The organism is Isoptericola variabilis (genome assembly GCF_050311655.1).
In the GTDB taxonomy this organism is placed as follows: Bacteria; Actinomycetota; Actinomycetes; order Actinomycetales; family Cellulomonadaceae; genus Isoptericola; species Isoptericola variabilis.
In genome coordinates, this window is the sequence record NZ_JBNOZM010000010.1 from 113469 (window position 1) to 168932 (window position 55464).

The 55464-nt window shown below is 74.2% G+C and carries 52 protein-coding genes (2 of these 52 running past the window's edge); 20 read left to right on the forward strand and 32 right to left on the reverse strand.

Annotation, left to right across the window (positions count from 1 at the left end):
* Positions 1–244: the 5' portion of a helix-turn-helix domain-containing protein gene (locus ACQP60_RS19550; RefSeq protein WP_429736039.1), read on the reverse strand. The gene continues 1232 nt to the left of window position 1, outside the view; 244 of the gene's 1476 nt are visible here — the first part of the coding sequence; the start codon lies at positions 242–244; its stop codon lies beyond the left edge, outside the window.
* A 129-nt stretch (positions 245–373) separates the two neighbouring features.
* Here ACQP60_RS19550 and ACQP60_RS19555 point away from each other — a divergent pair, with 129 nt between their 5' ends.
* Positions 374–2323, forward strand: a complete 1950-nt coding sequence (locus tag ACQP60_RS19555) for a phosphoenolpyruvate carboxykinase (GTP) (RefSeq protein WP_429736041.1) — start codon at positions 374–376, stop codon at positions 2321–2323.
* A gap of 133 nt (positions 2324–2456) precedes the next feature.
* Here ACQP60_RS19555 and trpS read toward each other — a convergent pair whose 3' ends face one another.
* Positions 2457–3563: a tryptophan--tRNA ligase gene (gene trpS, locus ACQP60_RS19560; RefSeq protein WP_429736043.1), complete on the reverse strand. Its 1107-nt coding sequence runs from the start codon at positions 3561–3563 to the stop codon at positions 2457–2459.
* Positions 3564–3780: 217 nt separating this feature from the next.
* On the opposite strand from trpS, the gene ACQP60_RS19565 reads away from it, so the two are divergent.
* The gene (locus tag ACQP60_RS19565; RefSeq protein ID WP_429736045.1) at positions 3781–4980 is read left to right on the forward strand and encodes a hypothetical protein; all 1200 of its coding nucleotides are present in this window, start codon (positions 3781–3783) and stop codon (positions 4978–4980) included.
* 5 nt (positions 4981–4985) lie between these two features.
* On the opposite strand, the gene ACQP60_RS19570 is transcribed toward ACQP60_RS19565, so the two are convergent.
* The gene (locus tag ACQP60_RS19570; RefSeq protein WP_429736195.1) at positions 4986–5336 is read right to left on the reverse strand and encodes a proline racemase family protein; all 351 of its coding nucleotides are present in this window, start codon (positions 5334–5336) and stop codon (positions 4986–4988) included.
* Positions 5337–5487: 151 nt separating this feature from the next.
* Between ACQP60_RS19570 and ACQP60_RS19575 the strand changes: the two genes are divergently transcribed.
* On the forward strand, positions 5488–5940 hold the full coding sequence (locus tag ACQP60_RS19575) for a tRNA (cytidine(34)-2'-O)-methyltransferase (protein WP_429736197.1): 453 nt from the start codon (positions 5488–5490) through the stop codon (positions 5938–5940).
* Between the two features lie 74 nt (positions 5941–6014).
* Positions 6015–6686, forward strand: a complete 672-nt coding sequence (locus tag ACQP60_RS19580) for an AIM24 family protein (RefSeq protein ID WP_429736047.1) — start codon at positions 6015–6017, stop codon at positions 6684–6686.
* 9 nt (positions 6687–6695) lie between these two features.
* Here the strand turns inward: ACQP60_RS19580 and ACQP60_RS19585 are convergent, their stop codons facing one another.
* From ACQP60_RS19585 to pdhA, 13 genes are all read right to left on the reverse strand, one after another.
* A complete protein-coding gene (locus tag ACQP60_RS19585; RefSeq protein WP_429736049.1) occupies positions 6696–6893 on the reverse strand; it encodes a hypothetical protein in 198 nt (65 codons plus the stop codon).
* 3 nt (positions 6894–6896) lie between these two features.
* On the reverse strand, positions 6897–7598 hold the full coding sequence (locus tag ACQP60_RS19590; protein ID WP_429736051.1) for a ThuA domain-containing protein: 702 nt from the start codon (positions 7596–7598) through the stop codon (positions 6897–6899).
* A gap of 99 nt (positions 7599–7697) precedes the next feature.
* Positions 7698–8873, reverse strand: a complete 1176-nt coding sequence (locus ACQP60_RS19595) for an acetyl-CoA C-acyltransferase (protein WP_429736053.1) — start codon at positions 8871–8873, stop codon at positions 7698–7700.
* A complete protein-coding gene (locus tag ACQP60_RS19600; protein WP_429736055.1) occupies positions 8870–9598 on the reverse strand; it encodes a CoA transferase subunit B in 729 nt (242 codons plus the stop codon). The genes ACQP60_RS19595 and ACQP60_RS19600 overlap by 4 nt, the downstream gene beginning before the upstream one ends.
* Positions 9595–10374: a CoA transferase subunit A gene (locus ACQP60_RS19605; RefSeq protein ID WP_429736057.1), complete on the reverse strand. Its 780-nt coding sequence runs from the start codon at positions 10372–10374 to the stop codon at positions 9595–9597. The genes ACQP60_RS19600 and ACQP60_RS19605 overlap by 4 nt, the downstream gene beginning before the upstream one ends.
* The gene (locus tag ACQP60_RS19610; protein ID WP_429736059.1) at positions 10371–11342 is read right to left on the reverse strand and encodes an HpcH/HpaI aldolase/citrate lyase family protein; all 972 of its coding nucleotides are present in this window, start codon (positions 11340–11342) and stop codon (positions 10371–10373) included. Before ACQP60_RS19610 ends, ACQP60_RS19605 begins: the two co-directional genes overlap by 4 nt.
* Positions 11339–11857: a MaoC family dehydratase gene (locus tag ACQP60_RS19615; RefSeq protein WP_429736061.1), complete on the reverse strand. Its 519-nt coding sequence runs from the start codon at positions 11855–11857 to the stop codon at positions 11339–11341. The genes ACQP60_RS19610 and ACQP60_RS19615 overlap by 4 nt, the downstream gene beginning before the upstream one ends.
* A 21-nt stretch (positions 11858–11878) precedes the next feature.
* Complete coding sequence (locus ACQP60_RS19620) at positions 11879–13066, reverse strand: acyl-CoA dehydrogenase family protein (protein WP_429736063.1); 1188 nt, start codon at positions 13064–13066, stop codon at positions 11879–11881.
* Entirely contained in the window at positions 13063–15288 is a 2226-nt protein-coding gene (locus ACQP60_RS19625) for an acetyl/propionyl/methylcrotonyl-CoA carboxylase subunit alpha (protein WP_429736065.1), read from the reverse strand. Before ACQP60_RS19625 ends, ACQP60_RS19620 begins: the two co-directional genes overlap by 4 nt.
* Positions 15289–15293: 5 nt before the next feature.
* Positions 15294–16940, reverse strand: a complete 1647-nt coding sequence (locus ACQP60_RS19630) for a carboxyl transferase domain-containing protein (RefSeq protein ID WP_429736067.1) — start codon at positions 16938–16940, stop codon at positions 15294–15296.
* Complete coding sequence (locus ACQP60_RS19635; protein ID WP_429736199.1) at positions 16937–18340, reverse strand: dihydrolipoamide acetyltransferase family protein; 1404 nt, start codon at positions 18338–18340, stop codon at positions 16937–16939. The genes ACQP60_RS19630 and ACQP60_RS19635 overlap by 4 nt, the downstream gene beginning before the upstream one ends.
* Positions 18340–19374, reverse strand: a complete 1035-nt coding sequence (locus ACQP60_RS19640) for an alpha-ketoacid dehydrogenase subunit beta (protein WP_429736069.1) — start codon at positions 19372–19374, stop codon at positions 18340–18342. The genes ACQP60_RS19635 and ACQP60_RS19640 overlap by 1 nt, the downstream gene beginning before the upstream one ends.
* Positions 19371–20657: a pyruvate dehydrogenase (acetyl-transferring) E1 component subunit alpha gene (gene pdhA / locus ACQP60_RS19645; RefSeq protein WP_429736071.1), complete on the reverse strand. Its 1287-nt coding sequence runs from the start codon at positions 20655–20657 to the stop codon at positions 19371–19373. The genes ACQP60_RS19640 and pdhA overlap by 4 nt, the downstream gene beginning before the upstream one ends.
* Before the next feature lie 140 nt (positions 20658–20797).
* Between pdhA and ACQP60_RS19650 the strand changes: the two genes are divergently transcribed.
* Complete coding sequence (locus tag ACQP60_RS19650; RefSeq protein WP_429736073.1) at positions 20798–21271, forward strand: Lrp/AsnC family transcriptional regulator; 474 nt, start codon at positions 20798–20800, stop codon at positions 21269–21271.
* A gap of 88 nt (positions 21272–21359) precedes the next feature.
* Here the strand turns inward: ACQP60_RS19650 and ACQP60_RS19655 are convergent, their stop codons facing one another.
* From ACQP60_RS19655 to ACQP60_RS19670, 4 genes are all read right to left on the reverse strand, one after another.
* Complete coding sequence (locus ACQP60_RS19655; RefSeq protein ID WP_429736075.1) at positions 21360–21986, reverse strand: nucleoside/nucleotide kinase family protein; 627 nt, start codon at positions 21984–21986, stop codon at positions 21360–21362.
* Between the two features lie 64 nt (positions 21987–22050).
* A complete protein-coding gene (locus ACQP60_RS19660; RefSeq protein ID WP_429736077.1) occupies positions 22051–23022 on the reverse strand; it encodes a PfkB family carbohydrate kinase in 972 nt (323 codons plus the stop codon).
* 42 nt (positions 23023–23064) lie between these two features.
* Complete coding sequence (gene mgrA, locus ACQP60_RS19665) at positions 23065–24126, reverse strand: L-glyceraldehyde 3-phosphate reductase (protein ID WP_429736079.1); 1062 nt, start codon at positions 24124–24126, stop codon at positions 23065–23067.
* A gap of 42 nt (positions 24127–24168) precedes the next feature.
* Positions 24169–26445 carry an LLM class flavin-dependent oxidoreductase gene (locus ACQP60_RS19670; RefSeq protein ID WP_429736081.1) on the reverse strand — a complete coding sequence of 759 codons (2277 nt, stop codon included), beginning with the start codon at positions 26443–26445 and terminating at the stop codon, positions 24169–24171.
* Positions 26446–26557: 112 nt separating this feature from the next.
* On the opposite strand from ACQP60_RS19670, the gene ACQP60_RS19675 reads away from it, so the two are divergent.
* Positions 26558–27076: a MarR family winged helix-turn-helix transcriptional regulator gene (locus tag ACQP60_RS19675; protein ID WP_429736083.1), complete on the forward strand. Its 519-nt coding sequence runs from the start codon at positions 26558–26560 to the stop codon at positions 27074–27076.
* 100 nt (positions 27077–27176) lie between these two features.
* Here the strand turns inward: ACQP60_RS19675 and ACQP60_RS19680 are convergent, their stop codons facing one another.
* From ACQP60_RS19680 to ACQP60_RS19690, 3 genes are read right to left on the reverse strand one after another with little or no spacing between them, the layout of a single operon-like run.
* A complete protein-coding gene (locus ACQP60_RS19680) occupies positions 27177–28499 on the reverse strand; it encodes an ABC transporter substrate-binding protein (protein ID WP_429736085.1) in 1323 nt (440 codons plus the stop codon).
* Positions 28500–28525: 26 nt separating this feature from the next.
* Positions 28526–29473: a carbohydrate ABC transporter permease gene (locus ACQP60_RS19685; RefSeq protein WP_429736087.1), complete on the reverse strand. Its 948-nt coding sequence runs from the start codon at positions 29471–29473 to the stop codon at positions 28526–28528.
* A complete protein-coding gene (locus ACQP60_RS19690) occupies positions 29466–30389 on the reverse strand; it encodes a carbohydrate ABC transporter permease (protein WP_429736089.1) in 924 nt (307 codons plus the stop codon). Before ACQP60_RS19690 ends, ACQP60_RS19685 begins: the two co-directional genes overlap by 8 nt.
* Positions 30390–30602: 213 nt before the next feature.
* On the opposite strand from ACQP60_RS19690, the gene ACQP60_RS19695 reads away from it, so the two are divergent.
* From ACQP60_RS19695 to ACQP60_RS19705, 3 genes are all read left to right on the forward strand, one after another.
* A complete protein-coding gene (locus ACQP60_RS19695) occupies positions 30603–32576 on the forward strand; it encodes a DUF6807 family protein (RefSeq protein ID WP_429736091.1) in 1974 nt (657 codons plus the stop codon).
* A 53-nt stretch (positions 32577–32629) separates the two neighbouring features.
* Positions 32630–33799, forward strand: coding sequence for a Gfo/Idh/MocA family protein (locus ACQP60_RS19700; protein ID WP_429736093.1), 1170 nt, complete (start codon positions 32630–32632; stop codon positions 33797–33799).
* Positions 33800–33862: 63 nt separating this feature from the next.
* A complete protein-coding gene (locus ACQP60_RS19705; protein WP_429736095.1) occupies positions 33863–35329 on the forward strand; it encodes a pectate lyase family protein in 1467 nt (488 codons plus the stop codon).
* A gap of 85 nt (positions 35330–35414) precedes the next feature.
* On the opposite strand, the gene ACQP60_RS19710 is transcribed toward ACQP60_RS19705, so the two are convergent.
* The 6 genes from ACQP60_RS19710 to ACQP60_RS19735 form a co-directional block, all read right to left on the reverse strand.
* Entirely contained in the window at positions 35415–36803 is a 1389-nt protein-coding gene (locus ACQP60_RS19710) for a Gfo/Idh/MocA family oxidoreductase (protein ID WP_429736097.1), read from the reverse strand.
* A 96-nt stretch (positions 36804–36899) separates the two neighbouring features.
* Positions 36900–37946, reverse strand: coding sequence for a beta-ketoacyl-ACP synthase III (locus ACQP60_RS19715; protein ID WP_429736099.1), 1047 nt, complete (start codon positions 37944–37946; stop codon positions 36900–36902).
* Between the two features lie 59 nt (positions 37947–38005).
* The gene (locus tag ACQP60_RS19720; RefSeq protein ID WP_429736101.1) at positions 38006–40030 is read right to left on the reverse strand and encodes a rhamnogalacturonan lyase; all 2025 of its coding nucleotides are present in this window, start codon (positions 40028–40030) and stop codon (positions 38006–38008) included.
* Positions 40027–42201, reverse strand: coding sequence for a GDSL-type esterase/lipase family protein (locus ACQP60_RS19725; RefSeq protein ID WP_429736103.1), 2175 nt, complete (start codon positions 42199–42201; stop codon positions 40027–40029). Before ACQP60_RS19725 ends, ACQP60_RS19720 begins: the two co-directional genes overlap by 4 nt.
* Before the next feature lie 446 nt (positions 42202–42647).
* Positions 42648–43322, reverse strand: a complete 675-nt coding sequence (locus tag ACQP60_RS19730; RefSeq protein WP_429736105.1) for a SprT-like domain-containing protein — start codon at positions 43320–43322, stop codon at positions 42648–42650.
* A gap of 170 nt (positions 43323–43492) precedes the next feature.
* Positions 43493–44194, reverse strand: a complete 702-nt coding sequence (locus ACQP60_RS19735) for a FadR/GntR family transcriptional regulator (protein ID WP_429736107.1) — start codon at positions 44192–44194, stop codon at positions 43493–43495.
* Between the two features lie 197 nt (positions 44195–44391).
* Between ACQP60_RS19735 and ACQP60_RS19740 the strand changes: the two genes are divergently transcribed.
* Genes ACQP60_RS19740 through ACQP60_RS19750 form a run of 3 tightly spaced genes read left to right on the forward strand, consistent with a single transcriptional unit; the run spans position 44392 to position 47506 of the window.
* Positions 44392–45213, forward strand: coding sequence for a (Fe-S)-binding protein (locus tag ACQP60_RS19740; protein WP_429736109.1), 822 nt, complete (start codon positions 44392–44394; stop codon positions 45211–45213).
* A complete protein-coding gene (locus ACQP60_RS19745) occupies positions 45210–46763 on the forward strand; it encodes a LutB/LldF family L-lactate oxidation iron-sulfur protein (RefSeq protein WP_429736111.1) in 1554 nt (517 codons plus the stop codon). Before ACQP60_RS19740 ends, ACQP60_RS19745 begins: the two co-directional genes overlap by 4 nt.
* Positions 46760–47506, forward strand: a complete 747-nt coding sequence (locus tag ACQP60_RS19750) for a LutC/YkgG family protein (protein ID WP_429736113.1) — start codon at positions 46760–46762, stop codon at positions 47504–47506. Before ACQP60_RS19745 ends, ACQP60_RS19750 begins: the two co-directional genes overlap by 4 nt.
* A gap of 75 nt (positions 47507–47581) precedes the next feature.
* Here the strand turns inward: ACQP60_RS19750 and ACQP60_RS19755 are convergent, their stop codons facing one another.
* Positions 47582–48433: a LysR family transcriptional regulator gene (locus ACQP60_RS19755; RefSeq protein ID WP_429736115.1), complete on the reverse strand. Its 852-nt coding sequence runs from the start codon at positions 48431–48433 to the stop codon at positions 47582–47584.
* A gap of 68 nt (positions 48434–48501) precedes the next feature.
* On the opposite strand from ACQP60_RS19755, the gene ACQP60_RS19760 reads away from it, so the two are divergent.
* Both ACQP60_RS19760 and ACQP60_RS19765 read left to right on the forward strand, forming a co-directional pair.
* Positions 48502–48819, forward strand: coding sequence for a hypothetical protein (locus ACQP60_RS19760; RefSeq protein ID WP_429736117.1), 318 nt, complete (start codon positions 48502–48504; stop codon positions 48817–48819).
* Positions 48816–49085, forward strand: coding sequence for a putative antibiotic biosynthesis monooxygenase (locus tag ACQP60_RS19765; protein WP_429736119.1), 270 nt, complete (start codon positions 48816–48818; stop codon positions 49083–49085). Before ACQP60_RS19760 ends, ACQP60_RS19765 begins: the two co-directional genes overlap by 4 nt.
* A gap of 80 nt (positions 49086–49165) precedes the next feature.
* On the opposite strand, the gene ACQP60_RS19770 is transcribed toward ACQP60_RS19765, so the two are convergent.
* On the reverse strand, positions 49166–50323 hold the full coding sequence (locus ACQP60_RS19770) for an endo-1,4-beta-xylanase (RefSeq protein WP_429736121.1): 1158 nt from the start codon (positions 50321–50323) through the stop codon (positions 49166–49168).
* 169 nt (positions 50324–50492) lie between these two features.
* On the opposite strand from ACQP60_RS19770, the gene ACQP60_RS19775 reads away from it, so the two are divergent.
* The 5 genes from ACQP60_RS19775 to ACQP60_RS19795 all read left to right on the forward strand — a co-directional run bounded on the left by ACQP60_RS19775 (position 50493) and on the right by ACQP60_RS19795 (position 53753).
* Entirely contained in the window at positions 50493–51158 is a 666-nt protein-coding gene (locus ACQP60_RS19775; RefSeq protein ID WP_429736123.1) for a uridine kinase family protein, read from the forward strand.
* A 41-nt stretch (positions 51159–51199) separates the two neighbouring features.
* Positions 51200–51574, forward strand: coding sequence for a VOC family protein (locus ACQP60_RS19780; protein ID WP_429736125.1), 375 nt, complete (start codon positions 51200–51202; stop codon positions 51572–51574).
* A gap of 151 nt (positions 51575–51725) precedes the next feature.
* Positions 51726–52154 (forward strand): Hsp20/alpha crystallin family protein, encoded by a 429-nt coding sequence (locus ACQP60_RS19785; protein ID WP_429736127.1) that lies wholly within the window; start codon positions 51726–51728, stop codon positions 52152–52154.
* A gap of 93 nt (positions 52155–52247) precedes the next feature.
* Positions 52248–52403 (forward strand): hypothetical protein, encoded by a 156-nt coding sequence (locus ACQP60_RS19790; protein ID WP_429736129.1) that lies wholly within the window; start codon positions 52248–52250, stop codon positions 52401–52403.
* A 129-nt stretch (positions 52404–52532) separates the two neighbouring features.
* Positions 52533–53753, forward strand: coding sequence for a glycosyltransferase (locus ACQP60_RS19795; RefSeq protein WP_429736131.1), 1221 nt, complete (start codon positions 52533–52535; stop codon positions 53751–53753).
* Between the two features lie 30 nt (positions 53754–53783).
* Here the strand turns inward: ACQP60_RS19795 and ACQP60_RS19800 are convergent, their stop codons facing one another.
* Positions 53784–54797, reverse strand: a complete 1014-nt coding sequence (locus ACQP60_RS19800) for a LacI family DNA-binding transcriptional regulator (RefSeq protein WP_429736133.1) — start codon at positions 54795–54797, stop codon at positions 53784–53786.
* A gap of 246 nt (positions 54798–55043) precedes the next feature.
* Here ACQP60_RS19800 and ACQP60_RS19805 point away from each other — a divergent pair, with 246 nt between their 5' ends.
* On the forward strand, positions 55044–55464 hold the 5' portion of the coding sequence (locus ACQP60_RS19805; protein ID WP_429736201.1) for a Gfo/Idh/MocA family protein. Its footprint extends 716 nt past the window's final position; only the first 421 of its 1137 coding nucleotides appear in the window; its start codon is at positions 55044–55046; its stop codon lies off the right edge, out of view.

Genomic DNA, 55464 nt, shown 5'->3' on the forward strand with positions numbered 1-55464 from the left:
ACGGCGGCTCGTCGGCGAGCAGGTCCGGCACGGCCACGCCCACGGCGTCGGCGATCGCGCGCAGCAGCGACAGCCGTGGCTCGCGCCGTCCGTTCTCGACGAGGGACAGCAGGCTCGGCGCGGAGCCCACCTGCTCCCCCAGCGCCTCGAGCGTGAGCCCGCGCGACGTGCGCGCGTGCCGGATGCGCCGACCGAGGGTGATGAGGTCCGGGGAATCCGCCCCGGCGACGTCCTTGGCAGCCATGGTTTGACGGTACGTGAAGATCGACGAATCTTCACAGCCGAACCGGTGGAAAGTCCATTCTGCCGGGCGGGAGGCTGGAGGCAGCCCACCCGGCAGCGCACGCCGGGGCCTCGACGGACGGAGCACCCGATGACCTTCACCGCGAACCCGCGCCGCACGCGACTCGCGATCGCCGAGCTCGCGCCGGACACCCTGGCCCCCAGCACGACGGCGCCGCGCGACCAGGCGGGCGCCGCGCCGTCGCGCACCGCCGCGTCGTCCGGGACCACGCCCCGGGACGCCCGCGCATGGGTGCGCCAGGTCGCCGAGCTCACGCAGCCCGACGAGATCGTGTGGTGCGACGGGTCGGCCGCGGAGAAGCAGCGCCTGCTCGACCAGATGGTCGACGCCGGCACGCTGATCAAGCTGGACGAGACGAAGCGGCCGAACTCCTACCTCGCCCGGTCGAACCCGTCCGACGTCGCCCGCGTCGAGTCGCGCACCTTCATCTGCTCCCAGCGCGAGGAGGACGCCGGCCCGACGAACAACTGGCGCGCGCCCGCCGAGATGCGCCAGGTGCTGGCGGGGCCGGACGGCGTCTTCGCCGGCTCGATGCGCGGCCGGACCATGTACGTGGTGCCGTTCTCCATGGGCCCCGTCGGCGGCCCGATCTCGCAGGTGGGCATCGAGATCACCGACTCGCCGTACGTCGTCGTGTCCATGCACGTCATGACGCGGGTCTCGCCGCGCGTCATGGAGCTCATCGACGGCGGTCAGCAGTGGGTGCCGGCCGTGCACTCCGTCGGCGCCCCGCTGGCCGACGGCGAGCAGGACGTGCCGTGGCCGTGCAACGACACGAAGTACATCGTCCACTACCCGGAGACGCGCGAGATCTGGTCATACGGCTCCGGCTACGGCGGCAACGCGCTGCTCGGCAAGAAGTGCTTCGCGCTGCGGATCGCGTCGGCGATGGCGCGCGACGAGGGCTGGCTGGCCGAGCACATGCTCCTCATCCGCGTGACGTCCCCGGAGGGGCGTCGGTACCACCTGGCCGCCGCGTTCCCCAGCGCCTGCGGCAAGACGAACCTCGCCATGCTGCGCCCGACCATCCCGGGCTGGACGGTCGAGACGCTCGGCGACGACATCGTGTGGATGCGCCCCGGCCCGGACGGCCGCCTGCGCGCCATCAACCCGGAGGCGGGCTTCTTCGGCGTCGCTCCGGGCACCGGCGTCGAGACCAACCCCACCGCCGTCGAGACGTTCACGCACGACGCGATCTTCACGAACGTGGCGCTGACCGACGACGGCGACGTGTGGTGGGAGGGCCTCACGCCCGAGCCGCCCGCGCACCTGATCGACTGGCGGGGCGACGACTGGACGCCCGAGTCGGACACCCCGGCCGCGCACCCGAACTCCCGGTTCACGGTGTCGGCGGCGCAGTGCCCGTCCATCGCGGACACCTGGGAGGACCCGGCCGGCGTGCCCGTCGACGCGATCGTCTTCGGCGGCCGCCGCGCCACCAACGTGCCCCTCGTGACCCAGGCCACGAGCTGGGACCACGGCGTCTTCATGGGCGCCACGATCAGCTCCGAGCGCACGGCCGCGGCCGAGGGCACGGTGGGCGAGCTGCGTCGTGACCCGTTCGCGATGATGCCGTTCTGCGGCTACAACATGGCCGACCACTGGGCGCACTGGCTCACGGTGGGCAAGGGCCTCGACGCCGACAAGCGGCCCAAGGTGTTCCAGGTGAACTGGTTCCGCAAGGGCGAGGACGGCGGCTTCCTGTGGCCCGGGTTCGGCGAGAACTCGCGCGTCGTCGAGTGGATCGTCACGCAGCTCGACCGGTCGCGCGGCCTGCGCACCGACGCCGGCGCCGTGCACTCCCCCGTCGGCCTGCTGCCCGCCCAGGGCGCGTTGCGCACGGACGGCCTCGACCTGTCCGACGACGACGTCGCCGCCCTCTTCGACGTCCCCGCGGAGGCGTGGCTCGCCGAGACCGCGCTGACCGGCGAGTTCTTCGAGACGTTCGGCGACCGTGTGCCCGAGCAGCTCTGGGCGCAGCTCTCCCTGCTGCGCGAGCGGCTCGGCGCGACCGCCTGACCCACAGACCCGGGCCCGCCGGAGAGGCACCGGCGGGCCCGAACCCCTTCGCTCGGCGCGGCAGTCTCGGTCCGGGTCGGCAGTTCGAACTGCCGATACGAGCCCCGAGTGCCGCGCCGAGCCCCGTCCGCCGTCAGGCGTAGACCGTGCCCATGAGGTCGCGGACGTCGGCGAGCGTGCGGTCGGCCACCTCGTTCGCCCGGGCGTTGCCCCGGGCGAGGACGTCGCGCACGACGGCGGCGCCGTCGGCCGCCAGCGCGGCCCGGCGCTCGCGCAGCGGCCGCAGTCCCTCGACGACGGCCTCCGTCACGACCGCCTTGAGCCGCCCCGCCCCGGCGTCTCCGACCGACGCGGCCAGCTCGTGCGGCGTCGTGCCCGCGAAGTGCGCGCCGATGCGCAGCAGGTTCGCGACCTCCGGCCGGGCGTCCGGGTCGTAGGCGATGCGCCGCTCGGAGTCGGTCCGGGCGCGGCGGAAGAACCGCGCCGTCTCGTCCTCGGTGGCCCGCAGCTCCAGCGCGTTGCCGCGCGACTTGCTCATCTTGGCGCCGTCGTTCCCGAGCACCGTGAGCGACGGCGTGAGCAGCGCCTCCGGCTCCGGGAAGTAGGGGTTCGCGGCCGCGTACCGCTGGTTGAAGCGGCGCGCCACCGTCCGCGTCGTCTCCAGGTGCGGCAGCTGGTCCAGCCCCACGGGCACGAGGTTGCCGTGGCAGAACAGGATGTCCGCCGCCTGGTGCACCGGGTAGGTGAAGAGCAGCCCGGACATGCCCCGCCCCTGCCGCTTCTCGGCGTCCGCGGCCTCCGCCTTGACCGTGGGGTTGCGCTCCAGCTCGGCCACGCTCACCAGCGACAGGAACGGCAGCAGCAGCTGGTTCAGCGCCGGCACGGCCGAGTGCGTGAACACCGTGGACCGCGCCGGGTCGATGCCCGCGGCGAGGTAGTCGAGCACCACCTCCCGCACGACGGCGGGCAGGTCGCCCGCGTCGTCCCGGTCGGTGATGACCTGGTAGTCGGCGACCACGAGCACGACCTCGACGCCCGCGTCCTGCAGGCGCACCCGGCTGTCGAGCGTGGCGAGCAGGTGACCCAGGTGCAGGGCGCCCGTCGGCCGGTCGCCGGTGAGGACGCGGAAGCGGCCCGGGTCGCGCTCCAGCTCGGCCTCGATCTCGGCGGAGCGGGCCTGCGCGACGGCGGCGCTCGTCGTCGCGGGGGTGGGGGTCGTCAGGACGGTCGGTGCGGTCATCGGGTCGGCTCCTCAGGGGGATCGCCGCCCGCCGGACCGGTCCGGACACGGAGGCGTCCCGGCTGCGACGGGCAGCTCGGGACGGGGACGTGGGCGCGTCGGGTCAGGGCTGCGGAGGCAGCCACCACCAGAAGGCGCGTGTCGTCATGCCGCCCATCGTAGGCCCGGCGGGAGGCCGGGTGCGTCGGTGCCCGGGGCGACACGGCAGAATACGGTCGTGATCCGCTGCCTGTTCGCCCTGTCCCTCGGTGTGCTCGCGGCGTCGGTCCTCGGCGACGCGCTCACCGGCGACCCCCTCTACGGCACGCTGCTCGTCGTCGCGATCGTCGTGGCCAGCATCGGGCTGCCGCTGACGATCATCGGCAGCGTCGTGGGCGGCATGGGCCTGGCCGACCCGAAGAAGGTCGCGGCCGCGAGGGCGGCGGGCCGCACCACGCTCGCCCGGGTGACGGACATCAGGGCCACCGGGTCGGCCGTCAACGACCAGCCGGTGTGCGAGATCGAGCTGTTGGTCGTCCCGCGCCAGGGGCACGGGCCGTACCGCACCACGATCCGGCAGGTCGTCAACCTGGCCCGGCTGGCATCGATGCAGCCGGGGGCGGTGGTCGTCGTGACGCAGCTCGACCCCGAGCGCCCCGAGGTCGTGCTCGACGACGCTCCTGACGCCGACTGGGCGCGGCGTGCCGAGACCGACCAGCGGGTCCGCGACCTGCCCACCGCGGACGTCTGGACCGCACCACGTCGGGGCCGTCCCACGGGCGGCCTCCGCCGCATCCCGTTCGTCGTCTTCCCGGTGCTCGCGGTGCTCGGCTTCGCGGGCGCGCTCTACCCCGCGTGGGACGAGGTGGGCCGCCTGGCGGAGACCCGCTCGATCGACACCGTCCGCGCCGAGCACGACGCCGCGGCGGCCGCGGAGACGTCGATGTTCACGCCGGGGAACCTGCGACCCGCGATCGACGCCGTCCTGGCGCTGTCGGGCGACGAGGTCACGGAGGTCTACGTCTTCGACCAGTGGGTGCAGGTCACGGCCCCCACCTCGCCCGGCGCGACCACGACCGACGAGTGGCAGTACCGCGACGGCGAGGCGACCCACGAGGGTGCGTCGCTCATCCAGCCGGAGCCCGAGGACGTCCCCCGGCAGCTGTTCGACGCCTCGGAGATCCGCTGGGAGGACCTGCCGCCGCTGTTCGACGAGACGGAGCGCCTCACCGGCATCGACGACGCCGACGACCCGATGCTGTGGGTGTCCCGCAAGGTCTGGGCCGACGAGAAGCCCAGCGACCCGCAGGTCCACGTCTCCGTCTCGGACGACTACTACGACGGCTCGGTGGACTTCGCCGTCGACGGCACCGTGGTCGGCACGTACGGCGGCGCGCCCGGCTCCGAGGTGGCCGCGGCGGCCGAGGACGGCGCCTGACCCGCTCACGCGGGCGGCGTGAGCAGGGGCTCCAGGTCGGAGGCGTCCACCAGCGGGTCGTCGAGGTCGACCGTGAGCTGCGACCGCGCCATCACGCGCGCCGCCCCCGTGATCGCGGAGCGCAGCGCCGGGTAGTCGCCCACGCGGGTGCGCTCCAGCACGGTGCCGACGAACCGGCTGCCGCGCGGCGAGACCGTCTCCAGCGACTCGCCCTCGCGGATCTCCCCGCACTGCGCCATGAGGGCGAGCCGTGCCGACGTACCGGTGCCCGTGGGGCTGCGGCACAGCACCGAGGACGTGCCCACGCCCGCGCCCGCGGCGGGCGAGGTGCTGATCGACGTCCACGCCTGCGGCATGAACAACACGGACGTGTGGGTGCGCGGCGTGAGGCCCGCGGCGTCATCGGGACGGCGGCGCGTCGCCCGGCCCCCGGGCGACGGTGGGAGAATCGGGCTCGTGCCCGACCAGCTCCCCACCGCCTCGCCGTCGTCCCCGTTCGCCCACGTCGTGTACTACGAGCCGCGCATCCCGGGGAACACGGGCTCCGCGATCCGCCTCGCCGCCGTCACCGGGGCGCGCCTGCACCTCGTGGAACCGCTGGGGTTCGACCTGTCCGAGGCGAAGCTCAAGCGGGCCGGGCTGGACTACCACGACCTCGCCGTCGTGGACGTGCACCCCACGTACGACGCCGCGCTCGGCGCCCTGCCCGACGCGCGCGTCTTCGCCTTCACCGCGCACGCCGACACCACCTACACCGACGTCGCGTACCGCCCCGGCGACGTCCTGCTCTTCGGCCCCGAGCCGACCGGCCTGCCCGAGGAGGCGATGGACCACCCGCGCGTCACCGACCGCGTGAAGATCCCCATGCTGCCCGGCCGCCGCTCGCTCAACCTCACCAACGCCGCCTCGGTCGTCGTCTACGAGGCGTGGCGGCAGGCGGGCTTCCCCGGCGCCTCCTGAACGATCCTCCCGGCCGACCGCCGTCATCCTCCTGGCGGATGTGCGCGCCCCCGTGCGACGACAGGATGGCGTCCATGCGCAGCAGCCTCTTCCACCACACCGAGCCGCAGGGCGAGCCCGGCAGCTTCCAGCTCGTCAACCCGCGGATGCTCAAGGTCGACCTGGCCGGCTCCGGCGGGTTCTTCTACGCCAAGCAGGGGTCCATGGTCGCGTACCAGGGCGACGTCGACTTCGCGTACGAGGGCGCAGGCGGCATGACCAAGCTCTTCAAGAAGGCGTTCACCGGCGAGGGCATGTCGCTGATGAAGGTCTCCGGGAGCGGCGACGTCTTCCTCGCCCAGGACGCGGACGAGGTGTTCGTGCTGTACCTGGAGAACGAGAGCGTGACCGTCTCCGGCAGCAACATCCTCGCGTTCGAGAGCACGCTGACCTGGGACATCAACCGCGTGCAGGGCGCGTCGGTGCTCAGTGGCGGGCTCTTCAACACCACGTTCACGGGTACCGGCGCGCTCGCCGTCACCGCGTACGGCACGCCCGTCGTGCTCGAGGTCGACGAGCCCACCTACGTCGACATGCAGAGCGTGGTGCTCTGGTCCACGACCCTCACCAGCACCGTGCGCAAGACGGCCAAGCTCGGCGCCGCCATCGGCCGCGGCTCGGGCGAGGCGTACCAGCTCGGCCTCACCGGCCAGGGGATCGTCGTCGTGCAGGCCTCCGAGGGGCACCCGCTGCCGAACCAGGGCTGACGCCGGGCCTCAGGCCTGCGGGTCGTGCGCCCGCTCCAGCCGACGGCGCACCGCCGCCGCGCGGACGCACCACCCTCCCCCGACGTAGACCGGAACCATGACGGCGCATCGGGCGGGCAGAGAGATGCCGGGAGCGAACGTCTCGACCGCGTACGTCGCCGCGACGACGACCACCACGAACAGCGCGCCGACCGCGAGCACCCGCACCGGTCAGCCCGCCAGCAGCCAGGTGGCCGCACGGCGCAGCAGCTCGGCGTGCGACGGGGAGTCGTAGGCGCGGATGTCGTGCCCCAGCCCGCTGTACACGGTGCGGCCGCCGTGCGCGTCCGCGACCCAGACGGCGGGCTGCCGCTCGCCGTCGTCGTCGGTCACCCAGCCCAGCACCTGGGACGACGGCGCCACGCGCAGCCGGCAGTAGCGCTCGTCGTCGACCTCGACGGCGCCGAGCCCCTCGGTGATCGGGTGCGTCCCGGCCGCGAGCGCCACCGTCGCGGGGCCGAAGGGCGGGTGGTACGACTCCCCCGGAACCCAGCGCCCGCCCAGCACCTCCTCCCACTCCGCGTGGTCGCCGAACGCGTTGGCTGCCTGGTGCACGGCGAGGATCCGCCCGCCCGCGCGCGCCCAGGCGTCGAGGCGGGCGTGGAACGGCGCCCAGGCCGCGTCGTCGGGGCCGATGCCCGCCTCCCGCAGGCCCGGCCACGGGGTGCCCGCGTTGACGACGAGCAGGTCGACGTCGTCCAGGTCGTCGAGGCTGTCCGGAAAGGTCGAGCGCACGACGACGTCGGGGGCGCCCGTCGCCAGGTCCAGGCCCGAGAGCACCAGCGCCAGCGCGTGGGAGGTGGCCGCGTGGTCGTGCCAGGGGTCCTCGTGGCGGCCGCGGCCGGCGAGGATCAGGATGCGCGTCGTCGTCACGCGCACCATCCTGCCCGCCGCCAGCGTGAGGTCGGTCAACCGTCTCGAGATCGGTCCACATCCGGACCGATCTCGAGACAACCGACCGACCTCACGGCGTCACGCCTCCAGCAGCACCGCCGACCCCTGGCCGCCTCCCCCGCACAGCGCGGCGACCCCCAGCGACCCGGGCCCGAGCAGCTCCAGCCGCCGGGCGAGGTGCCCCACGACCCGCGCGCCGGACGCCCCGATCGGGTGGCCCAGCGCGATGGCGCCGCCGTGCGCGTTCACCAGCTCCGGGTCCAGCCCCAGCATGTCCACCGACGCGAGCACGACGGCGGCGAACGCCTCGTTGATCTCGACGGCGCCGAGGTCGCGCGGCGCGACGCCGGCACGCTCGCAGGCGGCCGCGATCGCGTTGGCGGGCTGGGCGTGCAGCCCGACGTCCGGCCCGGCGACGAGCGCGTGGGAGCGCACGCGGACACCGGACAACCCGCGCGCCGCCGCGACGTCGTCCGCCACGAGCACCAGGGCCGCCGCGCCGTCGGAGATCTGCGACGCGTTGCCGGCCGTGATCGTGCCGTCCTCGCGGAACGCCGGCCGCAGGCGGGCCAGCCCGTCGAGCGTGGAGTCCGGGCGCACGCCGTCGTCGCCCTCCACGCGCACCGTGCCACGGCGGCCCGGGACGTCGTAGGGCGCGATCTCCTCGGCGAGCAGGTCCGCCGCCTTGGCCGCCCGCGTGTGCGACGCGACGGCCAGGGCATCCTGCGCCTCGCGCGTGTTCCAGGCCGCGGCGGCCATCGCCTCGCCGTGCCGCTCGGTGCTCAGCCCCATCGAGTCGTGCTCGAACGCGTCGGTCAGCCCGTCGTGCGCCATCGTGTCGATCAGCTCGACCGGGCCGAACTTCTGACCCGCCCGCGACCCCACCCAGGCGTGCGGGGCCAGGGTCATCGACTCCATCCCGACCACCGCGACGATCCTCGCCTCCCCGCCCGAGATCAGCCGGTGCGCCTGCACCACCGCCTCGGCCCCGGACAGGCAGACGGCGTTGAGCGTCACGGCCGGCACCGTCATCGGCACCCCCGCGCCGACGCCGGCCTGCCGGGCCGGGTTCTGCCCCGCGCCGCCCTGCAGCACCTGACCGCCGACGACGACCTCCACCTCCCCCGGCTCCACGCCCGACGCCTCGAGCGCGGCCGCCAGGGCATGCGCGCCGAGCGTCGTCGCCGGCACGGACGCGAACGCCCCGTTCGAACGCACGAACGGCGTCCGCCGGTACCCCACGATCACCGTCATCGTCGTCCCTCCTCCGCCACGGCCGGGGAGCCGTCGCCCCTCCCGGCGTCGTCCTCCGCCTGGTCCACCGGCGCGGACTCGAGGTCCACGACCAGGTCCGCCTCCGTCGCCTCGCGCACCTCGTCGACCGTGACGCCCGGCGCGAGCCGGCGCAGCACGAACGCGGCCTCCAGGCCGTGGTCGGTGACGTCCAGCACCGCACGGTCGGTGACGATGCGGTCGACGACGCCCTCCCCCGTGAGCGGCAGGGTGCAGCGCCGGCGCAGCTTGGGCGACCCGTCGCGGGCCACGTGGTCCATGAGCGCGACGATGCGCCGTGCCCCGACCACGAGGTCCATCGCGCCGCCCATGCCCTTGACGAGCTTGCCGGGCACGGTCCAGCTCGCCAGGTCGCCGGTGGCGGACACCTGCAGCGCGCCCAGGATCGCGATGTCGATGTGCCCGCCGCGGATCATCGCGAACGAGTCGGCGGCGTCGAAGAAGCTCGCGCCCGGCACCGCGGTGACGGTCTGCTTGCCCGCGTTGATGAGGTCGGCGTCCTCCGTGCCCTCGACGGGGAACGGACCGATGCCGAGCAGCCCGTTCTCGCTCTGCAGCGTGATGCCGACGCCCGGCGGCAGGTGGTTCGCCACCAGCGTCGGGATGCCGATGCCGAGGTTGACGTAGTCGCCGTCGCGCAGCTCCGCCGCAGCGACCGCGGCCATCTCGTCGCGAGTCCAGGTCATGCCGCACCTCCCTGCTCGATCGGCCCAGCCGTCGTGTCCGTCACGCTCGCCGTGCCGTGATCGACGGCAGGGCGCACCGTGCGCTGCTCGATGTCCTTGACCCGCTCGCGCGCCAGCACGAGGCGGTGCGTGTAGATGCCCGGCGTCACGACGACGTCCGGGTCGATCGGCTCGTCGGTGATCTCCTCCGCCTCGACGACCGTCACGCGCCCGGCCGTCGCGATCACCGGGTTGAAGTTGCGCGCGGTGTACCGGTAGACGAGGTTGCCGAACCGGTCCGCGCGGTGCGCGTGCACCAGGGACAGGTCCGCCACGATGGCGCGCTCCAGCACGTACCGCCGGCCGTCGATCTCGTCGACGGGCTTGCCCTCCGCCACCGGCGTGCCCACGCCGGTGGGCGTGTAGAAGGCGGGGATGCCCGCGCCGCCCGCGCGCAGCCGCTCGGCGAGCGTGCCCTGCGGCACGAACTCGACCTCGAGCGCGCCGTCCAGGTACTGCTGCGCGAACAGCTTGTTCTCCCCCACGTACGACGACAGCACGCGCCGCACCTGGCCGTTCTCCAGCAGGATGCCGAGCCCCTTGCCGTCCACGCCCATGTTGTTGGACACGACCGTCAGGTCCTTCACCCCGGAGTCGCGCACGGCCTCGATGAGGTCGTTCGGGTTGCCGCTCAGGCCGAACCCCCCGACGGCGATCGTCATGCCGTCGTGCAGCAGGCCCTCCAGGGCGGCCACGGCGCTGGGCTGCAGCCGGTCCACCGTCCTCGACACCGTCATCGTCGTCCCCCGTTCTCCTCGACCGTACGTCCGACGGCGGCACCTTCGGCAGGCTCGTCGTCATCCTGTTGCGCCCGGCGCAGCACCGCCTCGGCGTGCCGCAGCAGCGGCGCGTCGACCATCTGGCCACCCACGGTGAGCACGCCGGAGTCGACGGCCGCGCCCCGTCCGTGCTCACCGACATGCTCACCGGCGCGCCCGCTCGCGAGGTCCGCGAGCGCCTCCGCCCGGCCGGACGCCGCGGCGAGCACCTCGCGCGCCCGCTCCACCTCGGCCTCGGACGGCGCGAACGCGGCGCGCACGACGGCGACGTGGCTGGGGTGCACGCACATCGTCGCGGCGAACCCGCTGGCCGCGGCATCCTGCGCCTCGGCCCGCAGCCCGGCCAGGTCGTCGAGCTCGAGGTGGACGGCGTCGATCGCGGCCTTGCCCGCCGCGCCGGCCGCGAGCAGCACCGCGGACCGGGCGTGCCGCGCGACGTCGCGGTAGCCGCCGTCGGCGAACCGGCTGGACGTGCCGTGCAAGGAGGCCACCAGGTCCTCGGCGCCCCACGCGAGCGCGACGACGTCGGGCCGCGCGGCCAGCGCCGGCGCGGCGAGCACGCCCGCGGCCGTCTCGCACAGCGCGACGACGGCGTAGGGGCCGCCGTCCGGCGCGAGCAACGGGCCGACGAACCGGCCGTCCGCCTTCGGCAGCATCACCGTGCGGTACGGCGTGCGGGCCAGCGCGGCGAGGTCGGCGTCGTGCTCGGGAGTGCCGACTGCGTTGACGCGCACGATCACCCGTTCCGGGTCCAGCACCGTGTCCACCAGCGCCGCGCGGGCCGCGGCCTTGCGCCCCGGCGCGACGGCGTCCTCCAGGTCGAGGATCGCCGCGTCCGCGCGGTCCAGCGCCTTGGCGAACCGGTCGGGCCGGTCGGCGGGGCAGAACAGCAGCGCCGGGCCGAGGGTGAACGGGGCGGGGTTCACAGCACGCCCCCGCCGTGCTCGCTGGCGTTCCTGTGCTCGTGCTCCTCGTGGCCCTCGCGCGTCCACATGAGCATGGTTCGCCCGGCCTTCGCCACGACCTCGCCGTCCTGGTTGCGGCCCACGTGCTCCACCGTCACGATGCCCGTGCCGGGGCGCGAGCGGGACAGCCGCCGGTCGACGACCGTCGTCTCCCCGTACAGGGTGTCGCCGTGGAACATCGGGTGCGGGAACGCCACCTCCGTGAAGCCGAGGTTCGCCACGAGCGTGCCGCGCGTCAGGTGCGCCACCGACAGTCCCACCAGCGTGGCCAGCGTGAGCATCGAGTTCACCAGGGGGCGGCCGAAGGGCTGCGTCGCCGCCCACGCCGCGTCCAGGTGCAGGCCCTGTGGGTTCATCGTGACGGACGTGAACAGCACGTCGTCCGCCTCCGTCATCGTGCGACCCGGCCGGTGCACGTACCGCACGTCGGTCTCCAGCTCGTCGTAGTACAGCCCGCGCTGCACCTCGTCACGCATGACGCCCTCCCTCGCTCGTGCTCACGACGCCAGCCCCAGGTCGCGGGCGATGATCATGAGCTGCACCTCGGTGGTGCCCTCGCCCACCTCCAGCACCTTCGAGTCGCGGTAGTGCCGGGCCACCGGGTTCTCGTTGAGGAAGCCGTAGCCGCCGAAGATCTGCGCGGCGTCGCGGGCGTTCGCCATCGCGGCCTCGCCGCCCACGAGCTTCGCCACCGACGCCTCCGCCTTGAACGGCTTGCCGTGCACCTGCTTGAGCGCGGCGTCCAGCCAGCACAGCCGCGCCGAGTGCACGCGTGCCTGCATCCGCGCCAGCGTGAACGCGATGTGCTGGTTGCCGCCGATCGCGTGCCCGAACACCTCCCGCTCCTTCGCGTACCGCAGCGCCTCCTCGAGGCAGCCCTGGGCGGCGCCCGTCGCGAGGGCGGCGAAGGCGATGCGGCCCTCGTCGAGCGCGCGCAGGAAGTTCGCGTACCCGCGGCCCTGCTCGCCGAGCAGGTTCCCGGCCGGGACGCGGACGCCGTCGAGGGTGAGCGGGTGCGTGTCCGACGTGTGCCAGCCGACCTTGTCGTAGCTCGGCCCCACCGTGAGGCCCGCGGTGCCCGCGGGCACGAGGAACGACGACAGCTCGGGATGCGTCGCGCCGTCGGCGGCGGTGCGCGTCCCCGTGACGGCGGTGACCGTGATGACGCTGGTGATCGGCGTGCCGGAGTTGGTGATGAACTGCTTGGAGCCGTCGATCACCCACTCGCCGGTGCTCTCGTCCCGGCGCGCGGTCGTGCGCGTGGCGCCGGCATCCGACCCGGCCCCCGCCTCCGTGAGGCCGAAGGCCGCGAGCGCGCGACCGTTCACCAGGTCGGGCAGCCAGCGCTGCTTCTGCTCGTCCGTGCCGTGCCGGAAGATCGGCATGATGCCCAGCCCGACGCCCGCCTCGAGCGTCACCGCGATCGACTGGTCCACCCGCGCGAGCGCCTCGACGGCGAGGCACAGCGACACGTAGTCCTTGCCCTGCCCGCCGACGTCCACCGGGAACGGCAGGCCGAACAACCCCAGCTCGCCCATCTGCCGGATGATCTCGACCGGCAGACGCCGCTCGGTGTCGTACCGGTAGGCAGCCGGCGCCACCACCTGGTCCGCGAACTCGCGCACCACCTGGCTGAGCTTCCGCTGCTCGTCGGTGAGCACGGTGGACTGGGTCTCGCTGATCATGACGCTCCTCGGGTGTGGGAGTGGGCTGCCGCGACGGCGGGGTCTGCCGGCGCGGGAGCGGGGTCATCGGGGGTGTCGGCGGGTGGGTCGACAGGCTGGTCGGCGGTCGGGTCGACGACGGCGACCACCTGGTCGAGGCGCACCTGGTCGCCGGGCCGCACGTCGAGGCGCACGACGCCGCCGACGGGCGCGAGCAGCGGGTGCTCCATCTTCATCGCCTCGACGACGACGACGGGCTGGCCGGCGGCGACGACGTCACCGTCCGCGACGGGGACGGCGGACACCGTGCCGGGCATGGCGACGCGCACCGGTGCGCGGGTCGCGCCGCCCGCCGCGCCGTCGTCCCCGAGCGCGCGCTCGGCCCGGCGCCGTGCGGCCAGCGCGGCGCGGTCGAGCACCGTGAACGACGCCGTCCGCCCGTCCACGTGCACCCACACCGCCCGGGGGCCCGTTGTGAGCGCGATTTCGGGGACTATTCGGTTGCGCATAGTCCCCGAAATCGCGCTCACAACGATCCGGGTGGTGCCGTCGACGGTCAGCAGGTGGCGTTCGCGGGCCGGGTCGTCCAGGGGGCGCAGGGAGGCGCGGAAGGGCTCGCCGTCGTCGACGTCGACGGCGACGACGGCGCCGTCCGCCGTCCCCGTGACGGTGACGGCGTGCTCCGCCCCCGCCGCGTCGACGAGCACCGCGCGGCGCGGCGCGGGCGCGGCGTTGAGCCGCCAGCCGTCCGCGGCCCACGGACCCGCGGGCGCGGCGTCGTCGGTGGCGAGCGCGAGCAGCGCCGCCGCCACCGGCCCCGCCGAGCTGTCAGAGCCACATGGCGGTACCCCGCCCGGCTCTGCCAGCCGCGCGACGAAGCGGTCGATGAGCCCCGTGTCGAGGCGGCCTGCCCGCACGTCGTCGTCGGCGAGCAGGTCGCGCAGGAAGGCGGCGTTGGTCTCGACGCCCAGCACGACGACGTCGGCCAGCAGGCCGTCGAGCCGCGCGATCGCCTCGGGCCGGGTGGGGGCCCAGGCGACGGCCTTGGCGAGCATCGGGTCGTAGTCGCCGGTCACCTCGGCGCCGGGCAGCAGACCGCTGTCCAGCCGCAGGGGCGTGGCGCCCGGACCGCCAGGGACGCCGGCGTCGTCGTACACGAGCACCCGACCCGCCGCGGGCAGGAACCCGCGCGCGGGCTGCTCCGCGTACAGGCGGGCCTCGACGGCGTGGCCGTCCAGGCGGACGTCGTCCTGCCGGAGGCCGAGGGGCTCCCCGGCGGCGACGCGCAGCTGTTGCTCCACGAGGTCGAGCCCGGTGACCAGCTCGGTCACGGGGTGCTCCACCTGAAGCCGGGTGTTCATCTCGATGAACCAGAAGGCGCCGGGGTCGTCACCCGGCACGAGGAACTCGACGGTCCCCGCACCGACGTACCCGACCGACCGCGCGACCGCGCGGGCGGCCTCGCCCAGCCGGGCCCGGGTCGCGGCGTCGACGGCGGCCGACGGCGCCTCCTCCACCACCTTCTGGTGGCGGCGCTGGAGCGTGCACTCGCGCTCGCCCAGGTGCACGACGGCGCCGTGCGTGTCGGCCAGCACCTGCACCTCGATGTGCCGCGGCCGCTCGACGAGCCGCTCGAGCAGCAGCCCGTCGTCGCCGAACGACGCCGCGGCCACGCGCCGGGCCGAGGCCAGCGCGCCGGGCAGGTCGTCCGCCGAGCGCACCACCTCCATGCCCTTGCCGCCGCCGCCCGCGACGGGCTTGACCAGCAGCGGGAAGCCGACGTCCTCCGACGCCGCGAGCAGGGCCGCGTCGCCGAGCCCGTCCTCGAGCGTGCCGGGCAGCACGGGCACGTCGTGGGAGGCGACGAGGCGCTTGGCCGCGGCCTTGTCCGCCATGGTCTCCAGCGCCTCGACCGACGGCCCGACGAAGACGATGCCGGCCCGCTCGCAGGCCCGGGCGAGCGCCGGGTTCTCGGACAGGAAGCCGTAGCCGGGATGGATGGCGTCGGCGCCTGTCGCGACGGCCGCCGCCACGACCGCCTCGACGTCGAGGTAGCTCTCCGCGGCCGGCGCGGGGCCGAGGCGGACCGCGACGTCGGCCTCTCGCACGTGCCGGGCGTCCGCGTCGGCGTCGGAGTACACGGCCACGGAGCGGATCCCCAGGCGGCGCAGCGTGCCGATCACGCGGCACGCGATCTCGCCGCGGTTGGCGACGAGGACGGTCGACAGCTCTCGGGTACCCATCGCCCTCACATCCGGAAGAGCCCGAAGCGGGGCTCGTCGTCGGGGGTCGGGGAACCGCCGGGCAGCGGCGTGCGGGCGCAGACGCCCAGCGCCAGGCCGAGCACGCGGCGGGTGTCGGGCGGGTCGACGATGCCGTCGTCCCACAGGCGCGACGTCGCGTGGTACGGGTCTCCGGCGGTCTCGTAGCCGTCGCGGATCTCCGCGCGGAAGGACTCCTCCTCGGCCGCGTCCCACTCCTCGCCCCGGCGCGCGAGCTGGTCGCGCTTCACGGTCGCGAGCACCGACGACGCCTGCGCCCCGCCCATCACCGAGATCCTGGACCCGGGCCACGACCACAGGAAGCGCGGCGAGTACGCCCGCCCGCACATGGCGTAGTTCCCCGCGCCGAACGAGCCGCCCACGATGACGGTCAGCTTGGGCACGCGGGTCGTCGCGACGGCGGTGACCATCTTGGCGCCGTCCTTGGCGATGCCGCCCGCCTCAGCGTCGCGGCCCACCATGAAGCCGGAGATGTTCTGCAGGAACAGCAGCGGGATGCCGCGCTGGTCGCACAGCTCCACGAAGTGCGCGCCCTTGAGCGCCGACTCGCGGAACAGCACGCCCGCGTTGGCCAGCACCCCGACCGGGTGCCCGTGGATGCGCGCGAACCCCGTGACGAGCGTGGTGCCGTACTCCGGCTTGAACTCGTGCAGCTCGCTGCCGTCGACGATCCGGGCGATGACCTCGCGCGGGTCGTACGGTTGCTGCACGTCGACCGGTACAGCGGCGTACAACCCGTCCGGGTCGACGACGGGGTCGCGCGACGGCAGGACGTCCCACGCCGGCTCCGGGTCCGGCGGCAGGGTGCTCACGATGTCGCGGACGATGTCGAGCGCGTGCTCGTCGTCCTCGGCGAGGTGGTCGACGACGCCGGACCGCCGGGCGTGCAGCTCGCCGCCCCCCAGCTCCTCCGCCGTGACGTCCTCGCCGATCGCGGCCTTCACCAGCGGCGGGCCGCCGAGGAAGATCGTGCCCTGCTCCCGCACGATGACGGTCTCGTCGCTCATGGCGGGCACGTACGCACCGCCGGCCGTGCACGAGCCGAGGACCGCCGAGATCTGCGGGATCCGCGCCGCCGACAGCCTCGCCTGGTGGTAGAAGATCCGCCCGAAATGGTCGCGGTCGGGGAACACCTCGTCCTGCCGCGGCAGGAACGCGCCGCCCGAGTCCACCAGGTAGACGCACGGCAGCCGGTTCTCCAGCGCGATCTCCTGCGCCCGCAGGTGCTTCTTCACGGTGAGCGGGTGGTAGGTGCCGCCCTTGACGGTCGCGTCGTTGCAGACCACCATCACCTGACGCCCGCTCACCAGCCCGATGCCGGCCACCACGCCCGCGCCGGGCCACTCGCCCGGCTCGCCGGGTGCCGCGTCCACGCCGAAGGCCGCGAGCGGCGCCACCTCGAGGAACGGGCTGCCCTCGTCGAGCAGCCGCGCCACGCGGTCGCGCGGCAGCAGCTTGCCGCGCGCGACGTGCTGGTCCCGTGCGCGCTGCGTGCCGCCCAGGGCGGCCGCCGCGGTGCGCTCACGCAGCCGGACCGCGAGCGCCCGCTGGGCCTCGTCGTTGGCGCGGGTGGCGTCGACGCGGGGGTCGACGGCGGAGGCGAGGACGGTCACGGGGTCTCGCTCTCGTCGGTGGTCGCGGTTCCGGCGTCGCCCCCGAGCAGGAGGGCGAGCCCGGGGTCGGCGAGCACCGCGCCGAGCTCGGCGAGGAACCGCGCACCCTGCTCGCCGTCGACCACGCGATGGTCGAACGTGAGGCTGAGCGTCGTCACCTGCCGCAGGGCCACGCCGCCGTCGTGTTCCCAGGGGCGCCGGACCACCTGGCCGAGGCCGAGGATGGCGGGCTCGCCCGGGTTGAGGATCGGGGTGCCGGCGTCGACGCCGAAAACGCCGACGTTGGTGATCGTCAGCGTGCCGTTCACGAGCCGCTCCGGCGTGGTGCGGCCCGCCCGCGCTGTCGTCGTGAGGTCGGTGAGCGCGGCCGCCAGCCCGGTGAGGGACAGCGTGTCCGCGGCGGGGACGTGCGGCACGACCAGGCCGCGGTCGGTCGCGACGGCGATGCCGAGGTTCACGTGCGCGGGCCGCACGATCTCCGCCTCGCCGTCCGGCAGGTCCACCCAGCGGCTCGTCAGCGACGGGTGCTGCGGCAGCAGCGCGAGGACGGCGCGCGCCACCAGCGCGAGCACCGTGATGCGCTGCCCGCCCGCCATCGGGTGGGTCTTGAGCCTGGCGAGCAGGTCCATGCTCGCCGTGACGTCCACGGTGAGGAACACCGACGCCTGCGGCGCCGCCGCGCTGGCCACCATCGCCGCCGCCGTGCGCTTGCGGACCCCGCGCACCGGGGTGCGCGTCTCGCCGTCCGCCGCCGTGCCCGCCGCCGTGGCGGGCGCCGTCGTGACCGACGACGCCGCCTCGACGTCGTCCCGCGTGATGCGCCCGTGCGGACCGGTCCCCGTGATCGTGGCGAGGTCCAGGCCGCGCTGCCGCGCCAGCGCCCGCACGACCGGCGTCGAGCGCGGCCGCTCCCCCCGCCCGTCCGACGACGGGGAGGACGCGACGCCGTTCGCGGAGACGGCCGGGGCCGACGTCGCCGCGGCGGGTGCCGCGACCGGGACGTCCCGGCGCCGCCGTCGTGCCGGGCGACCCGTGCGCGCAGGCCGCGCGCCGTACCCGACGAGGTTCGGCTCCGGGCTGTCCTCCCCCGCCGAGCCCGCAGAGCTGTCAGAGCCAGGACGCGCCATGCCCCGCTGTGGCTCTGACAACTCGCCGCCGGTCGACAGGTCGAAGGTGACCAGCGGCTCGCCGACCTCGACGGTCTGGCCCTCCTCGGCGTGCAGCACGCGCACGACGCCGGCGACCGGCGACGGCAGCTCGACCAGCGCCTTGGCGGTCTCCACCTCCGCGATCACCTGGTTGAGCTCGACGGCGTCGCCGACGGCCACCCGCCACTCGACGACCTCGGACTCCGTCAGACCCTCGCCCAGGTCGGGCAGCTTGAACTCGCGCGTCGCCATCACGCTCCCACCTCCAGGCCCGACACGACGCCCGACCCGACGTCCGCACGTCCCAGCACGCGGTCGATGCCGACGAGCACGCGGTCGAGGTCCGGCACCTGGTTGCCCTCGAGCTTCGCGGGCGGGTACGGGATGTCGTACCCGGTGACGCGCACGGGCGGGGCCTCGAGGAAGTCGAAGCACCGCTCGGTGACCGACGTCGCGATCTCGGCGCCGACTCCGGCCTGCCGCGGCCCCTCGTGCAGCACGACCAGACGGCCGGTGCGGCGCACGGACGCGGCGATCGTGTCGTGGTCGATCGGCGACAGCGAGCGCAGGTCGACCACCTCGACCGAGACGCCCTCGTCGGACGCCGCGGTGGCGGCGTCGAGCGCCGTCGCGACGTGCGAGCCGAACGTCACGAGCGTGACGTCGTCGCCGGGCCGGACCACCCGCGCGGCCGCCATCGGCGGCGCGTCGGCGAGCGGCAGGTCCGCGTCCACCTCGCCCTTGACGTGGTACAGCCGTTTCGGCTCGAAGAAGACGACCGGGTCGTCGCACGCGATGGCCTGGCGCAGCACGGTCGAGGCGTCCTGGGGGTTCGACACCGACACCACGCGCAGCCCCGCCGTGTGCACGAAGTACGCCTCCGGCGACTCGGAGTGGTGCTCGGCCGCGCCGATGCCGCCGGCCACGGGGATGCGGATCGTCACCGGGAGCTTCACCGCCCCGTGGGTGCGGGCGTGCATCTTGGCGAGCTGGCTGACGATCTGGTCGAACGCCACGTACACGAAGCCGTCGAACTGGATCTCCACGACGGGCCGGTACCCGCGGTACGCGAGGCCGACGGCGGTGCCGAGGATGCCGGACTCCGCCAGCGGCGTGTCCACCACGCGGCGCGGGCCGAACTCCGCCTGCAGGCCGTCGGTCACGCGGTACACGCCGCCGAGGCGGCCGATGTCCTCGCCGAGCGCCATGACGGTCGGGTCGTCGGTCATCGCGCGGCGCAGCCCGGCGCCGAGCGACTTGGCGAGGGTGAGAGTCTGGGTGGTCATCGATCGTTCCCCTCGTCGAAGCCCGCCAGGTACGCGGCGTGCTCGGCCCGCTCGGCGTCCACGGTCGGGTGTGGCTCGGCGTACACGTGGTCGAAGACGCTGAGCGGCGGCGGGTCCTCGAGGGCGACGACGCCGGCCCGCAGCTCGGCGGCGACGGCGTCGGCCGCAGCGCGCACCCGCGCCTCGTCGTCATCCGTGAGCAGGCCCCCTGCCCGCAGGTACGCCGCGAGCCGCGCGATCGGGTCGCGCTCGGCCCAGGCGTCCAGCTCGGACGCGTCGCGGTACCGGGTGGGGTCGTCGGCGGTGGTGTGCGGGCCCATGCGGTAGGTCACGGCCTCGACGAAGGTGGGGCCGCCGCCCGTGCGGGCGCGGTGCAGCGCCTCGCGCGTCACGGCGAGCACGGCGAGCACGTCGTTGCCGTCCACGCGCACGCCCGGCACCCCGAAGCCGTCGGCCCGGCGGACCAGCGGCACGCCGGACTGCAACGTGACCGGCTCGGAGATCGCCCACTGGTTGTTCTGGCAGAACAGCACCAGCGGCACCTGCCACGTCGCCGCGAAGACGAACGCCTCGTTGACGTCGCCCTGGCTCATCGCGCCGTCGCCGACATACGCGACGACGGCGGCCGTGCCGTCGTCACCCGGCTCCACGACGCCGCGCTCGACGTCGGCCTGGATCCCCAGCGCGTAGCCCACGCCGTGCAGGGCCTGCGCGCCGATGATGACCTGCGGCGTCGCCATGTTCACCGCGTACGGGTCCCACCCCGACGCGGTGATGCCGCGCCACACGCGCAGCAGGTCCACGGGGGCGACGCCCCTCTTGCGGGCGACGGCGTGCTCCCGATAGCTGGAGAAGACGAAGTCGTCGGAGCGCAGGGCGGTGGCCGAGCCGACCTGGGCGGCCTCCTGACCCTGCAGCGGGGGCCACAGCGCGAGCTCGCCCTGCCGCTGCAGCGCCGTCGCCTCGGCGTCGATGCGCCGCGCCACGACCATGTCCTCGTACAGCGCCAGCAGCGCCGCCCGGGCCTCGTCCGTGCCCGCGTCGACGTCCGTCAACCAGCGGTCGTGCGCCGGGTCGGGGTGCCGCACGCCCTTCTCGTCGAGCAGCCGGAGCGGGACGTCGCCCGGCCGAGCCGCGCTCGCCGTGCCGGCCGTCGTCGTGCCCGTGCTGCCGTTCGTGCTGTCTGTCGTCGTGCCGTCCGTCGTACCGGACGCCGTCTCCGCCCGCGCTGCACCCGCTCGTGACAGGTCGTCGCGGGACGTCGAACCCATGGTGCTGGGCATCGTCGCCTCACCTCGCGTGTCGCCGGATGCTCGTCGTCGAGCGCCGGATACCGCGAACGTAACCCCGCTCACAGAGTGCGACCAGCACCCCGCGACACCTTGAGCAGAGTGCTCAGCGCACCCCCGTTAGGCTGGGCGATGTGCGCAGCTACGACGCCGTGGACCTGAGCCTGCTGACGGCGCTCGCCGACGACCCGCGGGCCACGATCGCCGCCCTCGCGGAGCGGCTGCGCCTGTCCCGGAACACCGTGCACGCCCGGCTGACCCGGCTCGAGGAGTCGGGCGCGTTCCTGGACTTCGACCGCCGCATCAACCCCGCCGCGCTGGGGCACCCGCTGACCGCGTTCCTCGAGGTCACCGTGCGCCAGCGCGAGCTGCCCGCCATCGTCGACCGGCTGGCCGAGATCCCCGAGGTCGTGCAGGCCTACGGGCACAGCGGCGCCGCCGACCTGCGCGTGCACGTCGTGTGCCGGCACACCGACCACCTGTTCCGTATCGACGCCGCCATCCTCGCCATCGACGGCGTCGAGCGCACCGAGACGTCGCTGTCCATGGGCGAGCTCATCCCCTACCGCATCCGGCCGCTCATCGAGGCGGCGCGGCGCTCCCTCTGAGCGCCGAGACTCCTCGCTCCCCGCCTTCGAGCAAAACGATCTGCCGCGGCAAGCCCACGGTTGCCGCGACGGATCGCTTGGCTCGAAGTCAGGTGGTCCACCGGACGACGACGTCGGCCCGGTCGTGCGTCGCCTCGATGAGCTCGGCGTTGACCTGGTCCGAGCCGTGCGCCCAGCGGCGAGCGTCGTCGCGGCTCTTGCCGAACGCGTGGTGCCGCTCCTCCAGGCGGGCGAGGCGGACGTCGTCGGAGACGTCGAGGTACCAGACCTCGGTCATGCGGGCGCGGGCGGCGGGCCACGCGCCCGACGGCGCGAGCAGGTAGTTGCCCTCCGTCACGACCAGCGGCACGTCGGAGGGGACCGCCACCCCGGCCGCGACCGGCTCCTCGAGCTCGCGCCGGAAGACCGGCGCGTAGACGGGCGGGTCACCGGGGCGCGCGTCGGCGAGGCGGCCGACCAGGGCCGCGTACCCGGCGTCGTCGAACGTGTCGATCGCGCCCTTGCGGTCGCCGCGGCCGAGGTCGGCCAGGACGGCGTTCGACAGGTGGTAGCCGTCCATCCCGACCTCGACCGCCAACGCCGGGCCGAGCTCCTCGACGACGGCACGCGCGAGCGTCGACTTCCCGGCCCCGGGCGGCCCGACGATCCCGAGGATCCGACGCTCGCCCCCAGCCGCCAGCCGCCGGGCGCGCGCGACGAGCTCCGCCGTCGTCATCGCGACCGCGCCGCGCGACCTGTCAGGACCAGGACCATCAGAACTCTCGTGCGGCCCTGACAACTCACACCCCGGCAGAGTTGTCAGGGCCAGGACCACGGGAACCTTCGCGTGGCTCTGACAGCTCGGGGAGGTGGGCGAGCCAGGCACGCGGCCCGACCTTCCCGACGCGCACGCTCGCGACGCGCACGGCCGTCGCGCAGGCATCGGGCAGGTCCTCGCCGCGCGCGAGCGCCACGGCCAGCGCGCCGTGGAACGCGTCGCCGGCGCCGAGGGTGTCCTGCACGTCTACCCGCGGCACGGGCACGGTGCCGCGCTCGCCGACCTCGACGCCGCCGTCGTGGCGCCGACGCGGCAGGGCCCAGGTCACCGGGTGGCCGCCGTGCGTGACCACCGCGGCCCGCGCCCCGAGCAGCAGCGCGCCGTGCAGGGCGTCGTCCGCGCCGGGCGCGATGTCCGCCGGCACGGTGAAGTCCGCGCTGAGCGCGGCGACGTCCGCGGCGGGCAGCAGGTCGGCGAAGACGGCCCGCCACCGTCCTCCGTCCACGACGATCGCCGGCCGGGGGCGCAGACCGTCGACGTGCGCCAGCACGGCCCGGGCGATCTCGGGGTGGTGCCCGTCGAAGAGGACGACGTCGGGGCGCGGCAGCCCGGCGAGCGCCTCCGGCCGCGGCGCGGGCACCGCGACGAGAGCGGCGTCGGGCGAGACCACGGACCGCTCGCCCGTCGCGTCGTCCACGAGGACCGCCGACACGGCGAGCGGGAACTCCTCGTCCGGGCCCGCGACGTCGTGCACCTGCACCTCGCGGTCGTCGAGGTCCGCCCGCACCGCCTGGGCGATCGGTCCGGCCCCGAGCGCGCTGACGAGGATCGCGTGCGCCTCGAGCGCGGCCGCCGTCACGGCCGCGTTGGCCGCGGGACCGCCGGCCGCGACGTCCTGCCGCACGGCCGTGACCTTCTCGTTCGGCCCCGGGCGCCCCGGCGCCCGGTGCACGACGTCCAGCGTCGTCAGGCCGACGAACCAGCAGACCACCATCAACCCGCTCCGTTCCTCGTGGTGAGCACTCGTCGAGCCGTGTCAGCGGCCGGTGCCGTCCACGGCGTGCGGCTCGATGGCGGCGATCTCGTCGTCGGTGAGCGCGGGCGCGGACAGCGCGGCCACGTTGTCCTCGAGCTGCGCCACGGACGACGCGCCGATGAGCGCCGACGTCACGCGCGCGTCGCGCAGCACCCACGACAGGGCAAGCTGCGCGAGGGTCTGGCCGCGCCCCTCGGCGATGGCGTTCAGCGCCCGGGCCCGGTCGAGGTACGTGTCCGTGAGGTTCGACGACGACAGGAACGGCGAGTCGCTGCGCGCGGCGCGCGAGCCCTCGGGTGCCGACCCGCCGAGGTAGCGACCGGTGAGCAGGCCCTGCGCCAGCGGGGAGAACACGATCGTGCCGACGCCCAGGTCCTCGACGACGTCGAGGAGCGACTCGCTCTGGTGGCCGTCATAGGCGTCATCGCGGTCGGCGATCTCGACGTGCCGGTTGAACATCGAGTAGCTGGGCTGGTGGATGAGCAGCGGCACGCCCAGGTCGGCGAGCACCTGGGCAGCCTCACGCGTGCGCGACGGCGCGTAGTTGGAGACGCCGACGTACGTCGCCTTGCCCTGCTGGACGGCGGACGCGAGCGCGCCCATCGTCTCGGCCAGCGGCGTCGACGGGTCGGGCCGGTGGTGGTAGAAGACGTCGACGTGGTCCAGGCCCATCCGGGTCAGCGACTGGTCGAGCGAGGAGAGCAGGTACTTGCGCGAGCCGTGGTCGCCGTACGGGCCGGGCCACATGTCGTAGCCGGCCTTCGTGGAGATGACGAGCTCGTCGCGGTACGGCCGGAAGTCCTTCGCCAGGTGACGGCCGAAGTTCTCCTCCGCCGACCCGTAGGGCGGGCCGTAGTTGTTCGCGAGGTCGAAGTGCGTGATCCCCAGGTCGAACGCGCGGCGCAGGATGGCGCGCTGCGTGTCGAACGGGTTCACGTCGCCGAAGTTGTGCCACAGGCCCAGCGACAGCGCAGGCAGGTCGAGGCCGGAGCGGCCGGTGCGGCGGTAGGTCATCGACTCGTAGCGGGCGTCGTCGGCCAGGTACCGAGGTGCGAGAGGCATGGCCCCATCCTCGCGCACCCGGCCGACGCGCCGCGCGCCCGCTCACTCCGCCGGCGGCACCGGGAAGTTGGCGCGGAAGACGTTGTCCGGGTCCCAGTCGCGCTTCACCTCGCGCAGGCGGGCGAGCGTGGGCTCGGGGAAGGCGTCGAGGAGCCGCTCGGGCCGGGTGTCGGTGTCGAACGAGAGGTAGAGCCCGTCGGTGAACGGCGCCATGACGTCGTCCCAGGCGGCGTCGAGCCGGGCCTGCGACGACGACATCGCTGACAGCAGGAAGTTCTGGTGCCGGTGCGCGTACGCCGTCTCCCCCTCGTCGACGTCGTTCGCCGCGCCGCCAGTCGCACGGACCTGCAGGAAGTACGCCTCGCCCGACAGCGCGAGCTTCTCGAACGCGCGGGCGGTCGCGGTGTCCAGGTGCGCCACCAGCCCGGACCGCACGGCCGGGTCGCCGCCGCCCTGATGGTGCTTCTCCCCCGCCTGCACGACGCCCGCGTAGGGCAACAGGTACGCCTGGTGGCCGAGCAGTGGCCCGGCACCGGCGAGGCGCTCGAGCTGCTCGACGGCGGCGTCCGTGTCGTCGCCCGCCCACACGGTCATGAGCTGGGCGACCGGCCCCTGGCCGCCGCGCCCGGGCGAGAGGATGAGGAAGCTCGTGAGCTCGCGCGGCGCGGACTCGACGACGGCGCCCCACCGCTCGAGGGTGCCGGCGACGTCGGTCGCGTCGAGCGTCATCTGGGAGAACACGACGGCGCCCTGGTCGCCCAGCGCCATCGCCTCGATCTCCACCCACGTCACGACGCCGAGGTTGCCGCCCGCGCCGCGCAGCCCCCAGAACAGGTCGGGGTTCTCGTCGGCGGACGCCCGCACCACGCGCCCGTCCGCCGTGACCACCTCCGCCGCGACGACGTGGTCGATCGTGAGCCCGTAGAGCCGGCCCAGGAACCCGACGCCGCCCGCGGTGGCCAGCCCGCCGACGCCCACGCCGCCCGAGTCGCCGGAGCTGATCGCCCAGCCGCGCGGCGCCAGCACCTCGGCGACGCGGCCCCACGTGGCGCCGACGCCGACCCGCACGCGCCGCGTGGCCTCGTCGACCACCTCGACCTGGTCCAGCGCGCCCAGGTCGACCACGATCCCGCCGTCGTTGGTCGACCGGCCGCTGATGCCGTGCCCACCCGACCGCACGCCGAGCGGCACGTCCTGCGTGCGCGCCCACGAGACCGCCTCGGCGACCTCCGCCGTCGTGCGCGGCCGGAGCACGAGGCCCGGTGCGCCGGAGCGCAGGTAGTTGTGCCGCACCGCGTCGTACGCGCGGTCGCCGGGCTCGACGGCGGTCGCGGCCAGCGAGGCGGGCACCGCGGCGTAGTCGATGCCCGGGCGGCGCAGCGCGATCGCCCGCGTGCCACGCTGCGACGCCGCCGGTGCCGTGCCGGACGACGCGCGCTCGCGCGCCACCAGCTCCCGGACCGCGGGCGCGACCTCCTGCCCGTAGACCTGGATGAGGGTCGGGTCGTCGGCGGCGAGGATGACGGTGCCGATGCCGTCCTCGAGCGCGAGGGCCGCCAGCTCGTCGACCCACTGCTCCACCGGCCCTTGCAGGAACCCCTGCGGCCGCGCGGTGACGGCACCCTGGACGTTGAGCAGGCGGCGGATCTCCGCCGGGTGACGCCCCGCCTCCTCGGCGGCCTCGTCGATGATCGCGTGCCCGCGCTGCAGGTCGCCGTCCTCGAGGTACGCGAGCGACGGGAGCCAGCCGTCCGCCTTGCGCGCGATGAGGCGCAGCATGCGGGGCTTGAGCGCGCCGAGCCAGATCGGGACGTCGTGGGCCGGCTCGGGCCCGCGCTTGGCGCCGACGACGCGGTGGTGCGTGCCCTCGACGCGCAGCGCGCGCCGCTCCTGGCCGTCCCAGATCCCGCGGATGATGTCGAGCGCCTCGTCGAGGGCGTCGACGGACTCGCCGGGGGTGAGCCGGTCGCCGCCCATCGCCACGATCGGGTCCCAGAACCCGCCGGCCCCCAGGCCCAGCGCGGCGCGGCCGCCCGACAGCAGGTCGAGAGACGCGACGGCGCGCGCCAGCACGGCGGGCGGCCGCAGCGGCAGGTTGAGCACGTTGCCCGCCACGGTCACCCGCTCGGTCTGCGCGGCCACCCAGGACAGCAGGGTCCACGTGTCGAGGAACGCGGGCTGGTACGGGTGGTCCTGGAACGTCACCAGGTCGAGCCCGGCCGCCTCCGTGGCCTGCGCGAGCCGCACCGGCTGCTGCGGGTCGCGGTTCGTGGGGGTGAGGAACGTGCCGAAGACCAGGTCGTGGCCGTAGTCCGTCATGCGGGACCTTTCGCGGGAGGACCGCTCCCGTCGCGCGGGAGTTCGTCTGTCACACAGACGATATCAGCGGCAACTCTTCTGACGAGCCGCGCATTCCGTCTACGATGGCACGGTGAGCACCACCGCCGACCCGACCCCCAGCACCGCGGAGGCCGCCAGCGGCGCGGACGCCCCGTCCCCGCTCGGCTGGTCCCTCGCCGCGCTGCTGCGCGAGTGGAGCGCCCGCGTCGCCGCCGCGTGCGCCGACGTCCCGCACGGCGGTCGCGGCTACGAGGTGCTGGCCGCGGTCACCCACGACGCCCCGCCGACCCAGGCGGCGCTCGCCGCCCGGCTCGGCATCGACCGCACCGTCATGACCTACCTCCTCGACGAGCTGGCCGGCTGCGGCCTCGTCGAGCGGCAGCCCGACCCGGCCGACCGACGCGCGCGCCGCATCGTCGTGACCGACCACGGCCGCGCCGTGCTCGCCGACCTCGACGCCCGCGTGCGCGTCGCCGAGGACGAGCTGCTCGCCGGCCTGGACGACGCCGAGCGCACGGCCCTGCGGCACCTGCTGGTGCGCGCCGCCACCGGCGCCGCGCCGGGCGACGACCGCTGCGCCGTCGTCGCGCGCGTCGTCGACCCGTCCTGACGGCTCGGAGAGAGATCGAGCGTGCTGACTCGATCCTCAAACGGCCCGTTCGAGGATCACGTCAGCACGCCCGATGCGGGAACCGGGCAGCGACTCGACGTCAGCCGCCGATCGCCGCGCCGACGTCCTTGAGGAACGCGTCGGCGGCCTCGTCCGGCGTCATGCGCTCGAACAGCACCTCGGTGTTGATGCGGATCATGATGTCCTGGATCTCGTTCGCGCCGTTCGGCGGCACGGACGGGTTGTCGACGATGTCGGGCTCGAGGTCGGCCATGAAGTCCGCGACCTTCTGGTCCGCGGCGGTCAGCTCGGGCAGGATCGCCTCCCGGACCTTCAGGTTGGCCGGCAGGCCGCGGTCGGTGAGCTGCAGCTTGGCGACCTCGGGGTCGTTGAGCAGGAAGTCCACGAACTTCGCCGACTCCTCGGGGTGCTTCGTCTTGGCGGAGATCGAGTAGTACATGGCCGGCTTGAAGTACATGCCGGTGCGCTCGAACTCCGACTCGCCAGGCAGGCGCAGCAGCTCCAGGTCGTGGCCGGACGCGTCGGACAGGGCGCCGAGCTGGTTGGACCACCACACGCCCATCGCGCCGGCGTTGGTGCCGAGCAGCGAGCCCTCCGGCCCGGCGTTCTGGTACTCCACCGACCGCGACGCGTCGGGCTGGCCGCCGTTCGCCATGAGGTCGAGCGACGTCTGGAAGAACTCCGCGATCGTCTCCTTCGAGACGCCGAGCGTGCCGTCCTCGTTGTAGAGCGACTCGCCCTTCTGGCGGGCCAGCACGTTGAGCCCGGCCTCGTTGAAGCCGTAGTCCTGCGCGCCCCAGACGCCGTCGCCGGCGCCCTTCGCGATCTTGCCGGCGATGTCGACGTACTCGTCCCAGGTCCAGCTCTTGTCGTCCGGCATCTCCACGCCGCCGTCGGCGAAGATCTGCGGGTCGGCGACCATCGCGTACGCGTTGACGCCGGTCGGGATGCCGACGAGCTTGCCGTCCACCTCGCCCGTGCTGAGGACGTCCTCGGGGATCTCGGAGGTGTCGACGCCGCTCATCTCGCCGATGACGCCGCGCGACGCGTAGTCGGACAGGTACCGCTCCTCCTGGGTGATGACGTCCGGGGTGTCGCCGCCCGCCGTGGCGGTGGCGAGCTTGTCCCAGTACCCGTCCCAGTCGGTGTAGTCCGGCACCACGGTGATGCCCGGGTTCTTCTCCTCGAACAGGTCGATGATCTGCTGGGTGGTCTTGTGCCGGTCGTCCGACCCCCACCAGGCGAAGCGGATCTCGACGTTCCCGTCGCCGCCGCCGTCGTCGTCCGACGGCATGGCGCCGGAGTCCCCGGAGCAGGCGGTGAGGGCGAGCGCCCCGGCCGCGGTGAGCGCGACGAGCGCGACGCCGCGGCGCCGCAGGGCCCGGGTGGCTGTGACTCGCATGAGGTTCTCCTTCGAACGGGTGCGAACTACTTGATGCCGGTGGTGGCGATGCCCTTGACGAGGTACTTCTGGCCGAACAGGAAGACGAGGAACACGGGGATCAAGGACACGATCGACATCGCGAACAGCGGCCCCCACGAGCTGTTGCTGGTGGCGTCCACGAACGTCCGCAGGGCGATGGGCACGGTGTACATGTCCGGCTTCGTCAGGAAGATGAGCTGGCTGAAGAAGTCGTTCCACGTCCAGATGAACGTGAAGATCGCGGTGGTGGCGAGGGCCGGCAGCGACAGCGGCAGCATGATCCGCAGGTAGATGCGCACGTGCCCGCAGCCGTCGAGCCGGGCCGCCTCGTCGAGGTCCTTGGGGATGCCGCGGAAGAACTGCACCATGAGGAACACGAAGAACGCGTCCGTGGCCAGCAGCTTCGGCACGATGAGCGGCAGGAACGTGTTGATCCACGACAGCGACGAGAACAGGATGTACTGCGGCACGATGATCACGTGGATCGGCAGCATGATCGACATGAGCATGATCGCGAACCACAGGTTGCGGCCCCGGAACTTCAGCCGGGCGAACGCGTAGGCCGCCATCGAGCACGAGACCAGGTTGCCGAGCACCGAGCCGAGCACGACGACCGCCGAGTTCAGCAGGTAGTGGCTGAACGGGTCCAGCAGGGCGTTCCAGCCGTCGGTGTAGTTGCCGAGGTCCCACTCGGTGGGGATCAGCCCGGGCTCGCGGAAGATGAGCTCGGTCGGCTTGAACGAGCTCGCGAGCATCCACAGCAGCGGGTAGAGCATGACGAGCCCGAAGGCGATGAGCGCGACGTGCCGCAGCACGCGGCGGACGGCGGCCCAGGCGCGGCCGCGCGACGGGCGGCGCTCGGGGTAGGTCGCGGCGACCTCGGCGAGGGTGGGGCGGGGACCCTGGGGGTGCGACCCGGGGCGCGGCTCGGTGCGCGCGGGAGCGTCAGTCATCGTAGAAGACCCAGAACTTGGAGGCGAGGAAGTTCACGGCGGTCATGCCCGCCACGACGAGCAGCAGGAACCACGCCATCGCGGACGCGTATCCCATCTGGTAGGAGCTGAACCCCTTCTCGTAGAGGTACAGCGTGTAGAAGAGGGTGGAGTCGACCGGCCCGCCCGTGCCCCCGCTGACGATGAACGCCTGCGTGAACGACTGGAACGCCCCGATGAGCTGCAGCACCAGGTTGAAGAAGATGATCGGCGTGAGCAGCGGCACCGTGATGCTGCGGAACCGGCGCCACCGGCCCGCGCCGTCGATCGACGCCGCCTCGTAGTACATCGCCGGGATCTGCCGCAGCCCGGCGAGGAAGATGATCATCGGCGCGCCGAACGTCCAGACGTTGAGGATCATGAGGGTGCCGAGCGCGTAGTCCGGGTGCGACACCCAGCCGACGCCCTCGATCCCGAAGAACCCGAGCACCTGGTTGACGAGGCCGTCGGCCCCGAACACCTGCCGCCACAGGATGGCGATGGCGACGCTGCCGCCGAGCAGCGACGGCAGGTAGTACACGGACCGGTAGAACGCCAGGCCGCGCAGCCCCTTGTCGAGCACCATGGCCAGGGCGAGCGCGGCGGCGAGCTGCAGCGGCACCGAGACGAGCACGTAGGTGAAGGTCACCTTGAGCGCCTGGAAGAACCGCGGGTCGGAGAACATCGCCGTGTAGTTCTCGAGCCCGACCCAGCCCGGCGCCTCGAGCAGGCTGTAGTCGGTGAACGACAGGTAGAGCGACGCGACCAGGGGGAACGCCGTGACGAGGACCAGCCCGACGAACCACGGGGCGAGGAAGAGCGCCGCGGCCTTGCCGTCGCCCTTGCGCCTCTCCGGGGCGGCCCCGCGGGTGCGCGCCACCTCCTGGATCACCGCCATGGCGGCACCTCGCCGTCCGGGCCGCCGGTCACGTGTCCGATCACGCAGCCGATCGGCGTGCTCGTGGGCGTCATCGCCGGCCTCCCGATCTTCGTCGATCCGAGGGTTTCCAGGAGCACGGCTCCTGGAAACCGGTTGCTTCTCGGGAACGTACCACGAGAGGAACCGGTTTCCAATGGTGTACGGTCGGCTCGTGAGCCCGAGGAGGCATCGATGCCTGAGCTGAACGTCCGGCGCCCGTCCGTCACCATCGCGGACGTCGCCGCCGCCGCGGGCGTCTCGCGCGCCACGGTCTCCCGCGTGATGAACGGTCGCAGCACCGTGGACCCGGCGATCGCCGCCCGCGTGCAGGAGGCGGCGATCGACCTCAACTACCGCCCGAGCAACGTGGCGCGCAGCCTGTCCCTCGGGCGCACGGAGACCGTCGCCCTCGTGGTGCCCGACCTGGGCAACCCGGTGTTCCAGCAGATCCTGCGCGGCGTGACGTCCGCCGCCGCCGAGGACGGCTACCGGGTCCTCGTGGCCGACGCCGCCGAGGACCCCTCCGAGGAGGCCGCCATCGCCCGCGAGGCGCGCATGCGGTGCGACGCGCTCATCCTGGTCGCGCCCCGCATGCCCGGCACCGCCCTCGACGCGTTGCTCCCCCTCGTGTCGCCGGCGGCGGTGATCAACCGCCCCGTCGAGCACCCGTCCACCCCGAGCCTGGTCATCGACTACGAGGACGCGACCGTGCAGGTCGTCGAGCACCTCGTCGGCCTCGGCCACCGGCGGCTCGCCTACCTCGCCGGGCCGCGGGCCGCCGCGACCGACGTCGCCCGGCGCACCGGCCTCGCCGCCGCCCTCGAGCGCCACCCGGACCTCGAGATCGTCGAGCTCCCGGTGGGCGCCGACCTGGCCTCCGGGCACGCCGCCGCGGGCGAGGTGCTGGCGAGCCGCGCCACCGCCGTCGTCGCCTACAACGACCTCGTGGCGTTCGGCCTCCTGGCCGCGCTCAACGAGGCGGGCGTCGCCGTGCCGGGCGACATCTCCGTGGCCGGCTACGACGACATCGACCTCGCCCGCTACGCCACCCCCGGCCTGACCACCGTGTCCGTGCCCCAGGCCGAGCTGGGCCGGCAGGCGTGGCGCGAGCTGCACGCCGTCATCGACGACGACGCGCACGCGGCCACCACCACCCGGTTCACGGCCCGCCTCGAGGCGCGCTCCAGCACCGGGCCGGTGCCGCGCAGCATCGCGCGGGCCGTGGTCAGCGAGCCCGAGCCCACAGCGGCGCCCGAGGCCGACGTCGTCGACCCGGGCCCGACGTGGTCCGTGGAGCCGCGCGAGATCGTGCTGCGCCACACGCGCGACCGGGTGCCGCTGGCGCGGTACGTCGACGGGGAGCGGCTGCCCGCCATCCACTCCCCCCGCCCCTACCTCCACCCCTTGCACTCGCTGGCGGGCGTGGCCCTCACCGAGTCCGAGCCGGTGGACCACCGGCACCACTACGGCGTGAGCGTGGCGGTGCCCGACGTCAACGGCACGAGCTTCTGGGGCGGCCGCACGTTCGTCGCCGACGTCGGGCCGACGCTGCTGCCGAACCACGGCCGCCAGGTGAGCACGCGCACGGAGGTCGACCCGCTCGCCCCCCACGTGCTGCACGACACGGTGCGCTGGGACGACGAGCACGGCAACCCCCTCCTCGACGAGCAGCGCCGGCTCGGCGCCCGCCTCCTCGACGACGGCACGTGGGTGCTCGACTGGCGCACCACGCTGCACGCGTCGTACCAGCCGCTGGAGATCCGCTCGCCCGCCACCAACGGACGCCCCGGCGCCGGGTACGGCGGCGTGTTCTGGCGCGCGCCGATGTCGCAGCGCACGGTCGTGCTGTCGCAGCGGGGCGAGGGCGAGGCCCTGGCGCACGGCAGCACGTCGCCCTGGGTCGCGTACGTGCAGCAGCACCACGACCCCTACGCCCAGCCCCACGAGCAGGACCGCCCGACGACGCTGCTGCTCGCGCAGACGTCGCCGCCGCGGCCCTGGTTCCTGCGCGCCGCGGAGTACCCCGGCGCCGGCCCGGCGCTCGCCTGGGACGCCCCGCTCGTCGTGCCCGCGGGCGGCACCGTCGAGACGGGCGTCGTGGCCGCGCTCGTGGACCGCGCGCTCGACCACGACGAGGCCGCGGCGCTCGCCGCCTCGCTGCGCTGACCACCGCGGCCGCGCCGACTCCGGCACGCCGCCACGACACGGACAGGACGACGATGACCGACCCGACCTCCGACGGCTCCGCCCACCGGATCGCCCCGCAGATCGCGGTCGTGGGCCTGCACGGCCACGGCGCCTCCCACGTGCGCCGGGTGCTCGAGCTGCAGCGCAGCGGAGGGGCGCGGCTCGCCGCCGTCGTCGACCCGCGCGAGCCGGGCCCCGGCCACGACGCGCACGACGCCGGGGTCCCCTGGTTCCCCACGCTCGGGGACCTGCTGTCCGCGCCGCAGGCGCGGGTGGACGTCGTCGTGCTGAGCACGCCCATCCCCACCCACCTGCCGCTCGCCCGCGCGGCCATGGAGGCGGGCATCGACGTGCTGCTGGAGAAGCCGACGACCGCGTCGCTCGCCGAGCACGCCGAGCTCGTCGCGGTGGCCGAGCGCACGGGCCGCCGCTGCCAGGTGGGCTTCCAGACGTTCGGCTCGCACGCGCTGCCCGCGGCCGCGGACCTGCTGGCCCGCGGCGAGATCGGCGAGGTGCAGGGCCTCGGCGCCGTCGGCACCTGGGTGCGCACCGCGTCGTACTGGAGGCGCGCCGCCTGGGCGGGCCGCCGCCGGCTCGACGGGCGCGACGTCGTCGACGGCGTGGTGACCAACCCGCTGGCCCACGCGGTCGCCACCACGCTGCGGCTCGGCGGGGCGACCACCTCGCAGGACGTCGCCTGGGTGGACACCGACCTGTACCGCGCCAACCCGATCGAGGCGGACGACACCTCCGCGGTGCGGGTCAAGGACGCCGCCGGCCGGCGGTACGGCTTCGGGCTCACGCTGTGCGCGGCGGAGCGCACGCCCGCACGCGTGGTCGTCACCGGCACCCGCGGCGAGCTGGTGCTCGAGTACGAGCACGACCGCCTGCTGCTGCGCACCGGCGCCGTGCAGATGGACAAGACCTACGGCCGCACCTCGTTGCTGGACGACCTGCTCGCCGCCCGCGTCGACGACCGTCGTCCCCTGCTGTGCGACGTCCGCGACACCGGCGCGTTCATGCGCGTGCTGGAGGCCGTGCGCACCAGCGCCGACCCGACCCCGATCGCGCCCGAGCACGTCGAGTGGCGGGGCGACGGCGACGACCGGCGCCCCGTCGTGCGCGACGTCGAGCACTGGTGCTCCGAGGTCGCGCGCACGCAGCGCACGTTCGCGGAGCTCGGAGCGCCCTGGACCCGCTGACCGCACGCCTCAGGCCGACATCGTCGTCGGCCGACCACCGTCGGAACGAAGGAGTTTCGCACCATGTCCCAGCCTGCCCCTGCCCTCCCGGGCCGACACCGTCCGCGTGCGGCCGCCGCCCTCGCCGCCGCCGCGCTGCTGGTCACGACGGGCGCCGGCGCCGCCTCCGCCCACGGCGGGCCGCCCGGCCCCGGACATCCTGCGCGCGCCGACCTCGGCCGCCAGGTCGTGACCCCCGGCGCGGACGGCTGGGCCTCGGTCGCCACGACCACCTCCCCCGAGGGCGTCACGCGTGACGCCGAACCCGTCACCGGGGGCGCCGAGGCCGCCGCGTCCGAGGTGTACGTCGTCGACACGTGGGCGGAGCTGCGCGACGCCCTGGGCGGCCGTGCGGGAGCCGACCTCGACGACGGCCGCGGCCTCGAGGTCCCGCGCATCGTCTACGTGCGCGGCACGATCGACGCGTTCACGGGACCGGGCGGGGAGGCCGTGGAGTGCCAGGACCTCGCCGCCCGCGTGCCGGTGGCGGGCACCGGCGAGCCGTTCTCCATGACGGACTACATCGCGGCGTACGACCCCGCCGTCTGGGGCACCGAGGAGCCCGCGGGCCCGCTCGAGGACGCGCGAGCCGCGGCCGCCAAGGCGCAGGCCGCGCTGACGCAGGTGCACGTCGGCTCGAACGTCACGATCGTCGGCGTGGGCGACGACGCCCGGATCGTCGGCGCGAACCTGCGGATCCGCGACGCGCACAACGTCATCGTGCGCAACCTGACCCTGTCGGACGGTCGCGACTGCTTCCCGCAGTGGGACCCCACCGACGGCGACCTCGGCAGCTGGAACTCCGCCTACGACAACCTGTCGGTCTGGACGTCGACCGGCGTGTGGGTGGACCACAACACCTTCGACGACGGCGACCACCCGGCATCCTCGCTGCCCACGGTGTTCGGTCGGCCGTTCGAGATCCACGACGGCCTGCTCGACGTCACGCACGGCGGCGACCTGGTGACCGTGTCGTGGAACCGCTTCGAGTCCCACGACAAGACGATGATCATCGGCTCGTCCGACTCGCGGTTGCAGGACCGCGGCCAGCACCGCGTGACGATCCACCACAACCACTTCCAGGACATCGGCCAGCGCGCGCCGCGCGTGCGCTTCGGCGACGTGCACGTCTACGACAACTCCTACGAGCAGTCGACCCAGGAGAAGTTCCAGTACTTCTGGGGCGCCGGCAAGGAGTCGAGCCTGGTCGTGGAGAACAACGCGCTGCACCTCGCCCCGGGCGTCGACCCGGCGCGGGCCGTGGGCGCCTACGGCGGCACGATGCTGCGCGAGACCGGCACGTTGGTGAACGGCAGCCCCGTCGACGTCGTCGGCGCGTTCAACTCCGCGGCCGACGCGCCGCTCGCCGACGAGGCCCGGTGGACGCCGTCCGACCACTACCGCTACCGGCTGCTGCCCACCCGGGCCGTGCCCGCGGTCGTCGACGCCGGCGCCGGGGCGGGCGTGCTGACGTCCCTCCTGCCCCGCTGACACCCCGCGAGATCAAGGGAGCCGTCGCGAGATCGACCCACGGTGGGTCGATCTCGCGACGGCTCCCTCGATCTGGCGGTCGGTGTCAGAGGTCGATGCCGAGGCCCAGGTCGTCGAGGCGCACCGGGTCGCCCGTGGCGAGCGACCGGTTGCCGGCGTAGCCGACGCCGGACGCGCGCAGGCCGTCGCGGAAGCCGGCGGCGCGGCCGAGCGGGTCGGCCTCGGTGCGGCCGCGGAACACGTCGGCCAGCAGCAGGGCGTCGCCGCCCCCGTGCCCGCCGTGCCCGACGGCGACGATCGGCCGCTCCTCCGCGCGCTCCCAGTGCTTCTGCACGACGAGCCGCTCGGCCTCGGGACGCACCGTGTCCTCGCCGAACGTCGCGGTGAAGCTCGGGTCGACGGTCGCCTTGCCGTCCGCGCCGAAGACGACGGACCCGCGCTCGACCACCTCGAGCTCGGCCCGACCGCGCGAGCCGTTGACGACCACCCGGTACCCCTCCCACGGCGCGCTGGCCGTGAGCGAGTAGGTGAGCACCGGGCCGCCGGCGTACTCGACCACCAGCCCGAGCGTGTCCTCGGTGGTGATGCCGGCGTCGAAGACGCTGCGGTCGCGGCGGTAGCCGTCCACGGCCTGCGCCTCGGGGCCGTACAGCTCGGCGAGGTACGGGTCGGCCTCGACGTCGATGCGCCACGGGTCCACGCCCTGCTCGTTCAGCGCCTTCTCCCCCGCGGTCGGCTCGTAGCCGACGGCGTGGGCGGCGTCGTCGCCGTAGAACCGGCGGCCGCCGCTGGCGAAGACCCGCTGCGGCACGGCGTCGATCCACCAGTTGACCAGGTCGAAGTGGTGGCTGGACTTGTGCACCAGGAGGCCGCCGTTGTTGACCTTCTCGCGGTGCCAGCGGCGGAAGTAGTCCGCGCCGTGCACGGTGTCGAGGGCCCAGTCGAAGTGGACGCTCAGCACCTGCCCGATCTCGCCGGAGGCGATGACCTCGCGCAGCGCGGAGTTCCGTGGCGAGTAGCGGTAGTTGAACGTCATCGTGAGGTCGCGGCCGGTCTCGGCGACGGCGTCCGCGATCTGCCGCGCCTCGTCCTCGGTGGCGGCGATCGGCTTCTCGACGACGACGTCGACGCCCGCGCGCAGCGCCCGGGAGACCAGGTCCGCGTGGGTGTTGTCGACCGAGGTCACGATGAGCCGGTCGACCCGCTGCTCGTCGAGGGCCTTCTCCAGGTGGTCGGGGTGGTAGACGGGGCGCTCGCCGCCCACGGCGGCGGCGACCTTCGCCTCGTGCACGGCCGCGCGCACCGGGTTGGGCTCCACCCACGCGACGATCTCGCCGTCGTCGGCGTGCTCCCCGATCAGCGCGTTCACGTACATGCCGGCGCGATGGCCCGTGCCCGCGACGGCGTAGCGGCGGCGGCCGGTGCCCGACGGGGCGCTGGCGGGGCTGCCGGTGGAGGTGGGGACGGAGGGCATCGTCGATCTCCTTGCGTGTCGCCGCGACGGCGACGTCGGTAAGCGGTTTCCGTCAGCCTACCCGAGCCGCGCCCCCGGCCCCACCCCCGGACGGGACTACCGCGACGGGGTGATGACCACCTGGCCGGCCCAGGTGAATCCGCCGCCGAAGCCGAAGAGCAGCGCCGGCGTGCTCGCCGGGATCTTGCCGTCGTGCCACCACTTGGACAGGCCCATCGGGATGGACGCGGCCGACGTGTTGCCGGACTCCGTGATGTCCGTCAGCACGACGCGGTCCTCGAGCCCGAGCGACTTCGCCAGCGGCTCGATGATGCGCAGGTTCGCCTGGTGCGCGGCCAGGACGCCGATGTCGTCGAGCGTGAGGCCCGAGGCCTCGACGATCCGGCGCGCACGATCGGCCGCCCGGGTGATGGCCCACTTGAAGACGGCGCGGCCGTCCTGGACGAACTTGTCGGCGGGCGCCTCGATGCGCACGGCGGGCGTGATCTCGGGCTCCGAGCCCCAGACGACGGGCCCGACGGCGGGGGCGTCCGAGGCCTGCAGCACGACGGCACCCGCGCCGTCGGCGGTGAGGATGCAGCTGCTGCGGTCGGACCAGTCGGTCACGGCGGTGAGCTTCTCCGAGCCGATCACGACGGCGGTGCGCGCGGAGCCGGACCGGATCGCCTGGTCGGCGACGCCCGTGGCGTACGCGAAGCCGGAGCAGGCCGTGTTGAGGTCGATGACGGCGGGCCCGACGACGCCCCGCAGGTCGGGCTCGTCCTCGCCCTCGGGGGTGCTCGCCCCGGGCTGGACGCCCGTCCGCAGGGCGTAGGCGACGCGGCCGGCCGTGTTGGGCGACCGGTCGAACGCCGTCGTGGTCGCCACCACCACGAGGTCGACGTCGGCGGCGGGGACGCCGGCGTCGTCGAGCGCGTGCCGGGCGGCCTCCGTCGCCATGTCCGCGACGGTCACGTGGTCCGCCGCGACGTGGCGCGTGACGATGCCGGTCCGCGAGCGGATCCACTCGTCGTTGGTCTCGACGAGCTGCGCGATGTCGTCGTTGGTCATGACCTTCTCGGGCTGGTGGTGCCCGATGCCGACGATCCTGGAACCGGCGGCACCCGCCGGCAGGGTCAGGGCGGGTGCGGTGGACTCACTCATGGGAGCGATCATCCCACCGCACCCGCCCTGGTCTCACCCGTGCTCGCGACGCGGGCAGGTCAGCGGCCGACCTTCTCCCCCGGGCGGGCCGGCGTCGTGTACGCCAGCGACGGGGCGGCGGGCGTCGTCATCCCCTCGCCGAGGAAGTACGACGTGTGGGGCGGCTGGTTGTACGCGGTGTTCTGCCAGGCGACGCCGAGCCGGTAGACCGGGTCGGACATCAGGGTGCGCAGCCGGTGCTCGGTCGGGATCACCGTGGTGGCGATCCGCAGCGCGGTCGAGTCCTCCGTGCGGGTGACGATCTCCTCGCGCCAGTCGCCGAACAGGTCCGCCTGCAGGGCGGGGTTGCCCTTGGTGTCGTTGTTCGACAGCGTGCCCGTGGCGCGGTAGATCTCGACCTCCTCGCCGTTCTCGTAGTCCCACTTCGCGATGGTGGGCACGCCCGTGCGGGGACCCTCGTCGAAGTCGTGGTCGCCGATCTCCGCGAGCAGGTCGCCGTCCCAGTAGGTGAGGAAGTTGGCGGCCGGGATGGTGTTCCCGATGAGCTCGCCGGACGCGGCGTGCAGCTCTCCCACCCGGGAGTTCCACGCGGCGTCGCCGCCCACGGCCCAGCCCTCGGCGCCGGCGTAGCGCGGGTCGATGTCGCCTGCGGCGGCCCGGCCGGTGTCACGCGTGGCCGGGATCGACCACAGCACCTCGCCCGTCGCGGCGTCGCGGAACGTGGCTCCGCGGTTCCCCGACGCGCTCATCGACTCGTGCGCCGCGAACACCTCGAGCCCCGGGCGGCACGGGTCCAGGTCGCCCACGTGCAAGGCGTCCCCGTGCCCGAGCCTCGTGTTGTAGAGCGCGGAGCCGTCGTCGTCGATCGTCATCGAGCCGAAGACGATCTCGTCCCTCGCGTCGCCGTCGACGTCCGCGACGGACAGGTTGTGGTTGCCCTGCCCCTCGTACTCCTTGCCTGCGGTCTTCGAGTCGAACACCCAGCGCTGCGTGAGGTGCTCGCCGTCGAAGTCGTACGCCGCGATCACGGCCCGCGTGTAGTAGCCGCGGGAGAAGATCGCGCTCGGGTGCTCGCCGTCGAGGTAGGCGGTGCCCGCGAGGAACCGGTCGACGCGGTTGCCGTACCCGTCGCCCCAGTCGGTGACCGTGCCGCGCGGCGGCGTGTAGTCGACGGTGTCGAGGGCGGCGCCCGTCTCGCCGTCGAAGACGGTGAGGAACTCCGGCCCGGCGAGCACGTACCCGGAGGCGTTGCGGTAGTCCGCGTCGGCGTCGCCGATCACCGTACCCGCGCCGTCGACCGTGCCGTCCGCCGTCTTGGCCATGACCTCCGCGCGGCCGTCGCCGTCGTAGTCGAAGACCTGGAGCTGGGTGTAGTGCGCGCCCGCGCGGACGTTGCGGCCCAGGTCGATCCGCCACAGCCTCGTGCCGTCCAGCTCGTAGGCGTCGACGAGCACGTTGCCCGTGTACCCGCCCTTGGAGTTGTCCTGCGAGTTGGTCGGGTCCCACTTGAGCACCAGCTCGTACTGCCCGTCGCCGTCCACGTCGCCCACCGACGCGTCGTTCGCGCGGTAGGAGTACGCCTTGCCGTCGGGCGTCGTGCCGTCGGCGGGCTTGTCGAGCGGGACGTCGAGGGTCTGCTGGTCCCAGACCGTGAACTCCTCCGTGGCCCAGCGCTCGACCGCGCTCCCTCCGGCGACGGCGCTGATGCGGTAGGTCGAGGCCGCCGTGCCGTCCGGGTCGACGAGGTTGGTCGAGCCCGTGATCGGCCGGTCCGTGATCCGTTCGCCGTCGCGGTAGACGTGGAAGCCGATCGCCTCCGGGTCGTCGCCGAGCATGCGCCAGCCGACGTACACCCCGTCGCCGGTGGCCACGGCCACCGGGGAGCGGTCGATGCGCTCGGCCTGTCGCTGCGGCGTCGTCGACGACGTGCTCGACGTCGTGCTCGACGACGTGCTGCCGTCGTCCGCGGCGGCGGACGCCGCGCCGACCGGCGGCAGGAGGAGGCCGAGGGTCAGCGCCCCGGCAGCGAGGGGGCGCGACTTCCGTCGTGGGGGTGCGGCGGGGTGGCGCAGGCGTGTCGTCATCGGTTCCCTCCGGTGGTGGTGGCCTCGTCGTCGAGGCGCGTGATGGTCAGTCCGTTGAGCCAGCCCGACGCGACGACGTCGAGCCGGCCGTCGGTCACCTCGACCGGTGCCAGCACGCGCGTCGAGGTGCCGCCGCGGCCGGCGTTCGCCGACCCGCGGTCCTCGCCCTCGAGCGTCACCGCGAGGCTGGCGGTGCCGAGCATGTCGCCCCACTCGACGGCGACGACGTAGGTGCCGTCCTCGACGTCGACGGCGAGGGGCGTGCTCGCCGACGGCAGCAGGAAGTCGCGCTGCAGGGCGGTCGGCGCCGGGTCGAAGCCCGTGCCCCGGTCGCGACCGCCCGGCCCGGTCGCCGACGTGAAGCCGTAGCCCCGGCCCTGCGCGTAGAGCGTCGTGTCCTCCAGCGGCAGGTAGCCGTCCATCGTCACCGAGCCCGCGGGCTGCACGTCGAAGCGGTAGAGCGGCTCCTTGGTGGTCAGGCGCAGCGGCTGCGACGGCGCGGAGTCGCCGCGGCCGTTCACGGCCACGACCCGCACGTCGTAGGACGTGCCCGCCTCGAGCCCGGTGAGGTCGACCCGACCGATGGTGGATGTCGTCCGCAGGGCGTAGGCGTCGTCGCCTGCGTCCGCCTCCTTGAGCAGCACGCGGTAGATGTCGGCGCCCTCGACGGCGTCCCAGGTCAGGGTCGCCCCGGTGCCCGAGACCGACGACGCCGCAAGCCCGGAGGGCGCGGCCGGCACCTCGGCCGGCGGCTCGGCCTCGACGACCTCGTCGGCGAGCGGGACGTCGAGCGCCGCCGTGTCCTGCGCGACCAGGCGCGCCATCTGGATGGCGCCGTACTCCTGGAAGTGGGTGTCGTCCTGCGTGCCGTCCGGGCGGGCCGGGTAGACGCCCGCCGGCACCCACAGGAACACCGACTTCGCGGCCTCGGGCCCGATCTCGTCGAGGTAGGCGCGGCTGGAGGCGGACAGGTCGACCAGCGGCGTGCCGGTCTCCGCGGCGAGGCCGCGCGCCTGCTCGACGTACTGCGGGAACGAGACGTTCGCGTGGCCCGAGGAGTCGAAGCTGCGCCGCGACACCGGCGTGACGAGGATCGGCGTCGCGCCGCGCTGGCGGGCGCCGTCGACGAAGGTCCGCAGGTAGTTGCGGTAGTCGGCGGGCGCGGCGTAGCGGTCGTCGACGCCGTAGCTGTTGTCGTTGTGCCCGAACTGCACGTAGAGGTAGTCGCCCGGCCGGATCTGGCGGAGCACCGTGTCCAGACGGCCCTGGCTGATGAAGTTCTTCGACGAGCGGCCGCCGATCGCGTGGTTGTCGACGGTGACGCCGTCCGAGAGGAACCGCTGGAGCATCTGCCCCCAGCCGGCCTGCGGCGCCCAGTAGTCGTCGTAGGTCTGCACGGTGGAGTCCCCGGTGACGAACACGGTGGGCTCCGCGCCGGCCTCGCGCGGCGCCTGCGGGGTGACGGTGAGGGCGGCGAGGTTCGCCGCCGCGCCCGCGAAGTCGAGGTTGAGCTGCCCGTCGACCAGGGCGATGTCGAACTCCGTCTCGAGGAACTCCCCGGCGCCCTTCTGCGTGGCGGGCACCTTGGCCATCTGCTCGGCGGTGATCGCGATGTCGGTGGCGGCCGCCGGGTCGCCGGCGACGACGCCCACGGTGTAGTCGCCGTCGGGCAGGTCGATCACGAGCTCAGTGTCGCCCACGCGGACCAGGTCCGAGCGCAGCGGGTCGTCGCCGTCGCGGTGGACGGGCGTCACCTGGTCGGGGTCCACGAACCCGACGCGGCTCGCCTTCGAGTACGCGGGCCCCGCGACGATCCGCGCCGCGCCGGGCGCCGTCGCCCCGTTGCCGAAGTCGAGCGTGAGACCGCCGGAGGGGATCTCCGGGTCCGCGACGCCGGCGCCCACCAGAGTGCCGACGGCGACGGCGGACGGGGCGGACAGCGTGCCGTCGGCGGAGATCGCCTGCGCCCGGTAGTAGTGCACGACGGCGGTGTCGACGTCGTCCGTGGCGTAGACGGTGCGCTCGTCCGTGCGGGCCACCTCGGTGTACTCGCCGTGGACGGCGTCGCTGCGCGACAGCACGTAGCCGGCGGCGCCCTTCACCTCGTTCCACCGCATCGTCAGGGCGCCGTCGGCGGCATGGGCGACGCGGACGGCGGCGGGGGCGGGCACGTCGGCCGCCGCCGCGGACGTGGCCGCTGCCGTGGCGGACAGGCCCGCGAGGACCAGGCCGACGGCAGTCCCCCCTGCGGCGAGGGCGCGGCAGGCGGGCCCGGCCGTGCGGCGACCGGGAGATCGGGTAGCGCTTTCCAACGATGGACGCGCTGGGCGGTTCTGTGCTGGCACGGGTGCTCACCTCGAGGTCTCGTCGTCGAGCCACCGTCGGCGACCGTCGTCGGGCGCCGAGGTTGAATGGATTCAAGCAGGTGGTGCGCGACCATGATGCCCGTCGGCCCGGGCAAGCACAACCCTAGGTCGCGGCGACGTCGCGGCACACCTCGCTGCCGCAGAGGCACCGACGCCGAGCCGCTCAGACGCTCCGGCGACGCCGCATGGGCGGCACGCCAGGGCCGCTCAGGGGCCGGTCGGCGCCACGCGCCGTCGCGGGGCGATGGCCGTCACGGGCGCTCCACGAGAGCGAACGGCACCGTGAGCACCGACCTGCCGACCCGCAGGTGGAACCGCGTCCGCCCCCGCTTCACGACGGTGCCGACGACGCCGTCGTACCGTCCCGGCGCGACGACGCGCAGCCGCTCCCCCGGCCTGACGCCGGCCGGGTCCACCCGCGTCTCGGCCGGCGCGAGGCTCGGTTCGACCTCGGTCGGGTCGCCGAGCTCGGGCACCGGATCTCCGCGGTACGTCCAGGTCAGCAGGTATCGCCGGTCGAAGACGGGCGAGCAGCGGGCGCACGCCTGCGGCCGCTGCGGGCGGCGGAACCGCGTCACCCGGTGCCCGGCCGGGCAGACCCCCGCCCAGTCGCCCTCCACCTCGGGGCTCCCCTCGCGCACCACGCGCCGCCCCGTGGAGCCGATCGACCGTGCCGTCGCGCGCCAGACGGCGTCGTGCCCGTGCCGCGCGCCGGCCAGCGCGTGCGCGATCTCGTGCAGCACCACCTCACGCACGTCCGCCTCGTCGTACAGCTCGGCCAGCGGCCCCGACAGGCTGATCTCGCGACGGTCGTACCGGCACAGGCCCGCGCGACGGCGTGCCCGGTCGAACCGGAACGTCCAGCCGGACAGCCCGTGGTCGGCCATCAGGCCGCGCGCCAGCCGCGCGGCCTCCTCCCGCTCCATGCCTCACCCCGCCCGTCGTGCCGCTCGCGTCCGGCCGCCCGCTCGCGGCCACCGGCAGGACGCTAGCGGCCCCCGCGGACACCCGTCCCCGGCGATCCACAGGCCGAGGCCGCCTGCGCGCGACGCGCGTGCGCGGTGCGCGGGCGGACGGTCTGGCGAGCAGGCCCGCGTCAGACGCCGGCCTCCCGGGAGAAGCCCTCGATGTGCGCGCGCACCGCGGCGGAGGCGGCGGCGTCCCCGGCGGCGACGGCGTCGAGCACGGCGCGGTGCTCGGCGCGCAGCCGGGTGGCGGTGCGCGGCCACGACGGCAGCCGCTCGATCCCGACGGCCACGTACCCGCCGATGGCGCCGCGCAGCCCGGTCATCACGGCCTCGACGAGCACGTTGCCGGCCATCCGCACGAACTCCAGGTGGAACGCCTGGTCGAGCTCGAGGAACTCCGCCGCCGAGACGTCGTCGTCCTCCATCCGGCCCAGGAGCCGGCGCGCCTCCTCCAGGTGGGCCGCCGTGCCGGGCGCATGGTCGACCACCCGCTCCGCCGCCTGGGCCACGGCCCAGGACTCGAGCAGCACGCGGGTCGCGACGACGTCCCGCACCGGCAGCGTGCCGGTCGCGACGTGCAGCCGCACCGCGGCGCCCAGGCCCGCGGCAGGCCGGTCGATGACGACCGCGCCCGCGGTGGGCCCGGAGCCGACGCCCGGGCGCACGATGCCGAGCGCGTCGAGCACGCGGATCGCCTCGCGCACGGAGGGCCGGGAGACACCCAGGTCCTCCGCGAGCGCCCGCTCTCCGGGCAGCCGCTCGCCGAGGCCCCAGCGGCCGGCGGCGATGCCCTCCTCGAGGTGGGCGAGAACTCGTTCGTGGGTGCGCACAGGCTCAGCGTAACGACCGCGCGCAGCAATGGTCTGACCACATCCGCTACAGTGGCCGCTCGGCGCCGCCGCCATGGCGCCCCCGACCCGCCCGGGTCATGCTGGACCGAGCCGAACGGTGGCTGACCACAGCCGCACCGCAGCGGCCTGGCGCCGGCACCGCACGAGCACGACCGCACGAAGCACAGAGGAGTCGCATGCGCATCGCCCTCGCCGCCACCTGTCTCGCCGACACCCTGTTCCCCGGGGCGCCGCGCGCGACCGTGCGGCTGCTGGAACGCCTCGGCCACGAGGTCGTCTTCCCCGCCGACCAGGCGTGCTGCGGGCAGATGCACGTCAACACGGGCTACTTCCGCGAGGCGGTGCCCGTCATCCGCAACCACGTGGAGACGTTCGCGCCCGTCGCGGACGGCGAGTGGGACGCCGTCGTCATGCCGTCCGGCTCGTGCACCGGGTCGGTGCGCCACCAGCAGGCGATGGTCTGCCGCCGCGCGGGCCTCGAGGACCTCGCCGCCACGGCCGAGGCGGTCTCCGCCAAGACGTACGAGCTGAGCGAGCTGCTGGTCGACGTGCTCGGCCTCACCGACGTCGGCGCCTGGTTCCCGCACCGCGTCACCTACCACCCCACCTGCCACTCGCTGCGGATGCTGCACGTGGGCGACAAGCCGCTGCGGCTGCTGCGCGCCGTCGAGTCCATCGACCTCGTGGAGCTGCCGGCGGCCGACTCGTGCTGCGGGTTCGGCGGCACGTTCGCGCTGAAGAACGCCGACACGTCGGCCGCGATGCTCGAGGACAAGACGGCGAACGTGCGCGGCACCGGCGCCGAGGTGCTCACCGCCGGCGACATGTCCTGCCTCATGCACATCGGCGGCGGGCTGTCCCGGCAGGGCACCGGGATCCGCGCCCTGCACCTGGCGGAGGTGCTCGCCTCCACGCGCGAGGAGCCCACGCCCCTGCCCGAGACGACGTTCACCCGCCCGGAGCGCGAGCGCCCGGCACGGACGGAGGCCGCCCGATGACCCGCACGTTCCTCGGCCTGCCGCGCACGCTGCGCCGCCCCGACGACGCGGGCGCCGACCAGCCGTTCGGCCCCGTCCCCCACCCGCAGGAGCCGCTGCGCTGGGGCGACGACTTCCCCGCCGCCGCGAAGCAGACCCTGAAGAACGACCAGCTGCGCCGCAACCTCGGCCACGCCACGCAGGTCATCCGCACCAAGCGCGCCGCCGTCGTCGGCGAGGTACCCGACTGGGAGGCGCTGCGCGACGCCGGGTCGGCCGTGAAGCAGCAGGTCATGGCGCACCTGCCGGACCTGCTGCAGCAGCTCGAGGAGAACGTCGTCGCGCGCGGCGGCGTCGTGCACTGGGCGCGCGACGCGGCGGAGGCGAACCGGATCGTCGCGGACATCGCGAAGGCGAAGGGCGCCGACGAGGTGGTCAAGGTCAAGTCCATGGCCACCCAGGAGATCGGGCTGAACGAGGCGCTGGCCGACGAGGGCATCGCCGCCATCGAGACGGACCTGGCGGAGCTCATCGTGCAGCTCGCCGACGACATGCCGTCGCACATCCTCGTGCCCGCGATCCACCGCAACCGGTCGGAGATCCGCGACATCTTCCTCGCCCGCATGGGCGACGCCCCGCCCGACCTGTCGGACGTGCCGCGCGAGCTCGCCATGGCGGCCCGCGCGCACCTGCGCCGCAAGTTCCTGTCCGCCAAGGTGGCGGTCAGCGGCGCCAACTTCGCCGTCGCGGACACGGGGACGCTCGCCGTCGTCGAGTCCGAGGGCAACGGGCGCATGTGCCTCACGCTGCCCGAGACGCTCGTGACGGTCATGGGCATCGAGAAGCTCGTGCCCACGTTCGACGACCTCGAGGTGTTCCTGCAGCTGCTCCCCCGCTCGTCCACCGGCGAGCGGATGAACCCGTACACGTCGCTGTGGACGGGCGTCACGCCGGGCGACGGGCCGCAGGAGTTCCACCTGGTGCTGCTCGACAACGGCCGCACCGACGTCCTCGCCGACGAGGTGGGGCGCTCCGCGCTGCACTGCATCCGCTGCTCGGCGTGCCTCAACGTCTGCCCCGTCTACGAGCGGGTAGGCGGCCACGCCTACGGCTCGGTGTACCCCGGGCCGATCGGCGCCATCCTCACGCCGCAGCTCACCGCGTCGACCGGCGGCGTCTCCGGGCACCACGACCCGAACGCCTCCCTGCCGTACGCGTCGTCGCTGTGCGGCGCCTGCTACGAGGTCTGCCCGGTGAAGATCGACATCCCGTCGATCCTCGTGGACCTGCGCGCCCGGGAGGTCGACGCCGACCGCTCGTCGCGCGGCGTCGACCCGTGGCGGACGGCGATGAAGGCGGCGTCGTGGGTCATGGCCGACGGCGACCGGTTCGCCCTCGCCGGCCGCGCCGCGACGCTCGGTAGCGGGCTCGGCGGGCGCGACCACGCTCTCTCCGTGGCTCCCCCGCCGGCGACGGCCTGGACGAAGGCGCGCGACCTGCCCGCGCCGCCCCCGCAGACGTTCCGGCAGTGGTGGAAGGCGGAGCACGAGAACGAGGAGGGTGCCCGATGACCGACGCACGCACCGAGGTCCTGGCGCGGGTGCGCGCGGCCCTGGGGCAGACCGGCTCCGGCACGACGCCGTCGGGCAAGGTCGGCACCGCGCCGCACCCGGAGCCCGTGCCGCGCGACTACCGCGCCGCCGGGGAGCACGCCGTCGGCTCGCCCGAGGTGCTGGAGCAGCTCGTCGACCGGCTGGTGGACTACAAGGCCCACGTGCACCAGGTGACCGCCGACGCCCTGCCCGCCACCATCGCTGCCCTCGTCGCCGACCTGTCAGGGCCAGGAGCAGGTTCCGATGGTCCTGGCCCTGACAACCCGCGCGGGGCGCGGGTGGTGGCCCCCGCCGGGCTCGACGACGCGTGGCTGGCGGCGCTGCCGGACGACGTCGACGTCGTGCGCGACTCGCGCGAGCACCCGCTCGCCGCGACGGACCTCGACGCCGTGGCCGCCGTCGTCACCGCCGCGCGGGTCGCGATCTCCGAGACGGGCACGATCGTGCTCGACGGCGAGCCCGACCAGGGCCGCCGCGCCATCTCGCTGGTGCCCGACGTGCACCTGTGCGTGGTCCGCGCCGACCAGGCGGTGCAGACCGTGCCGGAGGCGGTGCGCCTGCTGGGCGAGCACCCCGAGCGGCCGCTCACCTGGATCTCCGGCCCCAGCGCGACGTCGGACATCGAGCTCGACCGCGTGGAGGGCGTGCACGGGCCGCGGACCTTGCACGTGCTGCTCGTCGCCTCCGGCCCCGACGCCTGAGCGTGTCGCCCCGAGAGCCCCCGGCACCGCGCGTGCCGGTCACCGGGGCGGTGGCCCTCCTCGGGCGGGGGCCGCTCACGACGTCGCGCTCGGTTGCCCGATCCTGGCGGCCGCTCCCCTGAGTGCACGGACGGCCTCCCGACGGTCCGTCGAACCCACCCCGAGGACGATCGCGCTCGGCTCGGCGTCGGCGACCGGGACGCAGGCCGTCCCCTGGGGGGTCGGCGTCACGAGCGACCGCGGGAGGACCGCGACCGCGCGGCCGAGCCGGACCAGCGGGATCAGCTCCGCGACGTCCGCGATCTCAGGGCCGTCCGCCTCCTGGTCCGGCTGCCCGCGCCAGCGCGGGAAGGGCTCCCCATCGAGCTCCGCACGGCGGATGCTCGAGCGCGCCGCCAGCGGATGGTCGGCCGGTACCACGGCCACCCGGCCCTCCACATGGAGCGTGGTGGTGTGGAGCCCGGCACTGTCCTCGAACGGCGAGTAGAGCAGAGCCGCGTCCGCGAGCCCCTCGCGCACGAGGGACGCGCGCTCCGGCCCGGCGTGGAAGACGACGTCGACCTGCTTGGCCCTCGGGTAGTCCGCGTACGCCCCGAGCAGGGCGGACAGCAGCCCGGCGTCGCCGCCGGGTTTCAGCGCCAGCCGCAGCGGGCTGGACTCCTCTGCGCGCCGGGCGGCCTGCGCCGCCGCCGCGACGGCGCTCAGCGCGGGTCTGCCGTGCTCGAGCAGAGCCTCCCCCGCCGCGGTGAGCGCGACGCTCCTGCTGGTGCGTGCGAAGAGCTGGACGCCGAGTCGTTCCTCCACCCTCCGGACGGCCTTCGACAGAGCCGGCTGGGCGATACGGAGCCGCTCGGCGGCCCGCCCGAAGTGGAGCTCCTCCGCGACGGCGACGACGTACCTGAGCTCGCGCACCTCCAAGAGATCCATTCCTGAACGCTATCAGTCCCTCCGGGGCGGTCTTGGACATCTCCCCGGGCCGGCGCTTCACTGGTCGCATGATCACCCACACGATGCTCGTGTCCTTCGACGATGCGATCTCCGACACCGAACTCGGCCAATTCCTTGCAGACATCGAAACCTCGATGCGCGCCACCGGCGTGGTGCGCACCTTCTCCACGCACCGCCACGTCCCGGTTCCTGGCGAGGACGCGATCCCGGCGCTCGTCGCGACCGCGGTCCTGCACTTCGGCGTCGACGACCGGGACGACCTCGCCACGCTGTTCGCCGCACCGGGCGCGGTCGACGTCGTCCACAAGTGGAAGGCGAGCCACCCGTATCAGGTGGCGTGGGTGAACTACGAGGCGGACCGGTGACGCCGGACGCCGGAGGGGCACAGAAGGGCGCCTCGCCCGGTCGTGTCGCGGCGCAGCCCCAGCGCTACAAGATGGCCGTCGTCACCTGGATCGCGGCGTACCCGCTGATCACGCTTCTCCTGTCGGTCGGCGCGCCGCTGATCCGGCGCTTGCCGGTCGTCGTGACGACGCTGGTGCTCTCGATGACGCTGGTCTGCCTGATGACCTTCGTGGTCATGCCGCTGATGACGAGACTCTTCGCCGGGTGGCTCCGCGAGACACGGTGAGCTCCCGTAGGGAGGGGGGTGTCGCCGGGCTCGCGCAACCGTGCCCGGCGACACCCCACCCACGGAGCGCCGAGGCAGGCCTAGGAGCTCAGGCCCGGCGGCGTCCGCGGCGACGTTCCCGGCGTGGCGTCGGCCAGGCCGTCGAGCAGCGCGACGTACGCCGGCTTCTTCTCGAAGTCCCCGGTCATGATCGTCGCGTACCCCTCCGGGAAGACGCCCGGCACCCACGACCGATCGTCGTCGAAGCCCCACACCGTGAAGCTCGTGCAGGCGGCCACGTCCAGGCACGCCTGCAGCAGCCGGTCGTACCGGTCGGCCTGGGTGGCGATCTGCTCGGCGGTCGGCTCGCCGTCGTCGCCCAGCGGCATCCGGACGTCCGCCTCGGTGACGGCCACCTTCAGCCCCAGGTCGGCGAACCGCTCGAAGTTCGCCTGCATCGAGTCGTCGAAGCCGTACTGGAGGCTGAGATGCGCCTGCGCGCCGAAGCCCTGGAGCGGCACGCCGTCGGCGAGCAGCTCCTTGGCAAGGTCGTAGTAGGCGTCGGTCTTGGCGTTGATGCCCTCCGCGTTGTAGTCGTTCATGAAGAGCAGCGCGTCGGGGTCGGCCTCGTGCGCCCAACGGAAGACGTCGCCGATCAGGCCGACGGGGTCGTCCGCGCACGCCTTGAGGAACGGGTTGGCCTCGGTGCGCAGGCGGACGCCGCCGGCGTCCCAGTCGTCCTGCATCACCTCGTTGATCACGTCCCACTCGTAGATCTCGCCGGCGTAGCGGCCGACGACGGTGCGTACGTGGTCCTCGAGGACGTCGCGCGCCTCGTCGCACGTCCAGGTGGCGGCGGCCTCGGTCACCCACTCCGGGTTCTGGCTGTGCCAGAGCAGCGTGTGCCCGCGCACCTCCTGGCCGTTGGCCTTGGCGAACGCCACGACCGCGTCCGCGCCGGAGAAGTCGTAGACACCGGGCTCCGGGTGGAGCTCGGCCCACTTCATGTCGTTCTCGGGGGTGAGCGAGCCGAACTCGTCCCCGAGGATCGTCTGGAACTCGTTCGGGTTCTTGCGGTCGTAGCCGATCAGCTCGTTCTTGCCCCACACCGCGCTGCCGATCTCGAGGTCGCGCGGGGCCTCGGAGCGGAGGGTGGGGTCGGGTCGCGCGGCCTGGGCCGCGGGCACGGCCAGCGCGAGGGCGGTGACGGCCGACGCCGCGACGGCGACGGCGCGCTTCAGCTGGGGGGAATGGGACATCGTTGTTCCTCTCCGGCCGGGTCTCCGGCGGCTCGGGCGAGCCGACGATGGTCCGACGCCGTGAATATAACGATGTCGATATCGTTTTCGCAATGCCTGGACCGCGGCCGGCGCGCTCGCGCCCCGCGGCGGTCGTCAGCGCGCGGCACAGGCCGCAGAATGGTTGCCCGTGACCGACAGCGCGCCGCCGGTGGACGAGCCGGCGAACGACTCCGACGCCCTCTTCGAGGTGCCGCCCGGCGCCCGACGTCCTGCCCGGAAGATCGTGCTGCTCACCGGGCCGTCGGGGTCGGGCAAGACGGCGCTCACGCGGCGGCTGGGGCTGCCGGTGATGAACCTCGACGACTTCTACCACGACGTCGACTTCCCGGGGATGCCGATGCGGTACGGCATCGTCGACTGGGACGACCCCCGCAGCTGGGACTCCGCCGCCGCACTGGACGCGCTGCGGGCGGTCGTGCGCACGGGCCGCGCCGACGTTCCGGTGTACGACATCCCCACCTCGCGCCGCACGGGCGGCACGGTGCTCGAGGCGGGCGACGCGCCCGTCGTCGTCGCCGAGGGGATCTTCGCCGCCGAGCTGGTGGCCGCGTGCCGGGCGGACGGGATCCTCGCCGACGCGATCTGCCTCAGCCAGCCGCGCGTCGTGAACTTCTGGTTCCGGTTCCTGCGCGACGTCGCCGAGTCGCGCAAGCCGCTGCCCACGCTCGTGCGGCGCGGCTGGGGCCTGCTGCGGGCCGAGCCCGCGCTGGTCCGCCGCTGGACGGACCTCGGCTGCCGCCTCGTCACGCCCGCGCAGGCGGAGCGGGACATCCGGGCGCTCCTCGCCCCCTGAATCCGCTGCCGCCCGTCAGGCCCGGCGCCTACGGTGAGCGCATGGCTACGGTGCGGAAGTTCCAGGTGACCTTCGACTGCGCGGACCCGGAGCGGGTCGCCCGGTTCTGGTGCGAGGTGCTCGGGTACGTCATGCCCGAGGGCGTGGACTGCGTCGCGCAGGACCCCACCGGCGAGGGCCCGCGGCTGTACTTCCAGCGCGTGCCCGAGGGCAAGGCGGTGAAGAACCGGGTGCACCTCGACGTCCGCGTCGGCACCGGGCTGACCGGCGACGAGCGCCTGGCCGCACTGCGGGCCGAGCAGGCACGGCTCGAGCCCCTCGGCGCGACGCACCTGTGGACGCAGCTCGCCGACGGCGACGAGGAGTCCTGCATCACGATGCAGGACGTCGAGGGCAACGAGTTCTGCCTCGACTGACGTCCTGTTCGCCGTCGGCGATCGACGGGTGCTGGCACTCTCGGGGTTCGAGTGCTAAAACCTGGAGTGTAGCCAGCGTGCCGGAAGGCCCGGCACGTCGATCGCGGACGGGGCCGCTGCGCCGCGGCCCCCATCAGGGAGGTGATGCGCGATGGCTACCTACTGGGACCCGTTCCAGGACATGGACCGGTTGTTCGGCTCGTTGGCGCTCAACGGCCGCAACGCCCCTGGCATGCCGATGGACCTCTTCCGCGAGGGCGACCACTACATCCTGGCGGTCGACCTTCCCGGCATCGATCCCGGCAGCATCGACGTCTCGTGCGAGGACCGCACGCTGACGATCCGGGCCGAGCGCACCCCCCGGTCCGGCGAGGGCCAGTGGCTGCTGCGCGAGCGGCCGGCGGGCACGGTGGCCCGCCAGGTCACGCTCGGGCGCGGGCTGGCGCTTGACCAGATCAGCGCCGGGTACGCCGACGGCGTGCTGACCCTCACCATCCCGGTGTCCGAGGAGGCCAAGCCTCGCCGGATCGAGGTCAGCCACTCCGCCGGGTCGCCGGCCGCCATCGAGACCGGCAGCTGATCACAGCGGCGTCGGTGGCGCCCCGCGGCTCCACGCACGCGGGCGCCACCGACGCGCACGCCCAGCCGTCCTGCGACCCGAGGAACGTCCCCGATGTCGACGAACGCCGCCACGCCCGGCGCCACGATCCACCCCGCAGCCCCCACGGTCCGCGCGGCCATGCCCTGGTTCGAGCGGCTCGCCCGCTGGTACCTGGGACGCGTCGTCCGCCCGGGCCGGGCAGGGCCCCCCGCCGCCGGGACGCGCTGACCCCGCGCCCGCCGTCCCGACGGGTGCCTCCAGGCCTGGACACGGTCCGCGGAGCGTCATGCGAACGTCACACCACGGTCATCCGGAGCACATCATCAGCGGTCACGCTGGCCGCAGGAGGTGGTCCCCATGACCGAGCGGTATGCCGAGCCCCGGGCCCTGCGGGTCCTGTCCCTCTACGAGGGGTTCTTCAGCGGCGGCGCCCGCGTGCTGCACTCGTCCGTCGTGGCGGGCCTGCACGCCCAGGGCCGCCAGCGGCACGCGGCGCTGAGCGTCCACGACGAGGTGCGCCGCGACGCCGCGCTGCAACGCATGACCGACGACCGGCGCTACCGGCAGCTGACGGCGGCCGGCGTCCGGGTGACGTCGCTGGGCCGGTCCTCGGACGTGCCGCACGACCCGGAGGTCCTCACCGACGCGGAGACGGAGATCCTGGCCCGGGAGCTGCGCGCCGCCGACGTGGTGCTGTCGCTCAAGGAGCAGCCGCTGCGGCTGCTGTCCCGCCCGGACGCGCTGCCCGACCGGCCGGTGGTCGCCTGCCTGCACCGGTCGGACCCGGAGCACCAGGGGTCGGGGCTGGGGCACCTGCTGCGCGCCGCGGACGACGGCCGGCTCGCCGCCGTCGTCTGCTGCGCCGAGTCCACGCGCGCCGCCTACGAGGCCGCCGGGGTGCCCGCGCACCTGCTGCGGGTGATCCCCAACGGCGTCGACCTCACGCGCTTCCGCTCGGCCCGGCCCGCGCGCCGCCTGGCCGTCCGCGGGGCGCACCGGCTGCCCGCGGACGGGACGGTCGTCACCTACGCCGCCCGCTACGACGCGATGAAGAACCCCCGGCTGTTCGTCGCCGCGGCCCGCGAGCTGCTGGGGCACGACGCCGGCGCGCACGTCGTGATGTGCGGCTCCGGCATGAGCGCCGGCAACCCGGACCTCGCGGCCGACCTCGACCACGCGTTCGCGGACCGCCCGGACCTGCTGGGCCGCGTCCACCTGCTCGGAGTCCGCCACGACATGGAGCAGGTGCTCGCGGCGTCTGACGTCGTGGCGCTCACGTCGTCGTTCGGCGAGGCGGCGCCGCTCTGCCTCATCGAGGGCGCCATGTGCGGGGCGGTCCCCGTGACCACGCCGGTGGGCGACAGCGCGCGGATCGTGGACGGCATCGGCCTCGTCACGGGCTTCGACCCGGCCGAGATCGCCGCCGCGTGGCGCGAGGCGGCCGCACGACGGGACGCCCTCGCCGGCGCGCTCGTCGCCGCGCGGCCCCGGTTCAGCCACGTGCGGATGCTGTCGGCCTACGCCGCCACGATCGAGCGCGCGCACCGCGGACTGGGGCTGACGCTCGCGCGCGCCTGAGCGCGTCGGCCGCGCACGACGCCGGGCCCGTCAGCGCGTCGAGTCGCGCAGCTGCACCTCGAAGTCGACCTCGGTGACGGCGCCGGGGGCGGTGTCGCCGACGGCGGCCTGCACGGCGAGGCTGCCCATCTCCTCGAGCGGGATGCGCACGGTGGACAGGGCGGGCACGTGGTCGCGCAGGGTGGGGACGTCGTCGAACCCCGCGACGCGCACGTCGCGCGGCACCTCGACGCCCAGCTCGCGGAGGCGGGCGATGAGCCCGATGGCCATGACGTCCGTGACGGCGAAGACCGTGAGCGGCTCCTCGGCCGCGCGCTCGCGCACCAGCTCGGCGACGTCGTCGCCGGCCGCGTAGCCGCCGTCGCGCGAGAACTCGGTGACCAGCACCTCCGCGACCTCGCCGCCGGCGGCACGGGCGGCGGCGGTGAACGCGTCGGTGCGCTCGCGCGACGTCACGACGCGCGCCGGCCCACCCAGCACGACGAACTGCCGCTGCCCCTGGGCCAGCAGCGCCTCCGCGAGGGCGCGGGCGCCGGTGGCGTTGGGCGGGCGCACCACGGACCCGTCACCCACGGGCTGGCCCACGATGACGGACCGGCCGCCCGCGGCGACGAACGCATCGAGCTCCGCCTCGAGGGCTGCGTCGTCGTCCGGGGTCCACCGGGTGCCGGCGACGACGACGGCGTCCACGCGCTGGGCGGCGAACGCGGCGACGGCCTCCCGCTCGGCCACGGGATCGCGACCGGTCGACGCGAGCAGCACGAGGCGCCCGCTCGCCCGGGCGGCGGCCTGCGCCCCGGCGGCGATGGAGGAGAAGTACGGGTCGGAGATGTCCTGCACGACGAGCCCCAGGAGCCCCGAGCGGGCACGCGCCAGCGCCTGGGCCTGAGCGTTGACGACGTAGCCCAGCTCCCCCGCCGCGGCCTTGACCCGCGCGACCAGGTCGGCGCCGGGCTGGCGCGCCGAACCGTTGAGCACCCGCGACGCCGTGGCGAGGGAGACCCCCGCGCGGTCGGCGACGTCCTGCAACCTCGCTCGTGCCACCTGCTCCTCCTGCTCCGTCCGTGGCGGGCTCACCGCTGCACCGCCCGCTGGCCCCGGCGGCACCGTCGCCCTCCGGCGGCAGCACGTCTTGACGCGCTCGCCGGGGACACCTTACCGTGGGCGGGAAAGCGCATTCCTCCTCGCGCCGCGACGGGGCCTGCGCCCGCCATCCGGCGACGCCTCGCGGCGTCGACGACGACGAAGGAGTCCCGAGTGAGCACACCCACGCGCACGCTGCGCATCGCGATGAACGGCGTCACGGGCCGCATGGGCTACCGCCAGCACCTCGTGCGCTCGATCCTGCCGATCCGCGAGCAGGGCGGCGTCGAGCTGCCCGACGGCTCGCGCGTGCAGGTGGAGCCCGTGCTCGTGGGCCGCAACGAGTCCAAGCTCGCCGAGCTGGCCGCGAGGCACGGGGTCACCGAGTACACGACCGACCTCGACGGGATCATCGCCGACCCGAGCACGGACATCGTGTTCGACGCGTCGATGACCTCGCTGCGCGCCAAGACGCTCACCAAGGCGATGCAGGCGGGCAAGCACGTCTACACGGAGAAGCCGACCGCCGAGACGCTGGCCGAGGCCGTCGAGCTGGCCCGCCTGCGCGAGGAGACCGGCGTCACCGCCGGCGTCGTGCACGACAAGCTGTACCTGCCCGGCCTGGTCA

Excerpts from the sequence above, each read along its gene's own strand:
- ACQP60_RS19555 (WP_429736041.1), top strand. The coding sequence starts at position 374 with ATGACCTTCACCGCGAACCCGCGCCGCACGCGACTCGCGATCGCCGAG.
- trpS (WP_429736043.1), bottom strand. The coding sequence starts at position 3,563 with ATGACCGCACCGACCGTCCTGACGACCCCCACCCCCGCGACGACGAGC.
- ACQP60_RS19570 (WP_429736195.1), bottom strand. The coding sequence starts at position 5,336 with ATGCCGCAGGCGTGGACGTCGATCAGCACCTCGCCCGCCGCGGGCGCG.
- ACQP60_RS19580 (WP_429736047.1), top strand. The coding sequence starts at position 6,015 with ATGCGCAGCAGCCTCTTCCACCACACCGAGCCGCAGGGCGAGCCCGGC.
- ACQP60_RS19595 (WP_429736053.1), bottom strand. The coding sequence starts at position 8,873 with ATGACGGTGATCGTGGGGTACCGGCGGACGCCGTTCGTGCGTTCGAAC.
- ACQP60_RS19600 (WP_429736055.1), bottom strand. The coding sequence starts at position 9,598 with ATGACCTGGACTCGCGACGAGATGGCCGCGGTCGCTGCGGCGGAGCTG.
- ACQP60_RS19605 (WP_429736057.1), bottom strand. The coding sequence starts at position 10,374 with ATGACGGTGTCGAGGACGGTGGACCGGCTGCAGCCCAGCGCCGTGGCC.
- ACQP60_RS19615 (WP_429736061.1), bottom strand. The coding sequence starts at position 11,857 with ATGCGTGACGAGGTGCAGCGCGGGCTGTACTACGACGAGCTGGAGACC.
- ACQP60_RS19620 (WP_429736063.1), bottom strand. The coding sequence starts at position 13,066 with ATGATCAGCGAGACCCAGTCCACCGTGCTCACCGACGAGCAGCGGAAG.
- ACQP60_RS19625 (WP_429736065.1), bottom strand. The coding sequence starts at position 15,288 with ATGGGTACCCGAGAGCTGTCGACCGTCCTCGTCGCCAACCGCGGCGAG.
- ACQP60_RS19635 (WP_429736199.1), bottom strand. The coding sequence starts at position 18,340 with ATGGCGACGCGCGAGTTCAAGCTGCCCGACCTGGGCGAGGGTCTGACG.
- ACQP60_RS19640 (WP_429736069.1), bottom strand. The coding sequence starts at position 19,374 with ATGACCACCCAGACTCTCACCCTCGCCAAGTCGCTCGGCGCCGGGCTG.
- pdhA (WP_429736071.1), bottom strand. The coding sequence starts at position 20,657 with ATGCCCAGCACCATGGGTTCGACGTCCCGCGACGACCTGTCACGAGCG.
- ACQP60_RS19655 (WP_429736075.1), bottom strand. The coding sequence starts at position 21,986 with ATGACGACGGCGGAGCTCGTCGCGCGCGCCCGGCGGCTGGCGGCTGGG.
- ACQP60_RS19660 (WP_429736077.1), bottom strand. The coding sequence starts at position 23,022 with ATGGTGGTCTGCTGGTTCGTCGGCCTGACGACGCTGGACGTCGTGCAC.
- mgrA (WP_429736079.1), bottom strand. The coding sequence starts at position 24,126 with ATGCCTCTCGCACCTCGGTACCTGGCCGACGACGCCCGCTACGAGTCG.
- ACQP60_RS19670 (WP_429736081.1), bottom strand. The coding sequence starts at position 26,445 with ATGACGGACTACGGCCACGACCTGGTCTTCGGCACGTTCCTCACCCCC.
- ACQP60_RS19680 (WP_429736085.1), bottom strand. The coding sequence starts at position 28,499 with ATGCGAGTCACAGCCACCCGGGCCCTGCGGCGCCGCGGCGTCGCGCTC.
- ACQP60_RS19685 (WP_429736087.1), bottom strand. The coding sequence starts at position 29,473 with ATGACTGACGCTCCCGCGCGCACCGAGCCGCGCCCCGGGTCGCACCCC.
- ACQP60_RS19690 (WP_429736089.1), bottom strand. The coding sequence starts at position 30,389 with ATGGCGGTGATCCAGGAGGTGGCGCGCACCCGCGGGGCCGCCCCGGAG.
- ACQP60_RS19695 (WP_429736091.1), top strand. The coding sequence starts at position 30,603 with ATGCCTGAGCTGAACGTCCGGCGCCCGTCCGTCACCATCGCGGACGTC.
- ACQP60_RS19700 (WP_429736093.1), top strand. The coding sequence starts at position 32,630 with ATGACCGACCCGACCTCCGACGGCTCCGCCCACCGGATCGCCCCGCAG.
- ACQP60_RS19705 (WP_429736095.1), top strand. The coding sequence starts at position 33,863 with ATGTCCCAGCCTGCCCCTGCCCTCCCGGGCCGACACCGTCCGCGTGCG.
- ACQP60_RS19710 (WP_429736097.1), bottom strand. The coding sequence starts at position 36,803 with ATGCCCTCCGTCCCCACCTCCACCGGCAGCCCCGCCAGCGCCCCGTCG.
- ACQP60_RS19715 (WP_429736099.1), bottom strand. The coding sequence starts at position 37,946 with ATGAGTGAGTCCACCGCACCCGCCCTGACCCTGCCGGCGGGTGCCGCC.
- ACQP60_RS19720 (WP_429736101.1), bottom strand. The coding sequence starts at position 40,030 with ATGACGACACGCCTGCGCCACCCCGCCGCACCCCCACGACGGAAGTCG.
- ACQP60_RS19730 (WP_429736105.1), bottom strand. The coding sequence starts at position 43,322 with ATGGAGCGGGAGGAGGCCGCGCGGCTGGCGCGCGGCCTGATGGCCGAC.
- ACQP60_RS19740 (WP_429736109.1), top strand. The coding sequence starts at position 44,392 with ATGCGCATCGCCCTCGCCGCCACCTGTCTCGCCGACACCCTGTTCCCC.
- ACQP60_RS19745 (WP_429736111.1), top strand. The coding sequence starts at position 45,210 with ATGACCCGCACGTTCCTCGGCCTGCCGCGCACGCTGCGCCGCCCCGAC.
- ACQP60_RS19750 (WP_429736113.1), top strand. The coding sequence starts at position 46,760 with ATGACCGACGCACGCACCGAGGTCCTGGCGCGGGTGCGCGCGGCCCTG.
- ACQP60_RS19755 (WP_429736115.1), bottom strand. The coding sequence starts at position 48,433 with ATGGATCTCTTGGAGGTGCGCGAGCTCAGGTACGTCGTCGCCGTCGCG.
- ACQP60_RS19760 (WP_429736117.1), top strand. The coding sequence starts at position 48,502 with ATGATCACCCACACGATGCTCGTGTCCTTCGACGATGCGATCTCCGAC.
- ACQP60_RS19770 (WP_429736121.1), bottom strand. The coding sequence starts at position 50,323 with ATGTCCCATTCCCCCCAGCTGAAGCGCGCCGTCGCCGTCGCGGCGTCG.
- ACQP60_RS19780 (WP_429736125.1), top strand. The coding sequence starts at position 51,200 with ATGGCTACGGTGCGGAAGTTCCAGGTGACCTTCGACTGCGCGGACCCG.
- ACQP60_RS19785 (WP_429736127.1), top strand. The coding sequence starts at position 51,726 with ATGGCTACCTACTGGGACCCGTTCCAGGACATGGACCGGTTGTTCGGC.
- ACQP60_RS19790 (WP_429736129.1), top strand. The coding sequence starts at position 52,248 with ATGTCGACGAACGCCGCCACGCCCGGCGCCACGATCCACCCCGCAGCC.
- ACQP60_RS19795 (WP_429736131.1), top strand. The coding sequence starts at position 52,533 with ATGACCGAGCGGTATGCCGAGCCCCGGGCCCTGCGGGTCCTGTCCCTC.